We start from the raw sequence: 57,671 nt of genomic DNA, 5'->3' as shown, positions 1-57,671 counted from the left end.
AGTGTAGGCTCTTCTTCTACGTAACTGATGTTTACGTAAACATTACCTTTGTCGTTAGCGGTACCAAAGCCGATATCCCACTGCTCTTTGTTACCGTCACCTTCATCGTACTGACCAATGTAGCCAGACGCGTGAACGCCTTCGAAATCTTGACGAGTAATGATGTTTACAACACCTGCAACCGCGTCAGAACCGTAAACCGCAGATGCACCATCTTTAAGTACTTCGATACGCTCGATGATAGACGCTGGGATGTTGTTAAGGTCAACAGAACCAGTAAGACCTGGAGACCAGCGCTTACCGTTAACAAGAACTAGTGTACGGTTTGAACCGATACCACGGATGTTGATAGTAGTTGTACCATTACCGCCGTTGTTGTTGTTTGTGTTAATAGCAGAACCAGCTGCTGGGATAGACTGAAGAACGTCACCAATTGAAGTAATACCGAATTTTTCGATATCAACACGTGACATAACAGTAACTGGGTTTGCACCTTCAATGTCGGTACGACGGATACGAGACCCTGTTACTTCGATTTTTTCTACTGCGTCCGCTGCTTCTTCGGTTTCCTGTGCGTTAACTGCACCAGTGAAGCCGATAGATGATGCAGCACCGAATGCGCACGCTAACTTCACTGACTTAGCCAGCTTAGAGTTTATAAACATGTATTGTCTCCCTGGACCACTAAAAACTCTTTAGTGTGTGTTTCTTAAATCGTTTATATAACGAATTATTATTAGTAAGGTCAAAGCCTCACTTTGATAATAACCACATCCTTAGCGAACGGTCAACTGGGATCAGACGGGTGTTCCGTAAAAGTTCAATTTTTTTTTCTATTTTTACCTTGTTTCGTAAATATTAACTTACATTTAACATTTGAAGCACAAAAAACAACCTCACAGTATACTTTTTATACTAACCAATAAAATAGGCGCGGTTTACACCTTAAGTATACCCGCGCCCTATTTCTATTTTTTGCTCTAAAAGCGTATTAGAACGAGTAATTTACGCTGAAACGAACGTATCTAGGTGTTTGCCATGCGGTCGGTAGACCGTAATTTGGGTTTACATCAGGATTCGTTGGATCAGCTGAGCTTTCATCGTCGTATATTTCGTTAACTTCTGTCACACGGTCGTTGTTGAGCAGGTTAAAAATATCTGCTCGAACTACTAGTGTTTGGTCTTCGCCAATATCGATATTATATGACGCTGAAACGTCGATTGAATAATAGCTGCTCGTGCGGCCTCGAGAGCCACGAGGCGCTGGCTCGCCACCGGCAAAGAACGACTCTGAATCATAAGCCTGAGCAAAAATATCTGTTGGGTGGTAACCAAACGCATTGATTGGACGACCGGTCCAGAACTGAAGGTTGGCACCAAGGGTTAGGTCTTCAGTTACAGCATAAGCGCCGTAAAGTTTAACCTGATGACGTCTGTCATTCGGCAAGTCACCATAGGCGTTATCAAGCAGGCCAGGTTGATCAAATAAGGTTGTTAAACCTGCATCATCTTGACCGTTGTCAGAGCGAACATAACCTTCGTTGTTACCCCAGTTGTGTGACCACGTGTACGCCGCGTTAAGCATCCATACACCGTCCCATGCTCGTTGCCACATAAAATCTACCGCTGCATATTTACGAATAGAATCAGGGTAGCCCAGATCTTCCGCTGATAAGTCCATGAAAACTAGCTCACCTTCAGCACCCGGTAACTCGGTAGTACCAATGCGCATATCAGAGTTAGGATTAGTTAACACATACTGATGGAAACCACCCCAGATATCAGATACGTCACCGTAGCCATTTGCTGCCGCCCACTCAATAACAGCGGCATCAATCGCCATATCTTCGATAGTAGTAGAAAGCTCGCGATATGTACCTTGAATTGACATGCTCCATTCATCGTTCAACTGGAACTGATAGCCTGCGATAAATTCATCCGAGTACATTGAATCCAAGTTCTGATCTACAATTTCATCTGGAGACTTTGCAGTACCATCGGCGAAAACATCATCTGGCTGGGTTTTAGCACCTGTTAAATTAGGAATACCTAACGCCTCATCAGCAAAACCTTCAAACTCGTAGTACTCTTGTGTATAGGTTTCAGCACCCGCAAGACGAATATTCGTGTTTGCTGCAATTGGCAAGTAGTATCTGCCGTAGCTCGCCCATGCTTTAGACTCGCCATCACCAAATACGTCCCATACCGCACCTAGACGAAGTGCCCACTGGTTATCGAGCTTAGCGAAAGACTCGCCATCAGCATTAAAGTTTTCAAACGTATCGTTGCGAAGACCTGCGTTAATAACTAGGTTGTCAGTAACCTGCCATTGGTCTTGAATATAAAAAGCAAAGTTTTCAGAGTCGAACTGACCACCTACGTTATAGTCGCGATAACGAACTTGGTAAATTTCTTCGTTAGCTGCGTCACTATCATCTACGTAGTACAGATAGTAAGCACCACCAGAGTTAACCGTGTTACTATTAGAGGTTAGTTTTTCGTAGTCAACACCAAAACGTACTGAATGGTCGCCCACGTACCAGTCAGCATCCAATCGAATAACTTCACGTTCATCATCACCCTGTTCCGCGGTGAAATTAGCCCATGTGTTGGTTGGAACAAACGCTGACGTGCTGTCATAGCGGTAGTAAACCACTGGGTTTCCGTCTAGTTCGCTTCGCACAGTTCTGTCTTGTTTGTTGATACCGTACTGAGCAGATATTGAAAAGTCATCACTAATGATGCTCGTCCATTTTGCCGTGTAGTTTAAACCACCTTCATCTTCATACCCTACACGACCATTAACGTAATCACCGCCGTCGACAGAATCATAAGTCGTGATTTCTGTAGACCGTTCATCAGAAAAAGCTGTGATTTCAAGAATATTGTTCTCAGTAACGTACCAATCAATTTTGGCTACCCAGAATGCATCGTCATCTTTTTCGAAATAACCGTTCTGAAGAACACCGTCAGACGTATTAGTTTGCGCACCTGCGTAGTTATTTTCTGCTGAGCGAGGGTTGAATAACGCATAGAAGAACAACTTATCTTCAATTAAAGCGCCACTTGCCCATACGTTAACGTCCCACTCATCGACTTCATCTTGCGTATTGTCAATTCGGTACAAGCCATTGACGTTATTGCGTGAGGAATCACGCTGTTCACGAAGTGCATCTGGTTCCCAGTAAAAGTTGGCACCCGCTTTGAATTCGTTAGTACCACTTTTGGTTTTAGCGTTGATAACACCGCCTGTTACACGTCCAAACTCTGCTGAATACCCCCCCGTTTTTACTTCAAACGTTTCGTACATATCAAACGGTGGCTCACTTGAACCCACGCCAGTACGGAAGTTAGTGATGTTTAACCCGTTAATGTAGTAACCATTTTCGCCCACAGACGCACCGCCAATTGAAGGCAGATCTCCAAATGCTGAGTCACCTTGAGTAGTACCTGGTGCTAATAGCGCTACAGAAGTCAGGTTACGTGGAACCGGTACTCTATCTAACGTTACGCTATCTACTACGATACCAGTACTTGAACTCGTCACGTCAACCATGGCAATAGTGGTGCCAGTAACCTCAATACGCTCTACGTCATCGCTGGCAAGACGCATATCTAGATTTGTTTTGCCGCTAATACCAACTTTTACAGATTCTTGAATGGTAGTACGAAATCCATTCTTTTCGGCGGTAACTTTGTAGTTACCAGCAGGAAGTAGTGGAAAGCGGAAGTTTCCTGACTCATCACTTTGTACAGAACGTGTTAGACCCGTGTCTAAGTTTTCGATGGTAACGGTAACATTTGCAAGGCTGCTGCCATTTACTTGAACAGATGTTCCTTGAATAGAGCCATTCGTGTTATTCGCTAAAGCTGGTGCAATTGCACCAATTGACAGTGCAACCGCTAATGCAACTGCACTTCTCTTGATTTGATACATGTACGTATTCCCTGGTTAGTCTCGATTTAGTGTTAAGCTTTTATGAAAAATCAATTAAGCCAACCTAAATCATTGTAATTATTAAAGATAATAAATATTACCCAAAAGGATAATTGACTATCCAGAGCAGAGTGATCAACTTATTTGAGGGTAAATTGCGACGAAACGATTCTTTTAAGCGATTACCCGTAGAACCCGCCTCAAATATTAATAAACAACTGATAAAAATGCACTTTTTCGCATATTAAAGTCTACTGTAGATAAAAACCTAGCTGCTTTCTCACAGATTCAGGTAACTCAGGCAACGCACTTTTAGGCAATAAAAATGTTGCCATGTTAAAAAAGTCTAGATAGATACGATTAGACTCAGTAGTTTTCTTTAAATACTGGTGCCCAGAAGACCCTCCGGTCCCAATCTTAGTGCCCAGCATGCGCTGCACCATCATTGCATGACGGTAGCGCCAGATAGTGAGCTGCTCGTCTATTTCAGTTAATGCAGTAATAAGTTGAAACGGAAGATTAAAGATAGGCTCTTCGGAATACTGCTTAATAAATAGCGCAGACAATAGCGCCTTATGATTTAGCCGGAACTTATCTTCACCTCGAAGCTTTTCGAATTTAGCTTCATCAAACAGGGCGTCGAAGTTTTCCGTAGTGGTTTGGAGGTCTTTAAGCTCCTGGCGTTTTTCAGTCTCCGACAACATATCATTGGTAGAAATGGTGTGATGGTCATCTTTCAACATTTCGTCGGCTGCATTTTTGTAGTATTGCCAAAAATCGAACCCTTCTGTTTTTAATAGCGGCATTCTAGATAGCCAATTATCGACCAGTTCAAACAAACTTGGTTTGCTCTCGAGGCTCTCTAGTAGCGCCCTATCTTTATCGGTCAGTCGGTTGTAAAAGCTTTGCTTATCGAAATCGATTCTAAAATCGCGTTTTAAACCAAGAGAAATTTCTAAGCGTTTAAACTGAATACTTTGGAAACCAGACGCAGGTACAAGGTAATCTCGAAATGACAAAAACTGCTGTGGCGTCATGGTTTCCATAATAGCAATTTGATCATTCATTAATTTTTGTATTTGTATGACTCGCTGGAGTCTATGCACAACGAGTGTTAACTGCTGATCTTTTACCGTTTCTTGGTTAAAGGTATCAATAACGGCATTGAGCTCGTGAAGAACCTGTTTAAACCATAGTTCGTAAACTTGATGTACGATGATAAATAGCATCTCTTCGTGCGCAGCATCACCGTATTTTTCACTCTGCAATTCTTGTGCGCCCAATACTTTGTCTAAATGTAAGTAATCGCCGTAATAGCAGGGCTCTATATTCTTTTTCATTTTAGTGCTGCCTTAATACTAATTTTAACTGGTTAATACTATCACCGTCACCTCGACATCCCCAGAATACAAGCTATATATTATAAGGTTACATAGCTTAGGGTAATGTCGTATCGCGGTGGGCGTAAACGAATGTATCCATTCCAAACTTGAAGGGTTTGTATAAGCTATAGATGCTTTTAAGCTAGAGGCGCTTTGTGCAACTTATTGCTCACATACTATTCAAACCACTAAAGCAACATGCTTACAAAAATTATAAGGGGAACGAAGGTGAAACTAGATGATGATATTCACAACTATTATGAACATCTTGTACTAGAAAGGATAAGTAAGCTTGGGCTTGATAAAACTAAAAGTCCCGACTATTTGGCAGACTTATGCTGCCTTGCGTTAAATCAGGTTCCACCTCGCTATATTCGATATGAGGTCGACATGGCATTTTATCTGCCGCAAAGTGAACGCAATCAAATGGAAATGAATGTTGAGCACGCAATAAGCAAGGGGTTGAAATACTTAGATGAAACTGAAAAAAGCAAAAAAGACAAAATAGAAGAAGCTGAGTGAATAGTTGGGTGGCGGGCCTCCAGCCACATCCCGGCACATGAGTCGTCTGCTGCGGCTGCTCCCTTCCAGGCCTGACCGGGTTCACAGAGTATCATTGCGGGAGGACCAAAAGCCCACCATAGAAAATCGCATTCAAAGCAAAGTCATTCGCCCCTGCCTGAGTGCGGGGCGCATTATGACTATTTGGCTTTGAGTTTTCAACCCTTTATAGAAAATCTCTCTTCTGCAATTACGTTTGCGACACGGTTAGTCGCCGCCCCCTCTTGCTCAGCGCGGGTATAAATTTCTTTCAGCGTTTCGCCAATTTGTTCAATATGTGCGCGTAATGCTTCGTTCGAACTCGATTCCATACGCTGATGGAAGATATCAATAACACCGCCTGCATTGATCACATAATCTGGCGCATACAATATGCCGCGCTGTTGAAGCAGCTCTCCGATGTCTTCACGGGCAAGCTGGTTGTTAGCTGCGCCTGCAATCACTTTAGCTTTAATTGCCGGTAGCGTTTGGTCATTTATTGCAGCACCTAATGCACAAGGAGCAAGTACATCCACATCTAAACTTAAAATTTCCTCTGGCGCTACCGCAGTTGCGCCAAACTCGGCCACCGCTTTCTCTACGCCTTCAGGATAAATATCTGCCACGTAAAGTTTGGCGCCATGTTCATGTAAATGCTTAGCAAGACGATAGCCTACGTGCCCCATTCCTTGAATAGCCACGCTGACTCCATCCAAGCTGCGCTTCAAACCATATTCCACGGTAGCCTTTAAACCAACAAAAACACCATATGCCGTGGATGGTGCTGGGTTTCCATCAGGCACTTCACCCGCATAGTGATACTGTGCTTTGACCCCCGCTATGTAATCAGACTCAGTTGCCATGGTTTGTAAATCTGTTACCGAAATACCCGAGTCTTCAGCGGTGAAGTATTTTCCACCCAGTGACTCGACAAATTTACCCATCGCTTTCATCATTTCCGGCGATTTTGCTTTTCGAGGGTCACCGATTATTACCGACTTGCCACCGCCAAGTTCTAAATTTGCCATTGCAGCTTTATATGTCATCCCTTTAGATAGTCTCAATACGTCGGTTAACGCCTCACCACTGTTTACATAGGGCCACATACGGCAGCCGCCAAGGGCTGGGCCGAGGTTAGTGTTGTGTACAGCAATAATGGCACTCAAGCCCGCTTTTTCGTCGTGATAAAACGCAACGTGTTCGTGTTTATCGAACTCTGGGTGATCAAAAACTGACATATTTTCCCTATTAATACTGTGATGAGTTAAAACTTATCCAAGTCTGAGCTGTCACGAATTCTAAACGGCGCTCATTTGGAATGATGTGAGAGTCTGATAACGATTTGCGATACACTTATTGGCCTAGCGGCGGTACTGCAAAGATCATCGACATTTTGAAAAGTGTATCTGATAGTTCTGAGGACATGCCTTGCAAAGTTTGTTAATGAATTTTACAAACTGAAACGCAATAGAATTGAATACTATTTTTCTAGGATAGCTATCCTAGAATTTTTTTTGATATATAATAAACATCATAAAGACGACGGAAACAGTGTTAATGAAATTGGATAAGTTTGACCGTGAAATTTTGCGCGTGCTTCAGCAAGACGCCACGGTATCAATGGCAGATTTAAGTCAACGTGTTGGTTTGTCGCATACACCATGTTGGCGTCGCGTAAAGAGAATGGAAGCCGATGGAATTATCCTAGGTAAAGTTACTCTGCTAAACAGTAAGAAGCTTAATTTAGGTGTATCAGTTTTTATCTATGTCACGCTCAAAAACCATGACGGTGACTCGCTGACCGACTTTGAAAATGCGGTTCAAAACATTGATGAAATAGTAGAGTGCCACACCACAAGCGGTGAAAAAGACTATTTGCTGAAAGTGATAGTGGAAAGTATTGAAGAATACGAATTTTTACTTAAAACGAAATTGACCCACCTTCCTCTTGTGGACCACTTAAGTTCAACCTTCGCATTGAAGCAAGTGAAAAACACCACAGAGCTACCAATAAAACGTCAGTAGTAAAAAGTTATGGGGTCAGAGTCACGACTCTGACCCCATACCATTCAAAGCGCGTCGGTTTGATTCTCAGGTCTCGCCTGCTCAAATGCATTCAACTCATTACAGTTGTTCGCAATTTTACTGATTAGCGGGTAGCGGCTCATATCCACATTAAAGCGCTGTGCGTTGTACACTTGCGGTACTAAACAAATATCAGCAAGGGTAACGTCAAAGTCGAAACAATACTTGCCTGCTTGGGTTTGTAGGCGTTGTTCAATTCCATCAAACCCCAATGTAATCCAATGCGCAGCCCACTTAGCCACATCATCTTGAGAGGCCTCAAAATTACCTTTAAGCGCATTTAGTACTCGAAGGTTACCTATGGGCTGGATATCGCAGGCGATATCTTGCGCTAACGCTCTTACTCTAGCACGCTCTGTTAAGTGCTCTGGCACTAGCCTGTGCTCACTTTCGTATCTCTCATCGAGATATTCAATAATAGCTAGCGATTGATTAAGAATGATATCTTCGTCTTCATCAACAAAAGTGGGGACAAGGTGTGCGGGGTTCAGCCGCGAATACTCACCGCTATGCTGCTCCCCGCCGTTATTGACAAGATGCACTGGCACATACTCGTACTCAACACCTTTTAAATTAAGTGCAATTCGTGTTCGATACGTGGCGGTTGAACGCCAATAACCGTAAAGCTTGATGCTCATGGTAATACTCCATCAGTCAAACATATAGCTAAAGAAAGCGCTGGTTGTCGTTACGCATTAGCGCTTTCTCTACTATCAATAATAGTGTCGGAAACAACGACCAGCACGATTAATAAAGGCCAGCTCTGTGAACAAAAAGATCGTTGCCGCTCCCACCACTAAATCGCTACTAAATCTCTAGCTCAGTGGTTTCACCTGCTGCTCGATAGCACCGAATACTGAGTTACCCTCTGTATCTAGCATCTCAATTCGAATACGGTCACCAAACTGCATGAAAGGCGTAGAAGGTTTGCCATCCCGTATCGTTTCAATCATACGTACTTCGGCAATGCATGAGTAACCTACCCCACCTTCAGAAATAGCCGAACCATAATCGGTACCTTGCTTATTTGACACCGTACCAGAGCCAATAATTGCTCCTGCGCCTAAATTTCTGCTCTTTGCAGCGTGTGCAACTAGCTGACCAAAATCGAAGGTCATATCTTGTCCCGCTTCGGGCTTGCCGAACAATTCTCCGTTATAGGTTGAACGTAGCGGCAGATGAATTTTATTATCTTTCCAAGCATCACCTAACTCGTCTGGAGTTACCGCAACTGGCGAGAAGCTAGAAGCAGGTTTAGATTGAAAGAAACCAAATCCCTTTGCTAATTCACCAGGAATTAAGCCCCGGAGGGATACATCGTTAACCAGCATAATAAGGCGAATGCGCTCTGAGGCTTGTTCTGGTGAACATGCCATCGGCACATCATCGGTAACAACGGCAACTTCGCCTTCAAAATCAATCCCCCAGTCGTCACTTGGCAGAATAATGTCATCAAAAGGCCCAATAAAATCGTCTGAACCACCTTGATACATGAGAGGATCGGTCCAAAAACTTTCGGGCATTTCTGCATTTCGTGCCTTTCTTACCAATTCAACGTGGTTTACGTAAGCACTACCGTCAGCCCATTGATACGCACGTGGTAAAGGAGACTCGCAGTGAGAAGCGTCGAACGGAACGCTTTCACAGGTGTCGTCATTAAGTGCTTGGTATTTCATTTGAAGCTGAGGCGCTATCTCTTTCCAATTATCCAGTGCGTGCTGCATTGTTTTTGCAATGTCCTTTGCACTGCAAGCGCGAGAAAGATCTTTTGACACTACCATCAGGCAGCCATCGCGGGTTTCATTTTTATAGGTCGCTAGTTTCATTGTTCGTTCCTCGACATATCTCTTTTGCTTGGCCCATTTGCCTAAGCTCTCGATTTGTATAATTTGAAATGAGAGTAGTCTTAAAGCGCCAGCAGATTGTAAGCATTATGTGAATACTGTTATGCCACTAGTTGGTACAACTTGAGAAGTGTTTGAGCTACGAAGTTTTGTTTGGCTGTAAGAAAGGGTGTACGCACAAAGTTGTTAATCGGTAACGAAAGGCGCGGATAGTCTGCTCTGCAAGCAATGTAAATTAATCGTAACGGATGCATAGGGTTACTAGAAAGGTTCAAACCGTATTGCCCTTTGCAATTATGCGTGAACCAAAGGGCAATACTTTTTAGTTTGTTATAGTTTAACAGTCGCTTTGTTGATGCCATACTCTCGCAACTTATTGGCGATGGCAGTATGGCTCAATCCTAGCTTTTTCGCTAATTGACGAGTACTTGGATAGGAAGGGTATAAGCGCTTCAGCAGGTCCTTCTCAAACTTCTTCACTTCCTCATCTAGTGTTCCCTCGAAGTTCTCATCTATATAGGTAACACTAGGAGCACAGCTTGGCAGTTGAATATCTTCTTTAGTAATTTCCTTCCCATCTAGCAATGATAATGCGCGGTAAAGGGCATTTTGAAGCTGTCTTACATTGCCAGGCCATGGATACTGCTGTAGAAAATCTACACAAGACTTGCTTAGTTTTGCGGGACGGCGGCCCAGTTTAGTACTGTGCTGTACAATAAAGGATTCGGCTAGAGGTACTATGTCCTGCCTTCTGTCTTTCAAAGACGGCATTACTAAGCTCAACACGTTTAGGCGATAATACAGCTCTTTTCTAAATCGTCCCTCTTCCACCAGCTGACCTAAGTCTCGGCACGTAGTACAAATAAATCGCACGTCGACTTTAACCGGTTCCGAGTCTCCCACGCGTCTAAATTCACCGTCCTCTAAAACCCGAAGCAATTTGGCCTGAAGTTGTGAAGACATATCGGCTATTTCATCAAGTAAAAGCGTACCGCCTTTTGCCTGTTCTAATAGCCCAACCTTAGCGCTTGGCTGGTTAAACGCACCAGCAGCGTAACCAAACAGTTCAGTTTCCGCCACGCTGTCGGGTAGCGATGCACAATTTAGTGCTAAAAATGCACCTTCGCTACGGCGGCTGGACTGATGACACGCCCTGGCAATCATCTCTTTACCCGTGCCTGTCTCGCCAAAAATTAAAATAGGCGCATCTAGGTCGGCTATTCGCTTGGCTTCGTGAACCACTCGCTTCATAAAAGGTGATTGAGTGACAAACCGATCGAAACTATCGGTAGGCGACTGGTGGAAAGCAGTAAACTGTTGGCCAAGGCGCATTTCCGATTTTAATATCACCACGGCACCTGCCATGATCATATTTTGCTCGCCATCGGGTACGGTGATTGGCAGCATATCGGCAAGATAATCCTGCTGAATAAACTTCACTTTTGACGATTGTGGGCCCGGTGACTTCCCATCCATCCATTTAGTAAAGTTGAAACCTTTAACAACTTCACTGACCTCAGTACCAACAATTTCATTGCTTGGCATTTCAAGCCCTGCACTTACCGCTTCGTTACACAGTAAAATATTTCCCTTAGCATCTATTGAGAAAACAGGATCAGGCAAAGTTCGCAAAATGGCAGAGAGTTGATTCTTCTCTCGCTCCCCCGGCATGAATAAGGTTGTTTTTACATCATCGATGCCGTCGATGCGACGTATCTGAGGCATAAGGTGCTGAAAATCAGCAAACTCAATATTGGGAAAATTAAGGAAAATTTTACCTGCGGGATCAATTTCAATACCACGCAAATCTATTTCTTTGGTAACGAGGATATCTAATACATCTTGAGTGATCCCAAGACGGTCCTGACAGCTTATTTCTAGACGCATAGGGTGTTATGGCTTTATTGTAAACATATATGTACAGGATATCACACTTTTACAAAAAGATAACAAGATAAATGTTACAGAACTTTAAATTTGCGATAAGCGATTACTTTAAAGACGTAAACAGCACGAAGTAAAAGGACTAGGCCGCAGAAATAAAAAATGCCGCATCAATCCGCGGCATCCTATATAAAACACATTTAATTAACAATAGCGCTAGCTCGCTTTTTTCTCTTTCGGTGGGAAAAGTGGGGAAAACAACCCTAAGGATTTAGCTTTTTCCACTAGCGCCATAATGTCCATTTCGGCCAATTCGAACAAATGGTCGAATTCCGGCAGAATATAGTAAAGAGGCTGCATGATATCGATACGATAAGGCGTACGCAGAGCATCAATAGCAGTTAGTGGATTGCGCAATGGCGTGTCGCTATCTAACGCGTAAATAGTTTCGCCAGGTGAGGACAAGATACCGCCGCCATATATTTTTAACTTATCTTTGGCTCGCACTAGTCCGAATTCTACCGTGAACCAATAAAGACGTGCTAAGTAAACTCGGTCTTCCTTACTTGCCGCTAAACCCAACTTTCCATATGTGTGGGTAAAGTGGGCAAAAGCTGGATTTGTTAAAAGCGGGCAGTGTCCAAATACCTCATGAAAAATATCGGGCTCTTGAAGATAATCAAACTCTTCTCGAGTACGAATAAAAGTAGCGACAGGAAATTGCTTGTTTGCCAGCAACCTAAAAAATTCACCAAAATTTATTAGCGCAGGCACTTCAGCAGTTTGCCACCCCGTTTTCTTCATCAGAACTTTGTTGATGTCTGGCAACTGAGGAATTTCTTTTTCGTTCAATTTCAACAAATCAAGCCCGTCCAAATATTCTTGGCACGCTCTTTCTTTTACCAGTGGAATTTGTCTCGCATAAAGCTCCGACCAAATTTGGTTTTCTTCATCTGACCAATGAATAATGCCATTTTCATCAGATTCTCTCGACTGGTATTGCGTTGATTTTGGCATAACTTCTGTAACCAATAGGTGTGAAATAACTTACCTTTTAGTCTAATGAAATTCACGGCGCCGAAAAGTGGATGACCTCATGACAACTTCATATTTGCTGTAACAGGAATTTTACATAGGCAACTAAAGCGCTTGATTTAGATAATAAAAAGCCGCCCATTGCGAGCGGCTTTCTTTTAGATTCTTGTGAGCTGTAAGGCCAGCTATAGACGGCTAATTTCTTTATTTAGCTGATATTCACGAGACGTCACATAGGTTTCCATTTTACGTAGACGAACTTCTGCTTTTTCAAAGCGATTGCGAATATCGTGAAACGCCTGTTTAGGTGGCTCTCCAGCCTGCCAAACTTTGGTTTTCACCTCAACTTTAGGGCTTTTTACCTGTCCAGCGTTTGGATTCGTCCAGCCTTTACCTTTTGAAAAAACCGGTCTTGTAGGCTTATCATCAAGGCCAGCAGGCTTCTTATCTAAAATGAACCAAGCGGCTATGTAGGCGACAAAGATAAACGGACCTGCAAGTAAAAAGAAACCGGTAACGACTAAGATTCTCACTAACCAGGTTTCCAACCCAAAGTATTCGGCTATACCTGAACACACACCTGCAATGCGTGCATTTTCGGGGTTGCGATAGAGCTGCTTACCATTTCTCATGCTCTATTCCTCCACTCTGGCGCCTCACTATCTAGAATGGCCTCTAATGTTTCAATACGCTCACTCATTTTTTCTGCCTTTTCAGCAAGATCTTGTAAAGAGGCGTGCTCCTCAACACTCAATCCTTGATTGACCTGCTTTTTGCTTCGATAGTGTAAAATTAGCCAAATGGGAGCAACAAATATTGAGAACACCACAAGGGGCATAACCAACACTGCAATTGTACCTTCGTCCATCTCAATGTCTCCTACAAACTCTGATGTAACTACCCTCTTCACGGTTTTCCATCAAGAGGGTATACCTTATTTTTATTATTCTGATTTTTCAGTGCTTTTATTTGCACCTTTTACCTTGGCTTTAAGCGCAGCTAGTTCGTCTTCCACTTTGTCACTGGCTTCTAGCTCTGCAAACTCATCTTGCAGCGTCTTTTTACCCAAATCATAAGCTTCTACCTGTGATTCAAGGTCATCGATTTTACGCTCGTATTGCTCAAAGCGCCCCATTGCATTATCTACTTTCGTACTATCCAGCGTCTTTTTGACTTCTAGACGAGAGCTTGCGGTTTTCTGACGCATAATAATGGCTTTCTGACGGCTCTTAGCATCGGCAAGCTTTTCTTGAAGCTGACCAATTTCATCCTGAAGCTTGCTGATTTGTTCTTCAACAACGGCCAATTCTTTACTTAGCGCTTCTGCAGCTTCTGCAGACTTTTTCTTTTCTTGCAGCGCAGCGCGCGCCAAGTCTTCTCTATCTTTGCTTAACGCAAGTTCTGCTTTTGCTTCCCAATCATTTGCATCGCTTTCATACTTTGCAATTTGATTAGCAATTTCCTTTTTATTGGCTAGCGTCTTTGCAGATGCAGAGCGCACCTCAACCAACGTGTCTTCCATTTCCTGAATGATTAATCTAACCATTTTCTCAGGATCTTCGGCTTTGTCTAAAATCGCATTAATATTCGAATTCACAATATCTGTAAAACGCGAGAAGATACCCATAATAATTACCTCTTGCTAAAAATGGTAAGTGTTAGAAAACACCACACTTGATAAATAGGTTACTCTTGGTATAGGTAGCATTCAATATACTTGCCAACTTTGTTCATATGCTAACCTATTATTTTATATAGATTTTCCATGCGCTCAAATAATACTCGTTTATCAATATCTTTTGTTCTACACTATTAATTGGTCGAAATGACTAATTTTTGAGGGATTTAATGAGTAGGTATCGACAGCAAGACAATTTACTTGGCCAAGCAAATAGTTTTCTAGAAGTTTTAGAGCAAATTTCACAGATTGCACCGCTAGACAAACCCGTTCTCGTCATTGGCGAACGAGGCACTGGTAAAGAGCTGATTGCTGCGCGCCTGCACTTCTTATCAAAGCGCTGGGATCAAAACTATATTAAGTTAAATTGTGCAGCGCTAAGTGAAAGCTTGTTAGAAAGTGAGCTTTTCGGTTATGAAGCCGGATCCTTTACTGGCGCTTCGAAACGTCGCGAAGGTCGCTTTGAAGTGGCGCACAACGGAACCCTATTCCTTGACGAACTCGCTAACACATCGGGTCTTATTCAGGAAAAGCTACTGCGGGTAGTGGAGTATGGTGAATTTGAGCGCGTAGGTGGCAGTAAGTCAGTAAAAACCGATGTACGCCTTATCGCAGCTACCAATGAAGACTTGCCAGCTCTTGCCGATGCCGGTGAATTTCGCGCAGACCTTCTCGACCGTCTTGCTTTTGACGTTATCACCATCCCGCCCCTTCGCGAGCGTCGAGAAGATATCATGATGTTAGCTGAAAACTTCGCTATTAATATGGCCCGTGAAATGGAAATGGAATTGTTTAGCGGCTTCACTGAAAAAGCAAAACGCACTCTGCTTGATTATGATTGGCCTGGTAATATCCGTGAGCTTAAAAATGTGGTCGAACGTGCAGTATACAGAACGAATAACCCCCACCTCCCCGTCCATGAAATAGTGTTAGACCCCTTCGAGTCAGCCTACCGTCCGAAAGGTAGAGTTAAAACAAATGACAGAGTGAGCGCTACAGATTCGCCTAACCATGTTAAGCAATCAGACACGCCAATGGTAAATGAACGTATTGAAAGTGCTGACGTTACACCACTTCCCCCTGCTAAAAAGCAGGAAATTGTCGAATATCCCATAGATTTGAAAGAACGCTCTCAACAACATGAGATAGATATGATAAAACAGGCACTTGCTGACAGTCAGTTTAATCAAAAGAAAACCGCTGAAAAATTGAGCCTGACTTATCATCAGCTGCGAGGCTATCTCAAAAAATATAACTTACTAGATTCTTCCGCTGAAAACGTCGAGGCGTAGAGCATGTCCCATGGTTTGGTGGAGCGTTTGTCATTATGTTTATGTACAGCGCTTCTTGTTGCATCCTGTGCTAAACAGAATAAACAAGCGTTTTATAATACGGGTATTATTTATTGTTCTGAAAGCAACCCAGTAACTTTTAATCCGCAGCTTGATACATCGAGCACAACCTCTGATGCATCATCTCACCAACTGTACGATAGACTACTTGATTTCGACCCCGATTCTGGTCGCATTGTGCCGAGTCTTGCTAGTAGCTGGCTAGTTAGTGATGACGGGCTCACCTACGCATTTCAACTTCGCAAAGATGTTTGGTTTCACACAACGGACTATTTCAAGCCAACACGAAACTTCAACGCAGACGATGTTATTTTTAGCATCAACCGATGGCGTTTGCGTTCGCATCCCTACCATTATGTGTCGGGTGGGCGTTATCCGTATTTTGAAAGTATTGGTCTTGCTCAAAATATTGCGTCAGTTGAACGGGTAAACGGCTATCGCGTTGAAATTACGCTTAAGCGTCGTGACAGCTCATTTTTGTCTAATTTAGCCACAGACTTCGCCGTTATTCTGTCAGAAGAGTATGCCGAACAACTTGCTGAAGCTGGAACACCTAGCAAAATTGATGAACTTCCCGTTGGCACAGGACCGTTTAAATTCAACAGCTATCGCAAAGACCACTTTATTAAATATTTACGCCATGACAACTATTGGCGCACACAGTCATTTGGAGAAGGTGACAACAGCGATAGCAACATAACATCAGAGCTACAAAGTTTAAGCCAACAAAAAAAGCTAGAAACGCCCTTAGTTGAGCAGCTCATTTTTGACATCACTCCAAGAAGTTCATTACGACTAGCTAAGCTGATGACTGGGGAATGTGATGCAACTGCATTCCCGGCACAAACGGAACTGGAAGTGATTCGAACAGAAGACGATCTGACATTAGCGGAAAAACCAGGGCTAAATGTAGGCTTTTGGGCCTTTAATACTCAGCGCCCGCCGTTTGACAACCCCGATGTAAGGCGAGCGCTCGCCGCAGCTATTGATAAAAACACTTTGCTAGAGGCGGTTTATTTCGACAGTGCAACACGGGCTAAAACCCTGCTACCTGCGGCGAGCTGGGCATTTCAAAATGATGCCGATGACACGGCTTACAACCCTGTTTTAGCGCGAAAATTACTGGCTGATGCCGGGATAGCCTCCGGATTTTCAATGACAATCTGGGCAATGCCGGTCGAACGCGCTTACAACCCCAACGCGACAAAAATGGCAGAGCTAATTCAGCGATATCTTCGCGATGTAGGTGTAGAAGCAACTATTGTAAGTTACGACTGGGCTACATTTAGGCGCCATCTACAAGAAGGCTTGCATGACTCTGTACTCATAGGGTGGTCTGCCGATAATGGTGACCCAGATAACTTCTATCGCCCGCTATTGAGCTGCGGGGCAATCCCATCAGGAACAAACCGAGCGATGTGGTGTAATAGTGATTATGACAAGCTACTCAACGAAGCGCTTCAAACAGATGATATTGAAGAGAGATCAGCTATTTACAAGCAAGTAAATAGGCTACTATACGAACGTCTTCCTGTAGTACCCATTGCGCATGCCTATCGCTACCAGGCATACAGGAATGAGTTAAAAGGCATGGCTATTAACCCCTTTGGCGGCGTGCGTTTTGGCGGGGTAGAGAAAAAACTGTGATCCAAATTCTCCTGAGATACTGCACTTTATTTGTATTAACGCTACTCGTGTTAACGATTATTTCGTTCTCGCTCGCCTACCTTTTTCCGGGTGATACGTTAGAAAACTTAACCGGGCTTGTGCCACAAAATGAGATGCAGCGCGCAGCGCTTGAGCAACAATTTAAGTTAGACCAGTCTTATATATTTCAGTTTTTATACTATGTAGGTAATTTGCTGACCGGTGATTGGGGCTATAGCTTCACGTCTGGTCTCCCCTTAAGAGAAGAAGTGGCGATTGCAATGCCTGCCACAATGGAACTGGCTACGTATGCAATGCTGATGGCCTTATTTGTCGGCATTCCCTTAGGCTACTTTGCCGGCATTCGCTGTTACTCAACATCTGACCACTTAATAAATAGTGCAAGCATTACTACTTATTCTTTCCCCGTTTTCTGGTTCGCACTGCTGCTTATTCTTATCTTCAGTTTGGAATTGGACGTGGCTCCACTATCTGGTCGAATAAGTCTAATTTACGACATAGAGCCTGTCACAGGCTTTATTCTGATAGACGTTTTATTGTCAGATAACGAAAACAAAGCCTTGGCATTTAAAGATGCACTGTCGCACTTAGCGTTACCCACATTTGCTATTGGCGCCATAACCACTGCTTCAATGATTCGCATAACCCGGCGCTCAGTTATAGATGTAAAACATCGTCCGTATATTGCTGCAGCCCAGTCACGCGGCCTTTCTAGTTGGCAAATATTTTTTCGCCATATACTCCGTAATGCACTACTCCCCATTTTGCCACTGATGGCAATTCAGATTACGACGCTTATAACCAATGCAATGATTGTTGAAATCTTGTTTTCATGGCCTGGAATCGGCAACTGGCTGATTCAAGCCATCTATCAACGAGATTACCCCGCTTTGCGTATTGGCATGATGGCGGTATCAACGGTAGTGATTACCCTGACAATTTTAGTCGATGTATTAAACCGTATGATTGACCCAAGTAGAGAGAAATACGAGCGTGCCACAGTTTAGTTTGTACGAAGAAGAGTTTCATCCATCCCCTTGGCAACGGACCTGGGCTTCGTTCAAGGCCAGTCACATTTCTATGCTAGGTCTAATAATGCTTGCGCTATTCGTGGTGTGCGCCTTATTCGCCCCTCTCATCACACCTTATGACGCTGTAGAACAGAACATTGACGGGTTGTTAATTCCGCCTAGTTGGCTAGCGAATGGTTCTATTTCCCATTTATTCGGCACAGACGCGCTTGGAAGAGACTTATTTACCCGTATCATTTATGGTTGTAGGACAACACTGGGGTCGGCATTCATTACAGTGGTACTGGCTATGTTAGTTGGCGTGAGTTTAGGTACGCTGGCCGGGATGTTGCGCGGGGTTCGCTCAAGCGTCGCTAATCATTTACTTGATGCACTAATGGCTATCCCTACTCTTCTGATTGCTATTATCATAGTTGCAATATTGGGTACGGGCTTAGTTAATAGTATGTGGGCCATTACCCTAGCGCTTATTCCCCAGTTTGTGCATCACACGCGAAGTTTCGTGCGCGCAGAAATGAAAAAAGACTACATTGTTGCGTCAACGCTTGATGGGGCAAGTAAGTGGCAGCTTTTCGTTCATTCTATCTTACCGAATATGACAGAAATGCTTGTGGTTCAAGGAACGCTGGCCCTTTCAATCGCGGTTATAGATATTTCGGCTCTTGGCTTCTTAAACTTGGGCGCACAATCACCGTTACCCGAATTAGGTGTAATTCTCGCCGACGGACTAGACGTTACTTATTTAGCACCTTGGAACGTAGCGGTTCCCGGTATGGCAATATTTTTTGTTGTATTGTCCATCAATATCGTGGGTGACGGCTTGCGTTCTTCACTAAGAAAAAGAGTGAGTCACTAATATGCCGATGCTTGATATCAAAAACCTCACCTTAGAAATGCAGAACGGTGACAGCACTATAAAAGCGTTGGATAAAGTAAATTTGTCAGTGAGTTCAGGCGAGATCCGTGCACTTGTGGGCGAATCGGGTTCTGGTAAGAGTCTTATTGTATCGGCAATCTGTGGAGCGCTGCCAAATCAGTGGAATTTAACCGCCGACCGTATGAGCTGGAATGGAGAAAACCTACTAGGTATGTCGGTTCAACAACGTCGCGAAGTGATGCGTCGTGAAATCGCAGTGGTTTTTCAAAACCCGCAAGCGGCGCTTGACCCGTCGGCCACGCTTGGTGAACAGCTTGAAGAAAGTATTCCTGATGAATTTGTTGAAGGAAGCTGGTTTTGGCAACGTGCGCAGCACAGAAAAAAAATAGCCATAAGCACTGTACACAAAGTGGGGATAAAGCACCACAAGCATTACCTAAGTGCATTCCCTCACCAAATTCCCGCTGATATTGGGCAAAAGTTCATGATAGCAATGGCGCTGGTGTCTCAACCCAAATTACTTATCGCAGATGATCCCACCCGAGGCATGGAGCCCACAACCAAGACGCAGATCCTAAAACTCTTTACACGTCTTAATCAAACTCGCTCCCTATCGATTTTGTTTGTCAGCCATGATTTGCTTGCCATTGCGAGTATGTCACATTCAATGACAGTGCTTTACGCCGGGCAGACTGTGGAATCGGGAAAGATGAAGCACATTAAGAAGCGCCCTCTTCACCCGTACACTAAAGCGCTATTAGACAGTGCGCCAAGCTTCAGAAAAGACTTACCGCCTAAGTCTGCATTACCAACGTTAAGCGGCTCTATACCAACGCTGCAACATTTGCCTATTGGCTGCCGATTAGGGCCACGCTGTCCACGGGCTCAGCGCGCATGTGTACAAACGCCAGCCGTACGAAAAATTCACGATCATAGCTACAGCTGTCATTATCCTCTTCATATGGAGAAGCTGTGATGGATATTTTGCAGGTAAAAGATCTTACGTTTATACATAACGAAAAGAAGCGCTGGTTAAAGCGACCTGAGGTGTTTCAACTCGGCCCGGTGAATATGAACGTTAAACGCGGTGAAACTATTGCCATCATAGGGGAAAACCGTTCGGGTAAATCCCTTCTTGCTAAATTATTAGTTGGCGCCCTACCTGCCGATGCGGGTGAAATTGAAATAAACACTCACAAGTATTTAGCCAAGTACCAGTCGAAAGACGGCCAACGCAAGCGGACCCACGACATTCGAATGATTCTGCAACACAGTGCGGAATCGATGAACCCATCGGTTCCGGTAGGCAAAATCCTAGACGAACCTTTGCGTTTGAATACGGGTCTTAGCGAAGCCGAGCGCAAGCCTATTATCGAAGATATGTTGGTAAAAGTAGGGTTACTACGCGAGCATTATTATTTTTACCGGCACATGCTTTCTGACGGCCAACAGCAGCGCGTGGCATTAGCTAGGGCTATAGTACTAAAACCCAAAGTGCTTGTTGCAGATGAACCCTTTGCTGCATTAGACCCTACTATTCGCTCGCAGACTGTGAACCTAATACTGCAACTACAGCAAGAGCTGGGCTTAGCATTTATCTTTATAAGCCACAATTTAGGGATTGTCCGGCATATTGCCGATAGAATTGTGGTGATGGAAGGCGGCGAAATTGTAGAGGAAGGTAAAACTGAAACTATTTTCAGGTGGCCGCAGCACACCCGCACGAAGAAACTGGTTACGGCTTACCAGTCGTTAGTGCCGCAAAATACAATCCGTTAAAGCGCTGAGGGCAGTAAACTGCCCTCTCAATATCAAATTTGCATTACGCTAGTTAGCCAACCAGTGCTAGCAGAATACCTGCAGCGACCGCACTTCCTAACACACCGGCTACATTAGGCCCCATTGCATGCATCAACAGGAAGTTATGAGGGTTTGCTTCTAAGCCAACCTTATTAACGACTCGCGCCGCCATAGGTACGGCAGAAACGCCCGCAGCACCAATGAGCGGGTTTATACTACCACCCGATAACTTACTCATTAACTTAGCCATTAACACGCCAGCAGCGGTTCCTATGCCAAAGGCAATGGCGCCCAAGCCCAAAATACCCAAGGTTTCCACCGTAAGGAATGCCTCAGCCGATAGCTTAGAGCCCACGGCCAAGCCGAGGAAAATGGTCACGGTATTGATAAGTTCGTTTTGGGCTGTTTTGCTTAACCTGTCTACTACGCCACATTCTTTCATTAAATTACCAAAGCAGAACATACCCACGAGCGGCGTGGCAGCTGGTAAAAACAAAATGGTCATAAACAACACGGCGAGTGGAAAGATAATTTTTTCACGCTTTGATACAGGCCGAAGTTGGCCCATTTTAATTTCGCGTTCCTCTTTTGTGGTCAGCGCTTTCATAATGGGCGGCTGGATAATAGGCACAAGCGCCATGTAAGAATAAGCAGCAACCGCAATAGCACCAAGTAAGTCAGGAGCTAAACGTGAAGCAAGGAAGATAGCCGTGGGCCCATCTGCGCCCCCTATAATGGCAATCGCACTTGCATCTTTTAGCGTAAATTCGAAACCAGGAATAAGGTTTAACGCAATAGCGCCAAATAGGGTCGCAAAAATACCGAACTGTGCGGCTGCGCCAAGCAGCAACATTCTAGGGTTTGCAATAAGCGCGCTGAAGTCTGTCATTGCGCCTACTCCCATAAAAATGAGCAATGGGAAGACGCCTGTATCAATGCCAATTTTATAGATGTAGTGCAGTAAGCCACCCGCTTCTGAAAAACCAGCAATTGGAATGTTCGTAAGCAGTGCTCCAAAACCAATGGGTAATAAGAGCAGTGGCTCAAACTTCTTAACAATGGCTAAATAGAGTAAACCGAAGCCTACCGCCATCATGATGAGCTGGCCTGCTTCAAAATGCGCAAGTGCGGTACTATCCCAAAGTACCATTAACTTATCCATGTACTACCCCAATAAGATTAACGGTTGACCGCTAGTTACAGCATCGCCTTCACCCACGGAAATGTCAGTGACCGTACCGGTATACGCCGAACGGATCTCTGTTTCCATTTTCATGGCTTCGAGGATCATCACTACATCGCCTTCAGATACACTATCGCCAGTTCGTACTAATACTTTGAATACGTTACCCGCTAGTGGCGCATCAATTGACTGCGACGACGCAGCGGCAGGTGAAGCTGTGCTAACAGTTTGTGGCTGGGGTTGAGACGTATTGGCTGGCGTAACGCTTGTTAGCGTACCTGAGGGTGCCACTTCTACGCGATACACTTTACCATCGACGTTTACATCATATGATTCAGCCGAGCTTGCACTTTGCGCGTTCGACGCTGTGCTAACTGGTTCTGGCGCAAGGGTATCACTAGCCTCTTGAGCGCCCGGTGCAGGTTCAAACGCATCAGGATTACCGCGATTTTCGATAAACTTAAGGCCGATCTGGGGAAATAGAGCATAAGTCAGCACATCATCAATTTTATCATCTGACAGCGAAAGTTGTTTTTTCTCGGCCAGTTCATCTAGCTCTTTGCTCAGCGCATCAAGCTCAGGCGCAATGTTATCAGCAGGTCTGCATGTTACGGGCTCTGCACCATCTAGCACACGCTCTTGTAGTTTCTTGTTTACTGGAGCCGCAGTAGCACCATACTCGCCTTTGAGTACACCAGCCGTTTCTTTGGTAATGCTCTTATAGCGCTCGCCTGTTAGCACATTAAGCACCGACTGCGTGCCGACAATTTGCGAGGTGGGCGTTACAAGAGGGATAAACCCAAGATCTTCACGTACCCGAGGGATTTCTTTTAACACCTCTTCAAACTTATCTTCAGCACCCTGCTCTTTTAGCTGACTTTCCATGTTGGTTAGCATGCCACCTGGCACTTGGGCCAGCAGAATACGTGCATCTACACCTTTAAGGCTTCCTTCAAATTTGCTGTATTTCTTTCTGACTTCTCTAAAATAACTGGCAATGTCTTCCAGTTCAGGCAGCGATATTCCCGTATCGCGTTCTGTGCCTTCAACGATTGAAACCATAGTTTCAGTTGCGCTGTGACCGTAGGTCATGCTCATTGATGAGATAGCTGTATCGAGCATATCAATACCGGCATCAATAGCTTTTTGGTAAGTTGCCGTGCTCAACCCTGTAGTGGCGTGGCACTGCATAGCGATAGGTACATCGACGGTTTCTTTTAATCCTGTAATTAATGCTTCGCATTCATAAGGCTTTAAAAGCCCGGCCATGTCTTTTACACAGATAGAATGCACGCCGAGGTCTTCAAGTTGTTTAGCCATATCTAGCCACAGCTCTAGATTATGCACAGGACTTACTGTGTAAGAAATCGTGCCTTGCGCGTGAGCGCCGCTGTCTATGGTAGCTTTAATAGCAGTTTTCAAATTTCTGATGTCATTCATGGCATCAAAAATCCTAAACACGTCTACACCGCTTTCGTGGGCGCGCTCTACAAAGCGAGTAACGACATCGTCAGCATAGTGGCGATAACCCAATAAGTTTTGACCACGCAATAACATTTGCTGTTTGGTATTGGGCATGGCTGCCTTTAACTTACGAATGCGCTCCCATGGGTCTTCTCCCAAGTAACGGATACAGGCGTCAAAGGTCGCACCGCCCCAAGATTCAACAGACCAAAAGCCTGCCTTATCTAACTTTTCAGCAATGGGAAGCATGTCCTCAATACGCATACGCGTAGCAAGAAGCGATTGATGGGCATCACGCAGGACCAGCTCGGTAAGGGCCAGAGGCTTAGACATGGTAACTCCTGATTAGGCTTTATTTTTAGAATTTTGGCGATGGGTATGAATTGCGGCAGAAATAGCAGCGATGACATTACCGTCTATCCCCGGTTGTACCGCTTGATTATCTCGAGCAAAGTTGGCTGAAGGACGTGTCGCTACAGTATCAGGCGTTTCACCTGGAAATGCTTCACAAAAACGTGCAATTAAATGAATGCCAACAATAAGCAGCCCCAAGAACGAAAAGACAAATACCATTCCTATGAGCATAAGAGAGCCTGCTTCAATGAGCAAACTAGCGACGGATTCCGAATTCATATTCAATCCTGTTGTTATTTTGTACCTGAATAAGTATCACGAGGTTTTTAAAAACACAACACAACAGCATAAAAAACCACTTAAATTTGAATAAAACCCACCAATGTGCAACTTAATGCATAATTACTTAATAAATTTGCAACAAAAACATAGTATCAATAGCATACTGAGAGATGTTGCTTTAAGCATCGCAGTTAGTTTTTAGATAAACACGGTTTAATGAAAACCAGTATTCTCTGTAAAGTCGCTGTCTAACCGTTTTGCAAAGTCTTTAGCATGCATAGCTACTAATTCTAATTGCATATGCTGCTCGTCTTCTGGAATGTATGAAGGCACGATCACCTGGTTGCCGTCGCAATCTACCGCCATAAATGTAATGAAACAACGGTTAGCTACAGTGGTTGTGTTGGCCGTTGCGTCCCCCGATTTAACCACCACATAAATGTGCATACTCGAGCTACCTGTATGAACGAGAGACGCAGATATCTCAACAAGTTGACCGACTTTTATAGGTTTTATGAAACGTATGCCGTTAGCGGATACCGTAACGCAATAGCATTTCGACCACTGAGCAGCACACGCATAGGCCGCTTGATCAATCCACTTCATGACGATACCGCCGTGGACATTACCGCCGAAGTTAACATCGGTAGGCTCTGCAAGAAATCGAAAAGTAGTGGATGGATGTGCCATAGCGTACCTCGCGCTTAACTGCTGTCAGACACATTAAGTTTAGCTCAAATTTCATACAACGCGCTTATACGAAAGTAGCGTAAAAAGAAATAAGGAGATGAAGGAGTCAGAAACGAAAAAGCCCACCTAAAGAGGTGGGCTATTCAATATGGCGCGTGTGGAAGGATTCGAACCTCCGACCGCCTGGTTCGTAGCCAGGTACTCTATCCAGCTGAGCTACACACGCGTTAACTTGTATTCTTTTGAATTTTACTTCAAAAGGTGACGCTTTAAAATAAGTGGCGCGTGTGGAAGGATTCGAACCTCCGACCGCCTGGTTCGTAGCCAGGTACTCTATCCAGCTGAGCTACACACGCGCAAAACTTGTTGTTGGCCGTCACTGCCAACGAATAATGGCGGAGAGGGAGGGATTCGAACCCTCGATACGCGTATATGCGTATGGTTCCTTAGCAGGGAACTGGTTTCAGCCACTCACCCACCTCTCCTTGACTGCGGGGTGCATTTTACGGATTCATTGGCCTGAGTCAAACCTTTTTTATAAAGAAATTGTTCACCCGCTGCCATTTTAAACGATTCGAGCAAAAAACCAGTAATTTGTTCGCAATACAAGCAATTAAACCGAATTTTATTTAACGATCCTCGTTAATTTGCATTTGAATATGCGCAGCTTCATTGCAGTTTTAACTGACCCACCTTAATAATTTAGTCAATTTTTCAAAAATAATATCAAAAAGTTTTGAATTTATTCGTTCATAACCAAGTACGCTGATTCGAATTACTTACTTCAGTTCTTTTAAAACGCTCCAAAATCTCAAATAGAGCAGTAAATGTCTCGATTTTAAAATCGTCCACCCAGAAGGCACTGTGCTAGAAAAAGCTGTGCACGACCCGGAGACTTAACTTGGTCGTTAGCGGGAGACATCACAACGTCATTTCTGGCGAAATAGAACTGAAACAATAGACTTGCGTTAAAGCCCGATAAGATTTACTCACTTAAAACAAAAAAGGTCAGCTGAAGCTGACCTTTCCAATGAAGCGTACAATGCAATTATTCTGCAGAATCTGGCTGACCGCCTTTTTCTGCCTGAATGCGCATATATATTTCTTCACGGTGCACAGAAACTTCTTTTGGTGCGTTAACACCTATACGTACCTGATTCCCTTTTACGCCTAGTACGGTAACGGTTACATCGTCACCTACCATAAGCGTTTCACCAACTCGACGAGTCAAAATAAGCATTCGCTTGCTCCTGTTCCTTAATACTGAACATCATCCATTAATATTTGCCAACCCAACGGCACGACCCGATGGTAGCGACAGCGATTCCCTGTTTCTGTGTCACTTCAAAAACTCACTGTTATACACAAAAATAATTATAGCTTATCTTGTAACCAAGCGTTAACCGAATCTAGCGCCTGGCCCAAGTTTTCAGGCTGGTCACCGCCTGCCTGTGCCATATCTGGACGACCGCCCCCTTTGCCACCTACTTGTGATGCGACAAAGTTAACTAGCTCGCCCGCTTTAACTTTACTAGTGAGGTTTTTAGTAACGCCAGCAATAAGATTCACTTTCGCGTCATTAGCCACACCTAATACTACGATCCCTTCACCAATTCGGTTTTTAATGTCATCCATCATTGAACGCAATGACTTCGCTTCAACACCTTCCAAATTCGCAATAAGAACTTTAACGCCATTTATCTCTACTGCATTACTAAGCATATCAGCACCTTGCTGACTCGCCAGTTTTTGTTTCGCAGAATTAAGCGCTTTTTCTAGTTCTTTAGTCTGATTTTGTAGAGAAACTACGCGATCAAGTACATTTTGGCTGTCTGTTTTCAATAACGCAGACAATGAAGACAGTGTCGCTTGTTGGGTTTGCACGACTTCAAGTGCATGCTCGCCAGTAACTGCTTCGATACGTCGAACGCCCGATGCAATACCCGCTTCACTGGTAATTTTAAACAAGCCAATATCACCAGTACGTGTAACGTGAGTACCACCACATAGCTCAACAGAGAATGGCCCCATGGTTACCACGCGAACTTTTTCGTCGTACTTTTCACCAAATAGCGCCATTGCTCCTGATGCTTTGGCTTCATCCAAATCCATTAGTTCAGTTGCTAACGTGTGGTTTGCACGTATTTCTTGGTTAACTCGTCTTTCAATCTCAGCAAGTTGCTCAGCCGTTACTGCCTCAAAATGCGAGAAGTCAAAACGCATGCGCGGCGCTTCAACCAATGAGCCTTTTTGCGTTACGTGCTCACCAAGAATTTCACGCAGCGCGGCGTGAAGTAAATGGGTAGCACTGTGGTTCTTTTTGATGGCTTCACGATTTGCAGAATCAATTGCCGCCGTTGCCGTATCACCTTTAGACACCGAGCCTTTAGCAATACCTTTATGAGCAAATGCATTACCCATTTTTTGGGTGTCAGTAACAATGAACTCACCGTTAGCAACGCGAAGCACACCTTTATCACCAGCCTGACCACCGCTTTCAGCGTAGAACGGTGTGCTATCTAATACCACAACGCCTTCCTGACCGTCTTCTAGCTTTTCTACGAATGCATTGTCGGCAATAAGTTCAACCACATTCGCTTGGCCTTCTACATCGGTGTACCCAGTAAATGAGGTTGTGTGGTCAATGGCGAGTTTACTGTTGTAGTCTGCACCAAAGTTGCTAGCCTGCTGTGCACGAGCACGCTGAGCTTGCATAGCAGCTTCAAAACCTTCTTCGTCAATTTTAAGGTCGTGCTCACGTGCTACATCATTAGTTAAATCAGTAGGGAAGCCATAAGTGTCGTAAAGCTTAAACACTACGTCACCTGGAACTGTATCGCCTTCCAAAGTTTCTAGCGTATCGTTGAGAATAGCCATACCCCGAGCTAGGGTTTTGCTAAATTGCTCTTCTTCAACGCGCAGTACTTTCTCAATAACAGGCAGCTGGTCGACAAGTTCTGGATACGCCTCGCCCATTTCTTTGGCCAGTGATGCAACCAGCTTATAGAAGAAAATATCGTTTGCACCTAGCTGATAGCCGTGGCGAACCGCACGACGAATAATGCGGCGCAATACATAGCCACGCCCTTCATTGGTAGGCATTACGCCATCACAAATCAAGAAACTGCACGAACGGATATGATCGGCAATAACACGCAAAGACTTATTTTCTAGGTCGTCAGTACCAACAATTGATGCAGCTGACTTAATCAAATTTTGGAACAGGTCAATCTCGTAGTTACTGTGCACGTTTTGTAAAATAGCTGAAATACGCTCTAGGCCCATTCCCGTATCGATAGACGGTTTTGGCAGCGGCTCCATGGTACCGTCAGCTTGTTTGTTAAACTGCATGAATACTAGGTTCCAAATTTCGATAAAACGGTCGCCGTCTTCTTCTGGTGTTCCCGGAGGACCACCCCAAATGTGCGCACCGTGATCATAAAAGATCTCAGAACAAGGACCACAGGGGCCGGTATCACCCATTGACCAGAAGTTATCTGATGTGCTGATACGGATGATTTTTTCTTTAGGCACACCGATGTGGTTTTCCCAAATATCGAACGCTTCGTCGTCGTCAGAGTAAACGGTAACGAGTAACTTTTCTTTTGGTAAACCTACTTCTTTAGTTAGAAAGTTCCATGCAAACTCAATCGCTTCTTTTTTGAAGTAATCGCCGAAGCTAAAGTTACCCATCATTTCGAAAAAAGTGTGGTGACGGGCGGTATAACCTACGTTTTCAAGGTCGTTGTGTTTACCACCGGCGCGCACGCAGCGCTGCGAAGAGACTGCTCGGGTATAACTACGCTTTTCTGCACCTAAGAAGCAGTCTTTAAACTGGTTCATGCCCGCATTAGTAAAAAGAAGCGTGGGATCATCTGCCGGCACCAGTGACGAGCTTGCCACTGCCTGATGGCCATGGCTTTTAAAATAATCGATAAACTTGTTACGTAAGTCAGCAGTTGATAATGTCATTGAAAACCTAACTTCCTTTATTCTATTTTTGAAACGTGCGAATTGCCTGTTTGATAAGGCTTATAATCGGGACATTTCGTCATTACTCAATGTGCCATACCTTATTACCATTCTTTGAATAATAAAAATGCGCACAAATTTGCGCAACAATACCACGGAAAGCGCAATTTTGTTAAGTGGCAAGGGCACGAGATACCGCCAAATTTTACCTTAATTTAGTAAAAAATAGCGGATATTCGTTTGGGTGATTAGTATGAAAGTGCGGAGCTTGGCAAAACTGGCCGAAAAGAAACGTTTAGTTTAATTAGCACTAACCGCATAATCGATGTGTTCCTGATAAAAACCACGGTATTGCAAAAATTGTTTTTGCTTTTGCCTTAAGGCGAATTCTGTTTCATAAAACTCGCCAAACTTTTTTTCTTTTACTTTTTTCGCGCTTTCAAACCAGTCAGCATCAATATCTGTCATTGCATGCTCAGCAGTACTCTCATCTACACCATATTGTTGTAGGTCTAGTTTTATTGCACGAGGCCCCTTTCCTTTTAAATACAGTGCGCGCGCTCGGCTTTCAGCAAACCTAGCGTCACTTTGAATATCAGCGTCTTTAAATTCCTCCAGAATAGGCATAAAAGCCTCGCTCGCTATTCCTTTCTGCTGTAGCTTGCGCACTACCTCGTTAAAGCTATGCTCTCGTCGTGCCAGCATGCGAGTAATCGCGTCGGTAATGATTTTTCGATCGAACTGTGACATTTTTGTAAACTTACTCTTCTGTATTAAACGTAGAAACCGCGTTATTTTAGCGCTAAATACTCGTATATTGCGACTATCTAAGCGTTTTACGCACAAAACCTCTACATGATATTAACTGCATGACAGCACCTGACTATCGCATAACAATAATAGATTCTATCGAACAGCTTTCGAAAGAGCGTTGGCAACAACTTGCAAAAAATGCGGGCCCTTTTCTTTCCTATGAGTTTTTACATGCATTGGAAAACAGCGGTTCGTGTAAAAATGAATCGGGTTGGCAACCTTGCCATATTGCTATAAGCCATGATCAGGAAGAAAAAGTCAGCATCATTATTCCTGGTTTTCTAAAAACGCATAGCTATGGCGAGTATGTATTTGATCATGCATGGGCCAACGCATATGCACAGCACGGGCTCGACTATTATCCTAAATGGATATCAGCAATCCCTTTCACCCCTGTTACAGGCCCAAGGATACTTTGCGATGATAGCGTTACTCTAACGCACACTCTTATGGAGAAACTGGAGCATACTTTGACAGAGTATGTAGCATCAGCGTTTGGGGAAGAGCTTTCTTCTTTTCACTACCTATTTCCCAATGAGAGAACGTCGGCACAACTTTCGGTTAACGACGAAACGCAAACTTCGGCTTTAACCCATGCTGCAACCCGTTACTTAACTCGTTACGCCGTTCAGTTTCAGTGGCATAACTACGGGTATGGTGACTTCGACAATTTTCTTAACGCACTGACATCCCGCAAAAGGAAAGACATAAAGAAAAGTCGCCGTAAACTCAGTGACCGAGGCATTCGATTTACCCACCATACGGGAAGTGAAATTAGCCCAGAAATTCTGCAGTTTTTCACAAAGTGTTACAAAGCAACCTATTTAAAACGCAGCGGTCACGTGGGATATTTAAATGATGCGTTCTTTGAGCAACTTGTCGACACCATGAGTGACAACATGCTTATCGTGACTGCAATGGAAAATGAAGTTGCGGTAGCCAGCGCCCTATTTTTCTATGATGACACAGGGCTGTATGGGAGATATTGGGGAGCACTTAAAGAAATAGACGGGTTACATTTTGCCTGCTGCTATTTTGAAGGCATCGAATTTGCTATTTCGAAAAAGCTAGAGTTATTCAACCCCGGAACCCAGGGTGAGCATAAAATACTTCGAGGTTTCGAGCCTATTTATTGCCGTTCACACCACAAATTAAGACATGCATCGTTCCACAGTGCTGTAGCAGACTTTTTACAGCGCGAAACGCCGCATATCGCAAGCTATTTTAATCAGGCACGGAATGCTTTACCGTTTAATAAGGAATTTGTGCCTACTTTAAAAACAACGAGTGTCACTGCACCTAACGACGACACTTATAATCACAACGAGAAAAATGATGAAACATAAACTTTTAGCCGTAGCAATTGCGGCATCTTTAGGCCTTGCAGGTTGTGGTCAGCCTGAGCAAGTAAAAGAACAAACACAGGAAAGCACTGTTGAGGCGAAAGGTGAAGCAGAGCTAGGTTCTTTCGGCGTTGACTTAAGCGCACGCAACGAAACAGTAAAACCTGGTGATGACTTCTTTATGTACGCAAGTGGTACATGGTACGACAACTATGAACTCCCCGCTGACAAAACCCGCTATGGCGCGTTTACTGGCCTCGCTGAGCGCAGCGAAGAGCAAGTTAAAAACATCATTGATGGACTAATGGAAAAGTCTTCGCTAAATGCAGAAGAGCAGCTTGTTCACGACTTCTTTGTTGCCTATATGGACACCGATACCATTAATGAAAAAGGTATTGAGCCAATTCAGGACGTACTAACTTCGATAGAAAGCATCGAAAATAGAACTGACCTAACCAAAGCTTTTGGTAATAGCTGGCTGGTGGGTTCAAGTACTCCTATTTATGGTGGCATGTGGTACAACCGCCTTGATCCGAACGAATACCAGCTAAGCGTTGGTGTAGGTGGTTTAGGCCTTCCTGATCGTGACTATTACTTAAGCGATAGCGAACGCTTTGTTAAGATCCGCGAAGCTTATGTAGCACATATTGAGGAAATGCTTAATTTTGCAGGCGAAGAAAACGCAGCAGAAAAAGCAGCGAACATTCTTGCTCTTGAAACACAAATTGCAGACATTCAGTGGCCTCGCGAAAAACGCCGTGACCGCGACCTAACGCTTAATCAAATTGAGCGTAGTAAATTGTCTGACGCATACCCAGGTTTTGATTGGGACACGTATTTTGCTCAAACCGGCTACAAAGTGCCTGAGCTGAATATTTCACAGCCAGAGCCTGTCAAAGACGTTATCAGAATTATTAACAACGCTGACTTAGCCGATTGGAAGTCGTACTTGAAATACCACACTATTTCAAATAACGCTGGCTTCCTTTCAGAAGATATCTACTTAGCGAATTTTGACTTCTTCGGTCGCACGCTAAGCGGTCAGCAAGAGCCACGTCCTCGCTGGAAGCGCGCAGTTAGCCAAATGTCTGGCACTGAATCATTGGGCTTTGCTATTGGCAAGATCTACGTAAACGAATACTTCCCAGAAAGCTCAAAAGAGCAAATGGCGGAATTGGTTGAGAACTTGCGTACCGCGCTGGGTGAGCGTATTGAAAACCTAGACTGGATGAGCGAAGAAACCAAGGTTAACGCCAAAGAAAAGCTAATGGCGTTTAACCCTAAAATTGGCTACCCAGACGAGTGGCAGTCTTTCGACGGCGTAACCATTAGCGACAAAGACTTAGTGGGCAACGTGCGCAACCTGCGTACTTTCTTCCAAGACCAGTCGGTAGAGCGCGAGCTAGAAAAAACTGACCGCAACCGCTGGGGTATGACACCGCAGCGCGTTAACGCCTACTACAATAGTTCGTTCAATGAAATTGTATTCCCAGCGGCTATTTTACAACCGCCATTCTTCGACCCTAATGCCGATGCTGCTGTAAACTACGGTGCTATTGGTGCGGTAATTGGTCATGAGATGGGCCACGGTTTTGACGACCAAGGTTCAAAATCTGATGCAAACGGTATTCAGCGCAACTGGTGGACAGATGCCGACCGTGCAGCATTTGAAGAAAAAGCAGACATGCTAGCCGAGCAATACAGCCAGTACGAGCCTATCGAAGGTAACTTCGTAAACGGTCGCAACAGCTTGGGTGAGAACATTGGCGATGTAGGCGGTCTAGCTATGGCCTACCACGCCTACAAGCTTAGCCTTAACGGCAAAGAAGCGCCGGTAATTGACGGCCTAACAGGCGACCAGCGTTTCTTCCTAGCTTGGGCACAAGTGTGGAAAGAAAAGCGCACCGAAGAAAGCATGCTTAACCAACTACGTGCAGGTACACACGCACCAGGCCGTTATCGTGCTCAAGCGCCAAGAAACCACGATGCATGGTATGAGGCATTTGATGTGAAGCCAGGCGATGCACTTTATCTTGCGCCAGAAGAGCGTGTAAGAATTTGGTAACCTGTTGATTGAGCAGTTTGGTGAGCCATATATTGGCTCACTGCGCCGGATAGCATCATGCGTTGGGCACCAACTGCTTAAAATATAAGAAAGGCGGTACGACTTACGTCCTACCGCCTTTTTATATTTTAAAATCAATACGTTGGATATTTCATCGCGTCTGCAGGGGTGCTGTTTTTCCGTGCGTTTTTTATTTCCCGTATTGGGCAATTAAATCACGAACGTACTGCTTACAGCGGGCTACAGCCTCAGAAAAGTCGCCATTCCCTACGCTTCCCATTGAATAACGTAGCCAATAACCGTCAATGAGTGCAGCGGTGGACGCTGCGGCATTTTTAACCTGTTCAGGTTGAAGTAACATGCGATAGCTAAACGCTAAGTTACGTTCTAAGCGTTTGTGGTTAATACATTGCAAACGATGCAAGCCTTCATTGTGCAGCGATAGCGCCCAAAAGTTAAACCAAGTATTGGTGGCTGAACTTGCCCCTTGCGTTTGCGAAAAGTTGTTCTCAATGATGAAGTCAATACGCTCTAGCGGATCATTAATGCGCTGCGAGATTTTAAGCGCATCAAGAAGGTGACGCATGGTTGCTTCAATTAACCCTTGCTTATCACCGAAATAGTGACTGATTATCCCTGAAGAAAGCCCAGCTCTTTTACTAATTAAGCTAATCGTCGTACCGTGATAGCCAACTTCTGCCATCACTTCTAGCGTTGCTTCAATTAATTGCTTCTTACGAACTGGCTCCATTCCCACCTTGGGCATGCTACAACTCCAAACCTTAAATCTAAAAATAACCTGCAACAGCGCTATGCTGTCGCAGGTATGATATCACGATTAAAAGGTTAAGCGTGCGTTGACTGCAACAGCGCGAGGTGCGCCAATCCAAAATGCACCTGGGGCGATAGTAGACGCATAGTCTTCATCAAAAAGATTGTTTACTGTTAAACGCACTTCCAACTCTTCAACACCTGGGCCAATGTTTTCGATAAAACCGCCAATATAGAAGTCGCTAACTATGTAGTCATCAACTTGTGCGGCATTATCAATATCCAAGTAGCGACTATCAACGTACTTTGTAGACAAACCAGCAAAGTAGTTATCGCGTGCCCAGTCAAGGCTAATTACAGCCATAGTGTCAGGCGTACCGATAACCGTATTACCTTCAATAGCTACCAGTGACACTTCTGGGTTTTCAGGGTCAGCAATGGCTGCCAGCGCATCGTCAAGCGTATCGTATTCCGTGCCTGAACTTCCTACCGTAGCAACGTATTCAGAATCGCTTAGAGTAATAGAGGTAAACAACGAGAACTCATCGGTTAGCATAACGTCTGCTGAAATTTCAAAACCGCTAGACTCTATACCGCCCACGTTTTTGTAACCACCAGCGGCCGCTTCAAGAAAGTCTATTCCCTCTGAAGTTTCGTTGCTGGTAAATTGAATACGGTCGTTAAACTCAATATTGTAGTAGGTCACACTGGCATTGAAGCCCGGTGATGCGTAGCGGAAACCCACGTCTATGTTGTCAGCTGTTTCTGGCTTTATAAAACGGAGGTCAGTATCGTTGCGCTCTAGCTGCGCGTCTTTAATTGCCGCAAAGTTTTCACCGTAACCAGCAAAGACTTCTAATCCTTCAAACGGCAATGGTGCGACAATACCGGCTGAGAATAGCGTATCAGAATCAGTATTTACCGATAAGTTGTTAGCTGAATCAAAGTTGTCCGTTTTTTCAATATCGACGTTAAACTTCTTAGCACCGGCACGGATGCGCGCAAAACCTAAATCTAGCTCGTCTTCCACATAGTACATTAGAGTATCAACCGGGAATGTTCTGTCGTACTGCACCCAATAAGGTACGTTGTCATAATCTACACTGATAGATGAGTTGGTAATTTTGTGCCAGTCACGTGACTCATCACGATCGTAATCTTCCCACCAAATACCAAATCGAACCGTATTATCAAAATCGCCAATCTTTGTGTACCAAACGGCATCAGCGTTAAGGCCTATGCGCTGTTTGTTATAGTGGGTATGACGATAAGAGCCCACTGGGATAGCCCCTTGCTCGTGACAGCCAGGATCGTACTGTGCACCTGCACCGCCATAAGGGAAAGTTAGTGAACTTTGACAACCTTCAATAGGGCTTAACTGATTGCCTTGTCTATCCACAAAGTAAATTTGTCCGAGTTCTTGCCCGCCAAATACCGTGTTGCCAACAACAAGCTCTGAATGGCCTTCTGCGCCGTCATCAGTAACATCAACGATATATGGAGGCACCCACTCCCCTCGGCCTTCGTTGTCGTGATAGTACACGTTAGTCATAAAGTCGACCTGACCAATCGTAAATTCTGCCTGTAAATAGGCGAATAAATTTTCGCGTAGCGTAGACCAACCGCGGCGATATGCCTGATCTTGATAAGGCACGCCTGTCCACTCGTCAGTTAACTGATCCCAGTCTGGGTTTTGCTCATATTGCGCTAAGCCATAAATACGCTGGTAGTTATCTTCGTGGGTATCGTCGTAAGACAGGTAACCTGTAAGAGACACGTCATTGACGGTAGAGATAAACTTCATCGCTAAATGGTCGCGTGTATTTTCCGCTGCCTGCTGCATAAAGTCAGAGCTTTCTTGGCTTGAAAGACTGATCCACGCGTAGGTATCTTTAAAGATTTCGCCCGTATCATAGCGAACATAATATTTTGACGCATCAAACTCACCAGCGGTAACGCTAGCGACTAAACCCTGCTCCATGGATGGGTCTATGGTGGTGAAGTTTAACGTACCGCCTAATGCTTCATGAGAACGAGAACCGATATCTGCAGTACCTTGTGACACCTCTACGCCATTCACGTTTTCAGTATCGATATAACGATTTGCTTTTGCGCCACCACCGTAGTTTGAATTACCGTTGGCAATGCCATCTACCGTCATACCTATTTGCTGTTCGTTTAGGTTTACCTGAAACCCACGAATAACGATAGACGTTGACCAATCATCAGCGCCAAAGGTATCACCTTCGTTTATAAGGACACCAGGGAGGTTGTCTACAGCGGCTAGAACGCTGCTAAGGTTAGCCTGTTGTTTAAACATATCATCGCTTGTTGCATTGTTAGCGTAAGAGACGCTTCGCCCAACAACCGTAATCTCTTCTATGCGCTCTTCTTCTGCACGTTCCGCCTCTTCCGCCAAAACTTGTGACGATGCAGCCATAGATGAAAGGGCAGCAAGTATTGCTATAGATAATTTATTGTGTGGTTTCATGTGTTTCCCAAAGTAGTTGTGTATTGTTTGCACACTACTTTAGGTAGGTATTGTTACACTTAGGTTAAGTTTAATTGAACAATCAATTAATTAAATTCACAAATTAATTTAGGGATGAACAGTACAAAATTTGCCACGGAAGCTTGTTTGCGTTCTATTATTTCTAGCCGTGAGATGAAAATATCTGATCTGTAGGCATAAAAAAGCCCTCGTAAGTGAGGGCTAAAAGGGAAAGGTTTATCTTACCTTGGTATTACTTTACGACTGTGTGGCGGCTTGAAAACTGGTGTTTTTGCTTTCAGTCCCGGCTACTTGCTTTTCTGCATAAAGCAAAGCGTCGTGCAAGGTTTCAAAGTTAGGTATACCAGGGTGTGCTTCGTTTACGCCCTCTAATACCTTATTGACCTCAGCGTTTGCACCACAAATAACTAACTGTCGACCAGCTGCAAGTGCGTCTGATGTTACCGTATCAACTGCCATTGCTGCTGATACATCCATGAGTGGAACACGCGAGAAGTCTAGTATGGTGACTTTAGAACCCGGCTTCACGCGCTCACGAACGTGGTGACCTAAGTCTGCGGCTGCACCAAAGCTTAGTGGACCACCAAAGCTAAAAATTGAAACCTTGTTTTTGAGTGACTCTAAAAGCTCGTTCTCCTTAGGGTCGTTAAGCGACTCAGGGATTTTCTTAAGCTCTTCGATTTGAAGTTGCGCGACTTGCTTAACGTATGCAAGTGCAGCAAATACAACGCCCACACCAACCGCTGTGATTAGGTCTACAAATACTGTTAGCGCAAGCACCATAATCATTAGGCCGAAGTCCCAACGTGGTCCCTTGTGAGCACGTTTCAGATAGCTCCAGTCTATGATGTCTAAACCAACTTTAACCAAGATACCTGCAAGTACAGCGTGAGGAATTTGCGCCGCTAGCGGACTAAGACCTAACACAATGGCTAGAAGCACTAGCGCGTGAACCATGCCTGAAATGTTGTACTTACCACCGCTACGGATGTTTACAACAGTACGCATGGTTGCACCTGCACCTGCGATACCGCCAATAAGACCAGCAAAGGTGTTACCAATACCTTGGCCGATTAGCTCTTTGTTACTATCGTGACGGGTACGCGTCATGTTATCAGCAACAAGAGATGTAAGTAGACTATCGATGGCTCCCAGCACAGCTAGGATAAACGCGGCTTCAAGAATAAGCAGTGCTTTACTTTGGTCAAATACTGGAAGGTGCAGACTTGGTAGGCCTGTAGGAATGTCACCAAGAACAGGCACTGATAGCGCAAGGCTTACTAGTGTTCCAATAATTAGTGCAGCCAGTGCGCCAGGCACATATTTGCCTAGTTGCGGTGGCCATTTGTAGGCAATAACCAAAGTACCAAGGCCAAGCGCCAAGGTTGCAAAATCGATATCGGCAAGTGCGGTCGGTAGGTAGGACAACGCGCCAATCGTACCGCCCGGAGGCTCGTGCCCCAATAACCTACCCAACTGCAGGATAATGATGATTGCACCGATGCCCGACATAAAGCCTGATATTACCGGGTAAGGCACTAGGCGAATGTATTGACCAACGCCAAGAACACCAAAAACAATCTGGAATATACCCGCTAATATCACGGCGGTGAATATAAGGCTGGCGTCGCCTGATAGACTTGCAAACAAGCCGGCAAGAACAACAACCATTGGTCCCGTTGGACCAGAAATCTGAGCTGGTGTACCACCGAAAAGTGCAGCAAAGAAGCCAACCGCGATAGCACCATAAAGGCCCGCCATTGGGCCTAGGCCTGACGCAACACCGAGTGCAAGCGCCAGTGGCAAAGCAACGATACCAGCAGTTAAACCGCCGGTAAAATCGCCACGTAAATTTGAAAGGTTAATTTTTACCATGGTTACAGACCTTATTCACCGCGAGCAAGTTGTGCTTCGGCAGTAGACTCGTCCATTACATCAAATTCACCAGACTCAGTGTTGTAGTAAAGCACTTCACCTGAACCAATGTTATAAACCCATCCATGAAGCTTAACCTGACCTGTTGCGATTTTGGCAGCAACAGCAGGGTGAGTGCGAAGGTGCTGAATTTGCTGAACAACGTTCTCTTTCGTTACCGCTTCTAAATCATCAATAGAAAGTTCAGAATGACCGCAACGCTCTTTAACCACGTCAGTTGCGACACGACAATGGCCCAACCACTCTTTAACATGCGGTAGTGAGCTCAGCGCTTCAGGGTTAATCGCACCTTTCATCGCACCACAGTCGGTGTGACCGCAAATAACAATGTGAGAAACACCCAGTGCAGCAACTGCAAATTCAATAGATGCAGTCATACCGCCTGTTTGGTTGCTGTGAGGAGGAACGATGTTACCGGCATTACGGCAAATAAAAAGTTCACCCGGGTCAGTTTGTGTTACTAAGTTCGGGTCGATACGTGAGTCTGAACACGTAATGAAAAGCACTTCTGGGTTTTGGCCGGTTGCTAGTTTTTGGAACGTAGCCTTTTTGTTCGGATAAACTTCTTTCTGAAATTTAGCCACACCAGAGATAACGTGATCCATATATAACTCCCAATTTTTTAATAATTGTAATGATTATGTAATTACGCCAGTTTCACCTGATAGATTAATAGTTTAATATACTAACTCGCGATAGCTAAATACTATCACAACCAAAACATCATCAACTATGAGTCTAGTAAGAGAAGGCCATTTTCACCATGCAATTTAACGGAAAGACCCCGTCAATAAACCAAATCCGCTATTTTGTAGCAGTGGCTAAGTACTTGAGCTTCAGACAGGCTGCGGGAATACTAGGAATTAGTCAGCCTACTCTGACCAGTCAAATTAGTGCACTGGAAAACCTTTTAGGCTTAACTTTATTTGAGCGCTCACGCACCGGCACGCTTTTATCACCACAAGGTAAAGCGCTGCTAGATGCGGCTGAAGAAGTATTACAGGCCTCTCAGAGGTTCGGCGAAATTGCTCGTGACTTGTCTCAAGGGGAAATGGTGACATTCCGATTGGGTATTCCCCCAACACTTGGTCCTTATTTGCTCCCTTTCGTTTTGCCCGATTTACACAAACGTAAACCTGGCTTGCGCTTTTACGTGCGTGAAGGCGCGCCTAATGCCCTACAGCATGGTCTTTTGCGGGGCGAGTATGACTTAATTTTATCGCCACTTTCGGGTGAGAACTCACAATTGATAACCCAGCCACTTTTCAAAGAGCCGCTGAAATTTGTCACACCATCCGATCATAAATTAGCGGGTGAGGCCTATGTTAAACCAGAAGAATTAAGTGGTGAAAAAGTACTAACGCTAGAAGACCGACATCATTTTCACCATCAAGTACAGCGTATCTGCGATGAAATTGGTGCCGATTTACAGCGTGATTACGAAGGAACCAGCCTAGATACTTTGCGCCAAATGGTAGTAATGGGGATGGGTGTGGCTTTTTTGCCTGGTCTTTACATACATTCAGAGCTACACAAACCTGAAGCACTGCATGTGTGTGAAATCGCAGATATGCCCATAGAGCGTCAGCACTCTTTGGCATGGAGAAACACGGCGCCAGGCAGGAAAACCTTTAGAGAGATCTCTATTATCATAAAGGAGATCATCGAATCTCGTCTTTCTGACGCAGTCACTATTGTTAGCTCCGCGTCTAGTTCACCTCAGAAACGTTAATCTAAATATAGCCGCTATGATTGATAGACACCATTTAAAAATAGTACGAGCGATTGACGCTGATGGTACCATGACGGAAGCAGCAAAATCGCTTTTTCTTACCCAATCAGCGTTAAGTCATGCCATGAAGAAATTAGAAGCGCATTTTGACGTGCCGCTTTGGAAAAAAGAAGGAAGAAGGCTAACGCTCACCCAAGCCGGTCAAAGTGTTTTAGGTCTTGCCCACAGGGTCTTACCACAGTTTGAACACACCGAAGCCCAGCTTCAAAAGTTTGCCGACGGAAAACAAGGCATATTGCGTATTGGGATGGAATGCTATCCATGCTTCGAATGGCTGTTAAAAGTTGTCGCGCCTTTTTTAAAAGCCTTTCCCGATGTTGATGTTGATGTACGCCGTGCATTTTCGTTTGGCGGATTACAGGCACTACACGGGTACGATATAGACATTTTACTTACGCCCGACCCGCTGCATCTAGACACCATTACCTACACCCCCGTATTTGAATACGAGCAGGTACTGGTGATGGATAAACACCATAACTTAGCAGGAAAATCATTTATCACTCCAAAAGATTTAAGTAATGAAACCCTTATAACTTATCCGGTGGAGCATAGTCGCCTTGACGTATTTACGCATTTTCTTACACCTGCCAATTGCACAGTAAAGCAACATAAAACGATTGAAACCACAGAGATTATCTTACAAATGGTAGCTGCTGGTCGCGGTATTACCGCTTTACCAAAGTGGCTTGTTGAGGAGGCAAAGGAAAGTAAATTGCTATGCACAAAATCTATGGGTGAAGCGGGCGTGACTAAAACTCTATATTTGGGCCATCGCAACGCTACTGACGCGCTGGGGTTTGTAGATGACTTTATCGCAATGTCCCAAACTCTTTCGCTTAGCACCTCATAGGTTATTTTGCCATTCGTGCATTATCAATACGGTCTTGTACAAGTGGATGGGAACTAAACCAGCTATCAACGTCTGACTGCTCTGTGGCTAACGTTTGGAATGCTTCCATAGCAGCCGCGAAGTCAGCGGGATCTTTACCCAATGCTTTTAATTGACCAATAGCGTAGTTGTCCGCTTCCCATTCATGAGCTTTGCTAAATTGATTTTGAACTACACTTGTTCCTACGCCTAGAACACCATCTAAAACGCCACTCAAGTCGCCAAAAATATAACTTATCGCAAGGGTTGCGAATAGTGACTCTGCAATAAGCTGCATGGAATGATTGTTTTCTACATGCCCTACTTCATGCAGAAAAATAGCGTTTAATACGTCTTGATTTTCCTCAACCAAAGCGATGAGTTGGTCGGTAAACACAATAGTGCCATCAGGTAAGGCAAAAGCATTGGGACCTAATACGTTAGAGTGGCGAAAGTGCACGCGGTAATTTTTATTTTCCGTCTCTATTTGAGCTAATAGTGAATAAAAACTGTTAGCGTGCAATTCCTTTGATTCGGTACTAAGTTCAGATGGCTTAAGTAAAGTGCTATCGAGCGCGGCCAAGGTATGTTGAGAACCGATTTCTTTTATGCTGTAGGGAACATATTGAGAAAACGACACGGCAATTCGAGGAAGAGCTTGGGTGAATAGTCCATAAAGAAGCAAAGGCACAAGTATTATACTTGCCATTAAATACGACTTTTTCGACTCTAATTTATTCACCCCTACCAATTGATTTTTATCAAGCCAGGCATCTTCCTCTGGGCTAGACGACCACATAAGTAAATCACCGCCATCCAGTGACACTTCTCGTGGTAACCCCGCAAGTTTTGTGCGAGTTGTCATCTCTGACCTGTGTACCCGTTTAGAAGTGCCATTTTGGTCAAAGAAAATAACCAGCTCGTCGCCCTCAATATTACAGGTCACAATATCTGAACTAACACCGCTTGCGTAATAGTAATGTGATACCGACACGGCATTTAACCTAAAGCTACGTCTACATCAAATAAAGTCGCAGCTTCCTCTGCCACCGCACCAGCAGAACCAGAACTACCAACAAGTACCTGATCAAAACCTTCAAGCACTTTTACTTCAGTGGCGTCGGCGAATAATTTTGCACTTCTCACTTTTGCCCAAGGAAGCGCCATTCCTAAAGTTAGAACAATCGCTAGCGCATTGACTAAGCGCAGTTTGATGAGTGCACCTGCTGCCAGCGACGAATTAAACTGAGCAACGTTTTCAAGTTGTGTGTTTTGGAAAATGTGATTCCTAATTCGAGCATTGTAGTAACCTGATACTACAGCGTAAGTTACTAAGTAAAACAAAACTAACAGTATTGGTGCTAAAGCTGAAACAGACGACGGTTCACCGTTAGACATTGCCACAGCGCCAATTCCTAAAACAAAAGACGAAATTAGCATTAAACAAAGAGAGATAAACAGCACACCAACTGATGTTCGATAGTATTTGCCCGTATCCAGCGTGGTGGAAAAGGATTTATTGCCAAAACATGATTCGTTTACTAAAAACGCATCAATCTTCTTTAATACCCAAGGCATAAGCAAGTACAGGGTAAATATGCTTGCAATAGGCAAGAGTACAAATAACACAAAGGCTTCTCCCCACCGGCCTTTAAAAGAAAATCTAACGTTTCTATATGCCGTCATACGAAGCCTAAAACGCATACTCATAATAATTAAAGCAGGCGTTAACGCCATGAGAATAAGTGCGAAAATAAGCGCAGCAGCGGGGTTTATCGTAGTTAGAAAAAAATAACCACCGAATAAAATTACGGCAATTATCCGCCCCTTTAAAATTTGTAGCGGTTCAGCAAGGTAAGAAAAGCGATGACCATCAAGCTCTGTATTGCTATAGAAATAGCGTTTGGTACGCACCGTCGCCCATGCAGAATAAATACCTAAGGTAACAATACTTAGAAGTAAATTAACTATCCATATAGAAAAAAACTCACCCGCTTTACCATGAAACTTAATCTGATCGGTACGGATTATTTTATCATTCGCTTTACTAATTGTTTCGTGTGATGCGTGCAACTTACTTTTTCTTTCAGCGATTAAGGCTGAAATCTTGGCAGCGCGTTCTGGATACTCAGCAGCGTCTATGGAATTTAACGCTTGGGCAAGTTCTTCTAGACTATAACTTTCGTAGTCGGGCATGGGGGTATATGCATTGTCATCCGTCATGGCAACGTTTCATCCTTGATTTGTTTTTTTATAAAGCTACGCAATAATGAAGTAGATGGCAAGATCGCGTAGCTAGTTAATCATTAACGTCTAGCTGTAAAAGCAAAGATAAGCGGTAGGCGTAGACACTTTTACGTCAAAAGATGCATCGGCAGGCACATTAAAACTGGTACCCGTTGCGAAAGACTGCCATTCGTCACTTCCCGGTAGCTTTACCACTAGCTCACCTTCAACCACTTTCATCAGCTCTTTTTGAGAGGTAGAAAATGTGTATTCACCCGGTGACATTACGCCCGAGGTACAAGGGCCGTTTGCAGATTCAAACCCAATTGAGCTCACTTTGTTGTCGAAATAATGGGGTATACCAATCCGCATAGATAATCACCCACTCAGAAGGCGCTGGCAAGTTTCCTAGCGAAGCGTGGGAATGCAGGAATGGCTGTTCCCTTTCATTGATGCAAGAGATGCTTTTCTAGCGCTTCTTCCAAATAAGCATATGGTTGTTGGCGGGCATGTCGATTATTTCTTGCAAGCTTAACTCGCCTGCCCAAGCAGTAAGCTCATTGATATCGCGGTAACCTCCATATCCTCGCTCTAGCAGCGAAATGTGGAAGGTTTGGTTACTTTCAGAAGTGAACTTGCCGCTGTGTGTAAAAGGGCCATACTGACAGAATATGCCCCCTTTAGGTAAGTGCAACGCTACTGATTCCATTAGTAGCTTCGCCTCTTCTTTTTGCATGATATGCGCGGTGTTTGCCGTAAAAATGCCGTCTATGTCGAGGTTGGGAAAGTCATCTTGCCCAACGGTAAATGCTATGGGAGGTTTTATATTCCCCGCATTTGAATCACTCAGCCACGCGGCAATGCCTTCGTGATAGTGCGTTTGATCGCTTGTGTGCCAAATAAGGTGGGGTAAGTGTTCAGCCAAAAATACGGCATGTTGTCCTGTCCCGCTTCCTATTTCCAATACTTGTCGGCAGTTAGCAAATGTACGTTCAAGCACGCTCAAAATAGCGCGCTTGTTGTTTTCACAGGCCTGACTAAAAGGCTTTTCGATTTGCATACACGTTACCTGCCTTATCAGCATTAATCACTTAAGTTAGGACCTAACCACTTTTCAGCTTCTTCTAGCGTCCACCCTTTACGTGTAGCGTAATCTTCTACCTGGTCGGTCTGAATTTTGGCAACAGCAAAGTATTTGGCATCAGGATGAGCGAAATACCATCCGGATACCGAAGCTCCCGGCCACATAGCATAGCTTTCGGTTAGCTTCATACCTGTATGCTGCTCTGCTGACAATAAATCCCAAATAAGCTGCTTTTCAGTATGCTCGGGACACGCGGCGTAGCCTGGTGCCGGTCGAATGCCTTGGTACTTTTCGCGAATAAGTTCTTCGTTACTTAGTGATTCGTCAGCGGCGTACCCCCAGTAATGCTTACGCACTTGCTCGTGCAGATATTCCGCAAACGCTTCGGCAAGCCTGTCTGCCACCGCTTTAACCATAATGCCATTGTAGTCATCGCCAGTCTGAATATAGCTATCAGCAAGCTCGTCTTCACCTATACCGCCGGTGACGGCAAAAGCGCCCACATAATCATTTATGCCGCTGGATTTTTCAGCTACAAAGTCTGCTAAACAATAATTAGCGAATTTGTCTTTTAGGGTTTGCTGACGCAAGTGATGGGCAACACCTTGAATCTGGTTTCTCGACTCATCGGTATAAATTTCAACATCGTCATTAACGCGGTTGGCAGGAAACAAGCCGATAACGCCTTTCGCCTGAAGGCTATTCTCTTCGATAATTTTATCCAGCATGGCGTTGGCGTCGTTAAACAGTGACTGTGCCTGCTCTCCCACCACCTCATCTTCAAGTATACGTGGGTACTTGCCTGCCAAAGACCAGGTTAAGAAAAATGGCGTCCAATCAATGTAGTTGCGCAGCGTAGCCAAATCAGCGGTTACCGGTGTTACACCTAGGTTCGCAGGTTTTACTGGTAAAGTCGTAAAATCTGGCTTAAAAGCGTTTTCTCTGGCTTGAGCTAATGTCACCGGCTTGCTGCGCGGCTTTTTACGGGCGTGTTGTTCGCGTACCGTGTCGTATTCTTTTGCCAGTTCTTGCGCGTAAATATCACGAGACGCTTTGTTTAGAAGACGCTGGCATACGCCTACTGCCCTACTTGCGTTTGGAACATAAGCCACTGGCGCGTGGTAATTTTGTTCGATTTTTACCGCAGTGTGCGCTTTAGACGTAGTCGCCCCGCCAATAAGCAGCGGGATATCAAAGCCCTGACGCTCCATTTCTTTGGCAACGTGAACCATTTCATCTAGTGAAGGTGTGATAAGGCCCGACAGGCCTATCATATCAACGTTTTCATCTTTAGCGGTTTGTAAGATTGTCGCCGCTGGCACCATTACGCCAAGATCAATCACTTCAAAGTTATTACACTGAAGTACCACGCCTACGATATTTTTACCGATATCGTGAACATCACCTTTTACCGTAGCGAGAAGAATTTTACCGTTGCTTTTAGCATCGTCTGACTTTTCTTCTTCAATGTATGGCTGTAAATGGGCTACCGCTTTTTTCATAACGCGAGCCGACTTTACCACCTGAGGAAGGAACATCTTACCTTCGCCGAACAAATCCCCTACTACGTTCATGCCGTCCATTAATGGCCCTTCGATAACGTGTAACGGACGCTCAGCTTGCTGACGCGCTTCTTCAGTATCTTCAATAATGTAATCGGTGATGCCCTTAACAAGCGCGTGCTCTAAGCGCTTATTTACTTCTTGCTCGCGCCAGCTTAAATCTTCTTTCGCGGCAGCCTTTCCATCGCCTTGATAATTAGGGGCAATATCGAGTAAGCGTTCAGTGGCATCACTTCTGCGGTTTAAAATCACGTCTTCAACCGCATCTCGAAGTTCAGCAGGTATTTCGTCATATACCTCTAGCTGACCTGCATTCACAATAGCCATATCCATACCCGCGCGAATAGCGTGGTACAGAAACACCGAGTGCATAGCCTCGCGCACTGGGTTGTTGCCCCTGAACGAGAATGAAATATTAGAAAGGCCGCCTGAAATATGAGAGTACGGGCAGGTTTTACGTATCTCACGGGTAGCTTCAATAAAATCAACCGCGTAGTTATCGTGCTCTTCAATACCCGTCGCTACTGCGAAGATGTTGGGGTCAAAAATAATATCCTCAGGTGGAAAGCCGACTTCTTCTGTCAGTAGCTTGTAGCTACGCTGACAAATCTCAACTTTGCGGGCTTGTGTATCGGCCTGGCCGGTCTCGTCAAACGCCATCACTACGGTTGCAGCACCATAGCGCTTTATTAGCTTGGCTTGGTTTAAGAAGATCTCTTCCCCTTCTTTTAAGCTAATCGAGTTAACAATCGCTTTGCCCTGCACACACTTAAGCCCGGCTTCGATAATCTCCCATTTAGACGAGTCGATCATAATGGGAACTCGGCTAATATCTGGCTCAGAGGCAATCAGGTTTAAAAAGGTGATCATGGCCTGCTTTGAATCAAGCATGGCCTCATCCATATTAATGTCGATGATTTGAGCACCGTTTTCTACCTGCTGTCTTGCGACATCAAGTGCGGTTTCATAATCACCTTCAAGAATAAGACGTTTAAAGCGAGCAGAACCTGTAACGTTAGTGCGCTCACCGATATTGATAAATGTTGAAAATTCTGCGCTCATAATGCCCTCCTAGTGTACAAACGGCTCTAGGCCTGACAAACGCATTTTAGGTTCAAATTCGGGTAGCTTGCGTGGCGCAATACCTTCGACCGCGTTGGCAATATCGCGAATGTGCTCTGGGGTACTGCCACAACAGCCACCTACGATATTTACTAGCCCTGACTGCGCCCATTCTTTGATGTGCTCGGCCATCTCTGGACCTTCCATGTCGTATTCACCAAATTCATTAGGTAAGCCTGCATTAGGGTGTGCGGATATGAAGCACTCACTAACATTGGCTACTTCATCTACGTATTGACGCAATAGATCTGGGCCTAATGCGCAGTTTAAGCCGAAGGAAAATGGGCTAATATGTCGCATTGAGTAATAAAACGCTTCTGCGGTTTGACCAGAGAGCGTACGCCCTGAAGCATCGGTGATAGTACCTGATACCATCACGGGTAAAGCCCTACCCAGTTTTTCAAATACGGACTCCACGGCAAACGCAGCTGCTTTCGCGTTTAACGTATCGAATATAGTTTCAAGCATGATTAAGTCTACGCCACCTTCAATAAGGGCTTCGGTTGACTCACTGTACGCTTCCACTAGTTCGTCAAAGGTGACATTGCGCTTACCTGGGTCATTAACGTCAGGTGAAATAGACGCCGTGCGGTTTGTTGGACCTAATACACCGGCAACAAAACGGGGTTTCTCGGGGGTTTTAGCTGTGAATGCATCGGCAGCTTTACGCGCTAATTTAGCCGCGGCTAAATTAATATCCCGCGATTGGGCCTGCATGTCATAATCGGCCATAGCGATAGTAGTGGCGTTAAACGTATTCGTTTCAATAATATCCGCACCAGCTTCAAAATAATCGCAATGAATTTGGTAAATAATATCTGGCTGAGTAAGGACCAACAGATCATTGTTGCCCTTTACGTCGCAGTGCCAGTCGGCAAACTGCTTCCCGCGATAGTCTTCTTCTTCCAACTTATGGCGCTGGATCATAGTGCCCATCGCACCGTCTAAAATTAGAATGCGTTTATTAGCGGCTTCTGTAAGCGTTGCCTGCGCGTTTGAATGTGATCTTTGGCTCACGTGCTACCTCTTTGGCTGTGACTTTTCAGCAAGCTGACTTAAATCGTAAGGCGTGGTCTGATAGACATAATAATTCAGCCAGTTTGTAAACAATAGGCTGCCGTGCGAGCGCCACTGTACAATAGGAGACTTGGCTGGATCATCCCCTTGAAAATAGTTTTTCGGCATTGACGGCGTTTGTCCCGCGGCAATATCTCGTAAATATTCGTCTTTTAACGTATCTGGATCGTACTCTGGATGACCCGTTACAAACACCATACGCTTGTCTTCTGACGCTACAATATAAGCGCCTACATCATCAGATTCTGCCACAACGCTCAGCCCATCAACACTGTTGTACAGCGAAGTATCAATATGCCCGTAACGAGAATGGGGAGCGTGAAACGTGGGGTCAAAACCTCTTAATAGTTCATTATGAGGATCGTTTACTTTATGCTTAAAGACACCTGAAAACTTTTCATCTTTGATCTCACGAGTAATACCATAAAAGTGATACATGGCGGCGTGAGCAGCCCAACATAAGTAAAGGGTTGAGTTCACGTGACGCTGCGCCCATTCCAGTATGGTGGTCATGGTTTCCCAGTACTTCACTTCCTCATAATCGATAAGCGCAAGAGGTGCTCCGGTTACTATAAGTCCATCGTATTTCTTGTTCGCGACTGCTGAAAAGTCGTGATAGAAAGCATCCATGTGCGATTGCGGGGTATTCTTCGGCGCTTGATTATCAATTCGAATTAAATCCACGTTTATTTGCAGCGGCGTGTTCGATAACAGACGAAGTAACTGTACCTCTGTTTCTATCTTGTTCGGCATTAAATTAAGAATACCGACTTCAAGAGGACGAATATCCTGATTGGCAGCCCTGTCCATGTCCATGGTAAAAATATTTTCACCTAGTAGTACATTCTGCGCGGGTAACTGCTCAGGAATACGAATTGGCATAGAGGGCTCCAGTGATAAATTACAATATTTGTATTGTGTCTATAACTGGCGATATGTCAACATCTTTACGTCTAGACGTCTAAACGTTTTTTACTTGGTGGGAAAACGTTAGCTATTTTGCTTATGCACCATCACTAACATCTCAGCTTCAGCGCGAGGAATGTCACAGGCCTCAATAATTTCGTCGATGCTGGCACCTTGCTTAACTAAGTCTGCAGCACGTTGATATAGGCGTAGGGAAGGATCTTGAAGTTTGAGCTCTCGAAGCTGATTTTCAATATCAGTTTGTTTTTCGTCTAGCTCTTGAATGTGGCGAGTAATGACCAATGTGCGTGCTTGCGCCTCAGTTTGTTGGTTATTTGCATCTTTAGCGAGCGCTTCTGCTCGTGCAATTGCGGAAGCACTATTTTGCTCGTTATCGTGTAGAGCTGTACGTAACTGCTTAACGTGCGAATATAGAATACTTACCGTAACAGCAAGCACAACGATAAAGCCGCACAAAATAAGTTCAATTAAGGTAGGTGCAGCAAGCTGCCATTCCATGGACATAACCCTTGGGGAAATGGAGGCGACATAGACAATACATGTCGCCTATTTATTTTTAGATATTGCTAAGCTCATCCCACTCTTCGTCACTTAGCAATTTATTCAAATCGACAAGAATAAGCAGTTCGCCATCACGATTGCTAACGCCTTGGATAAATTTGGCACTTTCTTCAGTGCCAACGTTAGGGGCGCTGTCGATTTCTGATGATTTCAAGTACACCACTTCGGCCACACTATCCACCAATATACCAACAACCTGTTCGTCAGACTCAATGATCACTATGCGTGTATTGTCCGTGATTTCCGTCGGGGGTAGCCCAAAACGCGCCCGGGTATCAATGACGGTTACCACGTTACCGCGCAGGTTGATTATACCAAGTACATAATCAGGCGCACCGGGTACAGGGGCTATTTCGGTATAGCGCAATACTTCTTGTACTTGCATTACGTTGATACCGTAAGTTTCTTCACCTAAGCGATACGTCACCCATTGAAGGACTTCGTCGTTGCTGTCGGTAGCGTTACTATTCATTCTTTCGTCGCTCATGAACCTGGCTCCCAATACTATGGCGTCTGGTCGTTACTGTCTAAGCCTTTGTTAAGCATAGATATTAATTCTTCAACGTCAATTAACGCGCACATTTTTTCTTTAACCATCCCTGCTAACCAGGGACGCTTACCTGTGGACTCGCGCCATTTTACGTCATCGGCAGTCAAATTGACCGTGTTTACAAGCTTTTCGCTTGCAAGTCCCCACGCACTCTCTCCTAACATTATAAGATATCGGTAGTTAAGCGATTGTGCGAGATTTTCGTTGTATTTTTCTGGCATTACCCATTTTGCAGAGTCAACAACATTTAGTTTAGACTCTCTGTGCAACATTACCCCCATAAACCAGTCAGGTTTTCCAAATAAAGGGCCTATTTTTTCAATTTGATGGATGCCACCTAGCGATGTTAAGGGTACCGCAAGTGTTAGCCCAGCCACCTCAAAGAATAGCGCCTGAAAGCGAAAACCGAGAGTATCCTTTAGTGGAGTTTTTAACTTCTCGGGAGTATCAACCTCACTTTCTTGTTCCGTTTGAGCAGGGACGTCAGCGAACGAATCCTGTTTTTCACTTACACTCGTTTGTGAATTCTGACTTTCAATTAACGAAGAGACCTCTTGTACTAACACTTCTTCATCATTGGCCAGCGGTTCGCTAGTTGTAGAAACAAGCGTTGACTCAGCCATTTGTTGAGAGGCTTGCTCAAGCAGTCTTGCCGTGCGCGCAGTAACATCCTCAGGAGCTTCAGGCTCTTTCAGAAGACTGTCTAAATATGCCTCCATTACTTCTTCACGGGCAAATGGCGATTGCTTGCTCATGGTCTTGTTATTTCTCCAATACGGCTAACAGTTTATCGTAGGCATTTACACCTCTTGTCTTTGGGTAAGCAGCAGAGATAGGAAGCTGCACCAAACTAGCATCCCTGAAGTGAGTGTCCACCGGAATGACCCCCTCCCAAACACGCTCACCGTAATCATTCATTAATCGCTTTCTCGACGCCAGTGCGGCATTTGTACGTTTATCAAACATAGTAGGAATGATTAGGGTGTCAAAAGACTTATCTAACGAACGCCCCATGATTTCCATAGTACGAATCATTCTATCCAAGCCTTTAAGGGCCAGATACTCTGTCTGCGTCGGAACAATTACCTTATCGCAAGCCGCCAGCGCATTGACCATTAACACACCCAAAACAGGAGGGCAGTCGATGATAGCAAAATCAAATTCATCGGATATCTTTGCGAGTGCTTTTTTTAACACTAAACCCATACCCTGTTCGCTGCCCATTGTTCTATCTAAGGTTGCCAGAGCCATGGTCGCTGGTAGCACATATAAATTGTCGAGCTTTGTAGGACTGAGACAGTCCATTACTTTATCGGCAGTAATCTGATTAGAATTAATAAAAATGTCGTAAACAGAATGACTTGTCGCCTCTGCATCAATACCAAAGTAATAACTGAGCGATGCGTGAGGATCAGTGTCAATCATAAGCACTCGTTTGCCCTTTTGAGCAAGCAAGCCGCCAAGGCTTACGGTTGTAGTAGTTTTACCTACTCCGCCTTTTTGATTTGCCACAGTCCACACTTTCATAATTACTGTTCCATTACAGTTCAAACTGCTATCGCATTTCGGTTTGAACGCAACTGCTCATATCGTCAATATTGATATTTTTACTGGATATATTAGCCACAGCGACAGCTTGAGGCATTCCGTAAACCACACATGAGTCTTGATCTTGCGCCCAAATAGTCGCGCCTTTATCTCTGAGTAACCGGCACCCTTCTCTTCCATCAGCACCCATTCCCGTTAAGATAATACCAAGTACGTCGCCTCCATAGACTTTAGCTAATGAGCTAAACGTCAGGTCAACGCTTGGCTTGTAACTCACCTTATCAGATTGGCTGGCATCAACGATGGAAATTCGCTTATTGCTGCCAATTGTTTCAAGCAGCATCTGCTTTCCTCCAGGAGCAAGGTAGGCATGTCCAGGCATTAAGATATCGCCATGCTCTGCTTCTTTTACTTTAATTTTACAATTGCTATCTAAACGCTGTGCAAATGCAGTAGTAAAAGTTCCGGGCATATGCTGCACTAACAATATAGGGTAAGGGAATTCTGCCGGCAGGGGGGAAAGCAATTTTTGCAGTGCAACCGGCCCTCCCGTGGACGCCCCTACCGCTAAACATGCGTACTTTTTCCCGGTTGCTCTTACTGAAGAAACAGTAGGTTGCTTATCAGCATCTTTGTGACCAGATAGCAACCCCGATGTTTTGAAAAAAGCTTGCTTTGGCGCGTTGTCAGGAAGTTTTCGAGTTTCCATTGTGCGAAGAGAAGGACGCTTTACACCTAGCCCTCTTCGCGCTATTAACCTAACTTTAGTGCAAAGTAAGCGCGAAGCATCTTTCCTGTCTTGCGCAATATCTTCGAACTTCTTTGGTAAGAAATCGAGGGCGCCGGCTTCTAGCGCGTCAAGCGTAGCCTGTGCGCCATGGTGCGTTAGCGAGGAAAACATCAAAATTGGCGTTGGACGTTTATCCATAATAACCTTAACGGCTGAAATACCATCCATAACTGGCATTTCAACGTCCATGGTTATTACATCTGGTTTAAGTGCTTCCGCTTTGTTTAATGCATCTTGCCCATTTCTCGCTTCTCCAACAACTTCAAGCTCTCTATCGCCATCGAGAATTTCTCGCACTCGACGGCGATAAAAGGTCGAGTCGTCCACGACTAGGACTTTAAAGACCATGGATTATCATTCCCGTTAATTCATCGCCTTACTTGATGGGTTTACGCGCGTACCGTTTTAGCAGGCTCGGAACATCTAAAATTAGTGCGATACCACCGTCTGAAGTAATTGTTGCACCAGCCATACCCGCCGTACCTTGTAGCAATGCGTCAAGGGGCTTAATAACTACTTCTTCTTGGCCTATGAGCGCGTCAACGACAAATCCAACTTGCTGCGTACCAATTTGCACCACAACTACGTGCCCCTTTTCTTTATCGATGTTTTTGGGGCCTCGGATCAACCATTCGCCAAGGAAGAACAATGGAATTGCTTTCGAACGAACTATCATTGTGAGCTGGCCATCCACCGTGTTGGTCTTCTTGATGTCCATATTTATTATTTCGTTCACCGCACCTAATGGTAACGCAAAGGTCTGTTTCCCTACAACAATCATTAATGTAGGTAAAATTGCTAGCGTTAGCGGTACTTTAATATCTAATCGCGTGCCTTTGCCAAGTTGCGAATCGATATTGACGGTACCGTTTAGTTGATTAATTTTGGTTTTAACTACATCCATGCCGACGCCGCGACCTGAAATGTCACTAATTTCAGTCTTCGTTGAGAAGCCTGGCGCAAAAATAAGGTTAAACGCTTCAACATCTGACATTCGTGCGGCTGCATCCGCGTCTAGTACGCCACGACTAATAGCTATCTCTTTTAGCTTTTCCGCGTCCATACCCTTACCGTCGTCCTCGATAGTAAGAAGAATATGATCGCCTTCTTGAGATGCTGATAGCTGAACCGTACCCATGCGAGGCTTACCAGCGGCCGCGCGGTCATCTGGCATTTCTATTCCGTGGTCAACAGAGTTTCTAACCAAATGCACAAGCGGATCGGCCAATGCTTCAACCAAGTTCTTATCTAAATCCGTTTCTTCACCCACAAGCTCTAAGGTAATCTCTTTCTTTAAGCTTCTTGCTAGGTCACGTACAACGCGAGGAAAACGCCCGAAAACTTTCTTAATGGGCTGCATGCGGGTTTTCATTACCGCACCTTGCAAGTCACCCGTCACTACATCTAGATTAGCAATGGCTTTCGACATGCTTTCGTCGTTGCTGTTGATACCCAAGCTTATCAGTCTGTTTCTAACCAGAACTAGCTCGCCGACCATGTTCATAATCTGATCTAAGCGTTTGGTATCTACACGTACCGTCGTCTCGGCAGGCGGTGGAGCAGGAGCGCCTTTCTTATCATCTTTCTTGGCAGCCGTTTTTGGCGCAGCTGCTTTGCTCGTTTTTGCTGCACTCGGTGCTGGGTTCGCCTTAGGCGCTGCCGCTGCACTAGGCGCTGATTGTTTTGCTTTTTGAACAGCTTCGGTGGCCGCTTTATCTACAGGAGGTTCAGGTGCCGTTGCACCAGGTCCTTGTTTAGTAGGCCCTTGACCGGAGCCATGAAGCTGATCGAGTAGCGCTTCAAATTCATCGTCTGTGATTTCTTCATCACCTGCACTGCTTGGCGGAGTTGACGCTTGTGCAGCCTCGGGTGCGCTTTTTTCGTCCCCACCAAACTGACCTTTTCCGTGCAGGTCATCTAACAGTGCCTCGAACTCTTCATCAGTAATGTCATCACTGTCAGTGCTCGCCGCTGGTGCTGACGTTTGCTCAGGCTCCGGTTTGGCGGGTTCTGTATTGGTTGATGAAGCTTGTCCTGGAGCACCACCTCCATGAAGCTCATCGAGAAGAGCCTCAAATTCGTCTTCGGTAATTTCTTCTATACCGCCGCTACTTTCACTGCTATCTGACGCAGCAGGCACAGGTTCATCTATAGTTAGCTCGGGCTCTTCTGCAACAACCTCGGGCTCAGCCGCGACAACTTCTTGCTCGGGTGCACTTGCATTGTCGAAAATGTTTTCATCTGGAGATTCTGGGCGACTGAGTTTGTGTAACAGGTCGACAAGATGTGCATCCGCCGGCTCTAGTGGCTCTTGAGCTTTCACTCGCTCAAACATTTCAACCACCACATCAGTGGCTTGCAAAATGATATCCATTAACTCAGGCGTTAGCGTTCTTTGGCCATTGCGCATGACGTCAAAAACGTTTTCAGCACCGTGACAAATTTCAACTAACTCAGTAAGAGAAAGGAAACCAGCACCACCTTTTACCGTGTGATAACCGCGAAAAATTGCGTTTAGCAAATCCGCATCTTCAGGATTGTTCTCAAGATCAACGAGCTGTTCTTGTAATTGTTCAAGTATCTCTCCAGCCTCAACTAGAAAGTCCTGTAATATTTCCTCGTCAACATCAAACGACATGCACCCGCTCCCCTAAAAACCTAAGCTAGACAAAAGATCATCAACATCATCTTGGCCTGAAACGACGTCATCTCGTTTTTCGGCATCAATAATTGGGCCTTCTGCCTCTACACCATCAACCTTATCGGCCTTAACGCTAGATGATTTAGTTTGTTCTGCACCGTCACGCTCACCAAACATGGTCAACATGTTTACAAGGCTTTCTTCTACCTCTTTAACCAGGTCAATTACGCGACGAATAACTTGCCCAGTTAAATCTTGATAACCTTGTGCCATCAAAACTTCAGTAAGTAACTGTGTAAGTTTAGCTGACTGATTCGAACCGTCTTCCAACAATTCGTCTAAGTCTGCACATAAAACCTTAAACTCACCCAACTCGATTTGGCGGTTCATCAGCTTTTTCCACTCTGGCATTACCTTCTCGATTCGCTCCGAAAGCAATTCAGCTATCGGCATGCTCGCCTCAACGGCGTCCATAGTAGTATTAGCAGCTTTTTCAGTTTCTTCAATTACGTAGGTAAGGCGGGACTGTGCATCGGGAATATCGTCTGTAGCTAAATTTTTGATGCGATCGTCTATTTGGAAGTTGTTCAATGCGTCGTGAAGTTGACGCGTTAACTTTCCTACCTCAGCAAACAACTCAACATTTTCTTTCATTGAGACTGCTTCAAGTAGTGCATTAGCAGAGGTCTTGTCACCCTCTTCAAGATAAGTGACAAGTTGCTTTGCTTCTTCCAACGATATTGGAACGTTTACATTCATTGACATCCAGTAAACCTCATTTATCTGTTGAGCGTCTGGATCAACCTAAACGTTCGAATATTTTATCTAATTTTTCTTTTAACGTTGCTGCTGTGAAAGGTTTAACGACGTAGCCATTAACACCCGCTTGCGCGGCGGCAACAATTTGCTCTTTCTTCGCTTCAGCGGTAACCATAAGCACAGGCAAGTGCTTAAGCTTATCATCTGCTCTTATCGCGCGTAGTAAATCGATGCCCTGCATGCCAGGCATGTTCCAGTCAGTAACTACGAAATCGAAATCGCCTTGTTGTAACATTGGCAATGCAGTGCTTCCGTCATCCGCTTCCTGAATGTTGGCAAAACCCAAATCTTTGAGTAGGTTTTTGATGATGCGTCTCATGGTTGAAAAGTCATCGACCACGAGAATTTTCATGCTTTTATCCAAAATAGCCTCCACTGAGGGGTTAATTGTTATTAATCTCTATTCTTCGTCAGCTTGCCACGACTTCATTCGTGATTTGAGTTTTAACATGGCTTGACTGTGAATTTGACTGACTCTCGACTCACTTACGTCAAGAACCTCGCCTATTTCTCTTAAGTTTAGTTCTTCATCATAATAAAGTGAAAGAACAATCGCTTCTCGCTCGGGTAATGTCGTGATTGCATGGGCCAACGCTTTTTGAAAAGCCCCTTGCATCAAATCTTCCAGCGGTGCATCACTACCTCTAGTTTGCTCTGTAGTGATCACATCCTCCGACACCCCCAAATCTTCAATGCCCACCAACTTTCCAGCATTGACTTCATTAAGCATCTGATGATAATCCTGCAAGCTTACATTTAGCTTGTCAGCAATATCAGAATCTCTTGCGTCACGCCCAGTTTCACTTTCTACCTGAGATATCGCCTCAGTAATCGCGCGACCATTGCGGTGAACAGAACGTGGCGTCCAATCACCTTTGCGTATTTCGTCAAGCATGGCACCGCGGATGCGAATACCTGCAAATGTTTCAAAGCTTGCGCCTTTAGAACCGTCAAAATTCCGTGCGGCCTCTAGCAAGCCAATCATGCCTGATTGGATAAGGTCATCAACAAGTACACTCGCAGGCAGTCGCGCCATCAAATGGTGCGCAATTCGCTTAACCAGAGGCGCATGTCTTTCGACTAACTGCGATTTATCTGTTTGCTGTTGATAAGCGGCGGCCTTGCTGTTCAACGTTGACTTCCTACGGCTTTTTCTGCAACTAATTGTTCAATGAAAAATTCTAAGTGACCTCCAGGCTGCGCTGGAATAGGCCAAGTAAGCGCCCTGTTTGCTAGCTTGGTTATCGCTACGGCTGCAGGAGAGCCAGGAAAAGCATCAACAATAGCTGTTTGCTTACGCACAGCCTTGCGAATATTTTCGTCAAATGGCACCGTCGCCACTAATTCTAGTGCAACATCAAGAAAACGCCCTGTCACTTTGCTTAATTTGCTAAATAATTCCTGACCTTCTCGCACATCGCGAACCATATTGGCCACAACTTTAAAGCGAAAAACACCGTGCTCACGGTTAAGGATTTTTATCAGCGCATACGCATCAGTTAGTGATGTTGGCTCATCGCAAACCACCACCATGATATCTTGGGAGGCTTTAGAAAAGCTTAATACCATATCTGAAATGCCAGCAGCGGTGTCGACTATTAATA

51 protein-coding genes, 3 tRNA genes and 1 other RNA gene (2 of these 55 running past the window's edge) are annotated in these 57,671 nt (G+C 44.6%); 12 read left to right on the top strand and 43 right to left on the bottom strand.

Annotated elements, in window-relative coordinates; genetic code table 11:
• The 3 genes from ACXAFM_RS14595 to ACXAFM_RS14585 all read right to left on the bottom strand — a co-directional run.
• On the bottom strand, nt 1-665 hold the beginning of the coding sequence (locus ACXAFM_RS14595) for a TonB-dependent receptor domain-containing protein (RefSeq protein ID WP_474835038.1). The gene continues 2,137 nt to the left of window position 1, outside the view; only the first 665 of its 2,802 coding nucleotides appear in the window; the start codon lies at nt 663-665; the stop codon falls past the left edge of the window.
• 326 nt (nt 666-991) lie between these two features.
• On the bottom strand, nt 992-3,937 hold the full coding sequence (locus ACXAFM_RS14590) for a TonB-dependent receptor (protein WP_474835036.1): 2,946 nt from the start codon (nt 3,935-3,937) through the stop codon (nt 992-994).
• Between the two features lie 251 nt (nt 3,938-4,188).
• A complete protein-coding gene (locus ACXAFM_RS14585) occupies nt 4,189-5,277 on the bottom strand; it encodes a tryptophan 2,3-dioxygenase family protein (protein WP_474831391.1) in 1,089 nt (362 codons plus the stop codon).
• Between the two features lie 270 nt (nt 5,278-5,547).
• Between ACXAFM_RS14585 and ACXAFM_RS14580 the strand changes: the two genes are divergently transcribed.
• A complete protein-coding gene (locus ACXAFM_RS14580) occupies nt 5,548-5,841 on the top strand; it encodes a late competence development ComFB family protein (protein ID WP_474831393.1) in 294 nt (97 codons plus the stop codon).
• A 14-nt stretch (nt 5,842-5,855) separates the two neighbouring features.
• On the opposite strand, the gene ffs is transcribed toward ACXAFM_RS14580, so the two are convergent.
• Nucleotides 5,856-5,952, bottom strand: an RNA gene (ffs, locus tag ACXAFM_RS14575) — signal recognition particle sRNA small type.
• An 86-nt stretch (nt 5,953-6,038) separates the two neighbouring features.
• Complete coding sequence (locus ACXAFM_RS14570; RefSeq protein WP_474835034.1) at nt 6,039-7,097, bottom strand: Glu/Leu/Phe/Val dehydrogenase dimerization domain-containing protein; 1,059 nt, start codon at nt 7,095-7,097, stop codon at nt 6,039-6,041.
• A 319-nt stretch (nt 7,098-7,416) separates the two neighbouring features.
• On the opposite strand from ACXAFM_RS14570, the gene ACXAFM_RS14565 reads away from it, so the two are divergent.
• Nucleotides 7,417-7,884: an Lrp/AsnC family transcriptional regulator gene (locus tag ACXAFM_RS14565; protein WP_014948689.1), complete on the top strand. Its 468-nt coding sequence runs from the start codon at nt 7,417-7,419 to the stop codon at nt 7,882-7,884.
• 44 nt (nt 7,885-7,928) lie between these two features.
• Here the strand turns inward: ACXAFM_RS14565 and maiA are convergent, their stop codons facing one another.
• The 7 genes from maiA to pspA form a co-directional block, all read right to left on the bottom strand.
• A complete protein-coding gene (gene maiA / locus ACXAFM_RS14560; protein ID WP_474835032.1) occupies nt 7,929-8,582 on the bottom strand; it encodes a maleylacetoacetate isomerase in 654 nt (217 codons plus the stop codon).
• Nucleotides 8,583-8,759: 177 nt separating this feature from the next.
• A complete protein-coding gene (locus ACXAFM_RS14555) occupies nt 8,760-9,770 on the bottom strand; it encodes a fumarylacetoacetate hydrolase family protein (RefSeq protein WP_474835030.1) in 1,011 nt (336 codons plus the stop codon).
• Between the two features lie 348 nt (nt 9,771-10,118).
• Nucleotides 10,119-11,675: a transcriptional regulator TyrR gene (gene tyrR, locus ACXAFM_RS14550; protein WP_474835028.1), complete on the bottom strand. Its 1,557-nt coding sequence runs from the start codon at nt 11,673-11,675 to the stop codon at nt 10,119-10,121.
• 213 nt (nt 11,676-11,888) lie between these two features.
• Nucleotides 11,889-12,689, bottom strand: coding sequence for a phenylalanine 4-monooxygenase (gene phhA / locus ACXAFM_RS14545; RefSeq protein ID WP_474835026.1), 801 nt, complete (start codon nt 12,687-12,689; stop codon nt 11,889-11,891).
• A gap of 203 nt (nt 12,690-12,892) precedes the next feature.
• Nucleotides 12,893-13,339 (bottom strand): envelope stress response membrane protein PspC, encoded by a 447-nt coding sequence (gene pspC / locus ACXAFM_RS14540; protein ID WP_474835024.1) that lies wholly within the window; start codon nt 13,337-13,339, stop codon nt 12,893-12,895.
• Nucleotides 13,336-13,575 carry an envelope stress response membrane protein PspB gene (gene pspB / locus ACXAFM_RS14535; RefSeq protein ID WP_025254416.1) on the bottom strand — a complete coding sequence of 80 codons (240 nt, stop codon included), beginning with the start codon at nt 13,573-13,575 and terminating at the stop codon, nt 13,336-13,338. Before pspB ends, pspC begins: the two co-directional genes overlap by 4 nt.
• A 75-nt stretch (nt 13,576-13,650) precedes the next feature.
• A complete protein-coding gene (gene pspA / locus ACXAFM_RS14530; RefSeq protein WP_474808134.1) occupies nt 13,651-14,334 on the bottom strand; it encodes a phage shock protein PspA in 684 nt (227 codons plus the stop codon).
• A 221-nt stretch (nt 14,335-14,555) separates the two neighbouring features.
• Here pspA and pspF point away from each other — a divergent pair, with 221 nt between their 5' ends.
• Genes pspF through ACXAFM_RS14500 form a run of 6 tightly spaced genes read left to right on the top strand, consistent with a single transcriptional unit; the run spans nt 14,556 to nt 21,092 of the window.
• Entirely contained in the window at nt 14,556-15,677 is a 1,122-nt protein-coding gene (gene pspF / locus ACXAFM_RS14525; RefSeq protein ID WP_474835022.1) for a phage shock protein operon transcriptional activator, read from the top strand.
• A gap of 3 nt (nt 15,678-15,680) precedes the next feature.
• A complete protein-coding gene (locus ACXAFM_RS14520; protein ID WP_474835020.1) occupies nt 15,681-17,384 on the top strand; it encodes an ABC transporter substrate-binding protein in 1,704 nt (567 codons plus the stop codon).
• Nucleotides 17,381-18,412, top strand: a complete 1,032-nt coding sequence (locus tag ACXAFM_RS14515) for an ABC transporter permease subunit (RefSeq protein WP_474831420.1) — start codon at nt 17,381-17,383, stop codon at nt 18,410-18,412. The genes ACXAFM_RS14520 and ACXAFM_RS14515 overlap by 4 nt, the downstream gene beginning before the upstream one ends.
• A complete protein-coding gene (locus ACXAFM_RS14510) occupies nt 18,399-19,292 on the top strand; it encodes an ABC transporter permease subunit (protein ID WP_474831422.1) in 894 nt (297 codons plus the stop codon). Before ACXAFM_RS14515 ends, ACXAFM_RS14510 begins: the two co-directional genes overlap by 14 nt.
• Nucleotide 19,293: 1 nt before the next feature.
• Nucleotides 19,294-20,289, top strand: a complete 996-nt coding sequence (locus tag ACXAFM_RS14505; protein ID WP_179982689.1) for a peptide ABC transporter ATP-binding protein — start codon at nt 19,294-19,296, stop codon at nt 20,287-20,289.
• On the top strand, nt 20,289-21,092 hold the full coding sequence (locus ACXAFM_RS14500) for an ATP-binding cassette domain-containing protein (protein WP_474831426.1): 804 nt from the start codon (nt 20,289-20,291) through the stop codon (nt 21,090-21,092). The genes ACXAFM_RS14505 and ACXAFM_RS14500 overlap by 1 nt, the downstream gene beginning before the upstream one ends.
• Before the next feature lie 52 nt (nt 21,093-21,144).
• On the opposite strand, the gene ACXAFM_RS14495 is transcribed toward ACXAFM_RS14500, so the two are convergent.
• The 10 genes from ACXAFM_RS14495 to ACXAFM_RS14450 form a co-directional block, all read right to left on the bottom strand.
• Nucleotides 21,145-22,275 (bottom strand): sodium ion-translocating decarboxylase subunit beta, encoded by a 1,131-nt coding sequence (locus tag ACXAFM_RS14495; RefSeq protein ID WP_214993825.1) that lies wholly within the window; start codon nt 22,273-22,275, stop codon nt 21,145-21,147.
• A gap of 3 nt (nt 22,276-22,278) precedes the next feature.
• Nucleotides 22,279-24,093 (bottom strand): sodium-extruding oxaloacetate decarboxylase subunit alpha, encoded by a 1,815-nt coding sequence (gene oadA, locus ACXAFM_RS14490; protein ID WP_474831431.1) that lies wholly within the window; start codon nt 24,091-24,093, stop codon nt 22,279-22,281.
• A gap of 12 nt (nt 24,094-24,105) precedes the next feature.
• On the bottom strand, nt 24,106-24,393 hold the full coding sequence (locus ACXAFM_RS14485; protein ID WP_474831434.1) for an OadG family protein: 288 nt from the start codon (nt 24,391-24,393) through the stop codon (nt 24,106-24,108).
• 216 nt (nt 24,394-24,609) lie between these two features.
• Complete coding sequence (locus ACXAFM_RS14480) at nt 24,610-25,086, bottom strand: acyl-CoA thioesterase (protein WP_474831436.1); 477 nt, start codon at nt 25,084-25,086, stop codon at nt 24,610-24,612.
• 149 nt (nt 25,087-25,235) lie between these two features.
• A tRNA-Arg gene (locus ACXAFM_RS14475) sits at nt 25,236-25,312 on the bottom strand.
• Nucleotides 25,313-25,365: 53 nt separating this feature from the next.
• Nucleotides 25,366-25,442: transfer RNA gene (locus tag ACXAFM_RS14470), tRNA-Arg, on the bottom strand.
• 37 nt (nt 25,443-25,479) lie between these two features.
• Nucleotides 25,480-25,571 (bottom strand) — tRNA-Ser (locus ACXAFM_RS14465).
• A gap of 563 nt (nt 25,572-26,134) precedes the next feature.
• A complete protein-coding gene (csrA, locus tag ACXAFM_RS14460) occupies nt 26,135-26,326 on the bottom strand; it encodes a carbon storage regulator CsrA (RefSeq protein ID WP_032094439.1) in 192 nt (63 codons plus the stop codon).
• Between the two features lie 134 nt (nt 26,327-26,460).
• Nucleotides 26,461-29,058 carry an alanine--tRNA ligase gene (gene alaS, locus ACXAFM_RS14455; protein ID WP_474831440.1) on the bottom strand — a complete coding sequence of 866 codons (2,598 nt, stop codon included), beginning with the start codon at nt 29,056-29,058 and terminating at the stop codon, nt 26,461-26,463.
• Between the two features lie 300 nt (nt 29,059-29,358).
• Nucleotides 29,359-29,808, bottom strand: coding sequence for a regulatory protein RecX (locus tag ACXAFM_RS14450; protein ID WP_474831442.1), 450 nt, complete (start codon nt 29,806-29,808; stop codon nt 29,359-29,361).
• Nucleotides 29,809-29,927: 119 nt separating this feature from the next.
• Between ACXAFM_RS14450 and ACXAFM_RS14445 the strand changes: the two genes are divergently transcribed.
• Together ACXAFM_RS14445 and ACXAFM_RS14440 are read left to right on the top strand one after the other, a co-directional pair.
• The gene (locus tag ACXAFM_RS14445; RefSeq protein ID WP_474831445.1) at nt 29,928-31,217 is read left to right on the top strand and encodes a GNAT family N-acetyltransferase; all 1,290 of its coding nucleotides are present in this window, start codon (nt 29,928-29,930) and stop codon (nt 31,215-31,217) included.
• A complete protein-coding gene (locus ACXAFM_RS14440; protein ID WP_474831682.1) occupies nt 31,207-33,279 on the top strand; it encodes a M13 family metallopeptidase in 2,073 nt (690 codons plus the stop codon). The genes ACXAFM_RS14445 and ACXAFM_RS14440 overlap by 11 nt, the downstream gene beginning before the upstream one ends.
• A 190-nt stretch (nt 33,280-33,469) precedes the next feature.
• Here ACXAFM_RS14440 and betI read toward each other — a convergent pair whose 3' ends face one another.
• The 4 genes from betI to ACXAFM_RS14420 form a co-directional block, all read right to left on the bottom strand.
• Nucleotides 33,470-34,045 carry a transcriptional regulator BetI gene (gene betI / locus ACXAFM_RS14435; RefSeq protein WP_474831448.1) on the bottom strand — a complete coding sequence of 192 codons (576 nt, stop codon included), beginning with the start codon at nt 34,043-34,045 and terminating at the stop codon, nt 33,470-33,472.
• A gap of 72 nt (nt 34,046-34,117) precedes the next feature.
• On the bottom strand, nt 34,118-36,541 hold the full coding sequence (locus tag ACXAFM_RS14430) for a TonB-dependent receptor domain-containing protein (RefSeq protein WP_474831452.1): 2,424 nt from the start codon (nt 36,539-36,541) through the stop codon (nt 34,118-34,120).
• A 258-nt stretch (nt 36,542-36,799) separates the two neighbouring features.
• The gene (locus tag ACXAFM_RS14425) at nt 36,800-38,437 is read right to left on the bottom strand and encodes a SulP family inorganic anion transporter (RefSeq protein WP_474831454.1); all 1,638 of its coding nucleotides are present in this window, start codon (nt 38,435-38,437) and stop codon (nt 36,800-36,802) included.
• Between the two features lie 11 nt (nt 38,438-38,448).
• On the bottom strand, nt 38,449-39,102 hold the full coding sequence (locus tag ACXAFM_RS14420) for a carbonic anhydrase (protein WP_458731998.1): 654 nt from the start codon (nt 39,100-39,102) through the stop codon (nt 38,449-38,451).
• Between the two features lie 158 nt (nt 39,103-39,260).
• Between ACXAFM_RS14420 and ACXAFM_RS14415 the strand changes: the two genes are divergently transcribed.
• Nucleotides 39,261-40,229: a hydrogen peroxide-inducible genes activator gene (locus tag ACXAFM_RS14415; RefSeq protein ID WP_474831459.1), complete on the top strand. Its 969-nt coding sequence runs from the start codon at nt 39,261-39,263 to the stop codon at nt 40,227-40,229.
• A gap of 16 nt (nt 40,230-40,245) precedes the next feature.
• Nucleotides 40,246-41,142: a LysR family transcriptional regulator gene (locus ACXAFM_RS14410; protein WP_474831462.1), complete on the top strand. Its 897-nt coding sequence runs from the start codon at nt 40,246-40,248 to the stop codon at nt 41,140-41,142.
• A gap of 1 nt (nt 41,143) precedes the next feature.
• Here the strand turns inward: ACXAFM_RS14410 and ACXAFM_RS14405 are convergent, their stop codons facing one another.
• The 17 genes from ACXAFM_RS14405 to ACXAFM_RS14325 form a co-directional block, all read right to left on the bottom strand.
• The gene (locus ACXAFM_RS14405; RefSeq protein ID WP_474831464.1) at nt 41,144-42,154 is read right to left on the bottom strand and encodes a M48 family metallopeptidase; all 1,011 of its coding nucleotides are present in this window, start codon (nt 42,152-42,154) and stop codon (nt 41,144-41,146) included.
• A gap of 5 nt (nt 42,155-42,159) precedes the next feature.
• The gene (locus ACXAFM_RS14400; RefSeq protein ID WP_474831467.1) at nt 42,160-43,383 is read right to left on the bottom strand and encodes a YjgN family protein; all 1,224 of its coding nucleotides are present in this window, start codon (nt 43,381-43,383) and stop codon (nt 42,160-42,162) included.
• Between the two features lie 90 nt (nt 43,384-43,473).
• Complete coding sequence (ppnP, locus tag ACXAFM_RS14395) at nt 43,474-43,758, bottom strand: pyrimidine/purine nucleoside phosphorylase (RefSeq protein WP_474809242.1); 285 nt, start codon at nt 43,756-43,758, stop codon at nt 43,474-43,476.
• A 97-nt stretch (nt 43,759-43,855) separates the two neighbouring features.
• Nucleotides 43,856-44,446, bottom strand: a complete 591-nt coding sequence (locus ACXAFM_RS14390; RefSeq protein ID WP_474831469.1) for a DUF938 domain-containing protein — start codon at nt 44,444-44,446, stop codon at nt 43,856-43,858.
• A 23-nt stretch (nt 44,447-44,469) separates the two neighbouring features.
• The gene (gene metH / locus ACXAFM_RS14385; RefSeq protein ID WP_474831471.1) at nt 44,470-47,094 is read right to left on the bottom strand and encodes a methionine synthase; all 2,625 of its coding nucleotides are present in this window, start codon (nt 47,092-47,094) and stop codon (nt 44,470-44,472) included.
• Nucleotides 47,095-47,103: 9 nt separating this feature from the next.
• A complete protein-coding gene (locus ACXAFM_RS14380) occupies nt 47,104-48,171 on the bottom strand; it encodes a homocysteine S-methyltransferase family protein (RefSeq protein WP_474831474.1) in 1,068 nt (355 codons plus the stop codon).
• 3 nt (nt 48,172-48,174) lie between these two features.
• The gene (metA, locus tag ACXAFM_RS14375) at nt 48,175-49,113 is read right to left on the bottom strand and encodes a homoserine O-succinyltransferase MetA (protein ID WP_474831476.1); all 939 of its coding nucleotides are present in this window, start codon (nt 49,111-49,113) and stop codon (nt 48,175-48,177) included.
• Between the two features lie 108 nt (nt 49,114-49,221).
• On the bottom strand, nt 49,222-49,656 hold the full coding sequence (locus ACXAFM_RS14370; protein WP_474831479.1) for a DUF2802 domain-containing protein: 435 nt from the start codon (nt 49,654-49,656) through the stop codon (nt 49,222-49,224).
• 58 nt (nt 49,657-49,714) lie between these two features.
• Complete coding sequence (locus tag ACXAFM_RS14365) at nt 49,715-50,206, bottom strand: chemotaxis protein CheW (protein ID WP_474831482.1); 492 nt, start codon at nt 50,204-50,206, stop codon at nt 49,715-49,717.
• 17 nt (nt 50,207-50,223) lie between these two features.
• The gene (locus tag ACXAFM_RS14360) at nt 50,224-51,024 is read right to left on the bottom strand and encodes a chemotaxis protein CheW (RefSeq protein WP_474831485.1); all 801 of its coding nucleotides are present in this window, start codon (nt 51,022-51,024) and stop codon (nt 50,224-50,226) included.
• A gap of 7 nt (nt 51,025-51,031) precedes the next feature.
• Nucleotides 51,032-51,796, bottom strand: coding sequence for a ParA family protein (locus tag ACXAFM_RS14355; RefSeq protein WP_474831487.1), 765 nt, complete (start codon nt 51,794-51,796; stop codon nt 51,032-51,034).
• 28 nt (nt 51,797-51,824) lie between these two features.
• Nucleotides 51,825-52,955 carry a protein-glutamate methylesterase/protein-glutamine glutaminase gene (locus ACXAFM_RS14350; protein ID WP_474831489.1) on the bottom strand — a complete coding sequence of 377 codons (1,131 nt, stop codon included), beginning with the start codon at nt 52,953-52,955 and terminating at the stop codon, nt 51,825-51,827.
• Nucleotides 52,956-52,983: 28 nt separating this feature from the next.
• Nucleotides 52,984-55,245: a chemotaxis protein CheA gene (locus ACXAFM_RS14345; protein ID WP_474831493.1), complete on the bottom strand. Its 2,262-nt coding sequence runs from the start codon at nt 55,243-55,245 to the stop codon at nt 52,984-52,986.
• A 12-nt stretch (nt 55,246-55,257) separates the two neighbouring features.
• A complete protein-coding gene (locus tag ACXAFM_RS14340; protein ID WP_474831495.1) occupies nt 55,258-56,013 on the bottom strand; it encodes a protein phosphatase CheZ in 756 nt (251 codons plus the stop codon).
• A 34-nt stretch (nt 56,014-56,047) separates the two neighbouring features.
• The gene (gene cheY, locus ACXAFM_RS14335; protein WP_025254383.1) at nt 56,048-56,431 is read right to left on the bottom strand and encodes a chemotaxis response regulator CheY; all 384 of its coding nucleotides are present in this window, start codon (nt 56,429-56,431) and stop codon (nt 56,048-56,050) included.
• Nucleotides 56,432-56,467: 36 nt separating this feature from the next.
• Nucleotides 56,468-57,199 (bottom strand): RNA polymerase sigma factor FliA, encoded by a 732-nt coding sequence (locus ACXAFM_RS14330; protein ID WP_474831498.1) that lies wholly within the window; start codon nt 57,197-57,199, stop codon nt 56,468-56,470.
• Nucleotides 57,196-57,671: the 3' portion of a MinD/ParA family protein gene (locus ACXAFM_RS14325; RefSeq protein WP_118489983.1), read on the bottom strand. The gene runs 391 nt beyond the window's last position; only the last 476 of its 867 coding nucleotides appear in the window; its start codon lies off the right edge, out of view; its stop codon occupies nt 57,196-57,198. The genes ACXAFM_RS14330 and ACXAFM_RS14325 overlap by 4 nt, the downstream gene beginning before the upstream one ends.

The organism is Alteromonas sp. ABD4_190, from assembly GCF_056160105.1.
Note: the sequence above shows the minus strand (reverse complement) of the source record. Positions and strands in the feature narration are given on the sequence as shown.

What these genes read in the sequence shown, in the direction of transcription:
- ACXAFM_RS14590 (WP_474835036.1), bottom strand. Translation starts at nt 3,937, where the DNA reads ATGTATCAAATCAAGAGAAGTGCAGTTGCATTAGCGGTTGCACTGTCA.
- ACXAFM_RS14585 (WP_474831391.1), bottom strand. Translation starts at nt 5,277, where the DNA reads ATGAAAAAGAATATAGAGCCCTGCTATTACGGCGATTACTTACATTTA.
- ACXAFM_RS14570 (WP_474835034.1), bottom strand. Translation starts at nt 7,097, where the DNA reads ATGTCAGTTTTTGATCACCCAGAGTTCGATAAACACGAACACGTTGCG.
- ACXAFM_RS14565 (WP_014948689.1), top strand. Translation starts at nt 7,417, where the DNA reads ATGAAATTGGATAAGTTTGACCGTGAAATTTTGCGCGTGCTTCAGCAA.
- maiA (WP_474835032.1), bottom strand. Translation starts at nt 8,582, where the DNA reads ATGAGCATCAAGCTTTACGGTTATTGGCGTTCAACCGCCACGTATCGA.
- ACXAFM_RS14555 (WP_474835030.1), bottom strand. Translation starts at nt 9,770, where the DNA reads ATGAAACTAGCGACCTATAAAAATGAAACCCGCGATGGCTGCCTGATG.
- tyrR (WP_474835028.1), bottom strand. Translation starts at nt 11,675, where the DNA reads ATGCGTCTAGAAATAAGCTGTCAGGACCGTCTTGGGATCACTCAAGAT.
- phhA (WP_474835026.1), bottom strand. Translation starts at nt 12,689, where the DNA reads ATGCCAAAATCAACGCAATACCAGTCGAGAGAATCTGATGAAAATGGC.
- pspC (WP_474835024.1), bottom strand. Translation starts at nt 13,339, where the DNA reads ATGAGAAATGGTAAGCAGCTCTATCGCAACCCCGAAAATGCACGCATT.
- pspB (WP_025254416.1), bottom strand. Translation starts at nt 13,575, where the DNA reads ATGGACGAAGGTACAATTGCAGTGTTGGTTATGCCCCTTGTGGTGTTC.
- pspA (WP_474808134.1), bottom strand. Translation starts at nt 14,334, where the DNA reads ATGGGTATCTTCTCGCGTTTTACAGATATTGTGAATTCGAATATTAAT.
- pspF (WP_474835022.1), top strand. Translation starts at nt 14,556, where the DNA reads ATGAGTAGGTATCGACAGCAAGACAATTTACTTGGCCAAGCAAATAGT.
- ACXAFM_RS14520 (WP_474835020.1), top strand. Translation starts at nt 15,681, where the DNA reads ATGTCCCATGGTTTGGTGGAGCGTTTGTCATTATGTTTATGTACAGCG.
- ACXAFM_RS14505 (WP_179982689.1), top strand. Translation starts at nt 19,294, where the DNA reads ATGCCGATGCTTGATATCAAAAACCTCACCTTAGAAATGCAGAACGGT.
- ACXAFM_RS14500 (WP_474831426.1), top strand. Translation starts at nt 20,289, where the DNA reads ATGGATATTTTGCAGGTAAAAGATCTTACGTTTATACATAACGAAAAG.
- ACXAFM_RS14495 (WP_214993825.1), bottom strand. Translation starts at nt 22,275, where the DNA reads ATGGATAAGTTAATGGTACTTTGGGATAGTACCGCACTTGCGCATTTT.
- oadA (WP_474831431.1), bottom strand. Translation starts at nt 24,093, where the DNA reads ATGTCTAAGCCTCTGGCCCTTACCGAGCTGGTCCTGCGTGATGCCCAT.
- ACXAFM_RS14485 (WP_474831434.1), bottom strand. Translation starts at nt 24,393, where the DNA reads ATGAATTCGGAATCCGTCGCTAGTTTGCTCATTGAAGCAGGCTCTCTT.
- ACXAFM_RS14480 (WP_474831436.1), bottom strand. Translation starts at nt 25,086, where the DNA reads ATGGCACATCCATCCACTACTTTTCGATTTCTTGCAGAGCCTACCGAT.
- csrA (WP_032094439.1), bottom strand. Translation starts at nt 26,326, where the DNA reads ATGCTTATTTTGACTCGTCGAGTTGGTGAAACGCTTATGGTAGGTGAC.
- alaS (WP_474831440.1), bottom strand. Translation starts at nt 29,058, where the DNA reads ATGACATTATCAACTGCTGACTTACGTAACAAGTTTATCGATTATTTT.
- ACXAFM_RS14450 (WP_474831442.1), bottom strand. Translation starts at nt 29,808, where the DNA reads ATGTCACAGTTCGATCGAAAAATCATTACCGACGCGATTACTCGCATG.
- ACXAFM_RS14445 (WP_474831445.1), top strand. Translation starts at nt 29,928, where the DNA reads ATGACAGCACCTGACTATCGCATAACAATAATAGATTCTATCGAACAG.
- ACXAFM_RS14440 (WP_474831682.1), top strand. Translation starts at nt 31,207, where the DNA reads ATGAAACATAAACTTTTAGCCGTAGCAATTGCGGCATCTTTAGGCCTT.
- betI (WP_474831448.1), bottom strand. Translation starts at nt 34,045, where the DNA reads ATGCCCAAGGTGGGAATGGAGCCAGTTCGTAAGAAGCAATTAATTGAA.
- ACXAFM_RS14430 (WP_474831452.1), bottom strand. Translation starts at nt 36,541, where the DNA reads ATGAAACCACACAATAAATTATCTATAGCAATACTTGCTGCCCTTTCA.
- ACXAFM_RS14425 (WP_474831454.1), bottom strand. Translation starts at nt 38,437, where the DNA reads ATGGTAAAAATTAACCTTTCAAATTTACGTGGCGATTTTACCGGCGGT.
- ACXAFM_RS14420 (WP_458731998.1), bottom strand. Translation starts at nt 39,102, where the DNA reads ATGGATCACGTTATCTCTGGTGTGGCTAAATTTCAGAAAGAAGTTTAT.
- ACXAFM_RS14415 (WP_474831459.1), top strand. Translation starts at nt 39,261, where the DNA reads ATGCAATTTAACGGAAAGACCCCGTCAATAAACCAAATCCGCTATTTT.
- ACXAFM_RS14410 (WP_474831462.1), top strand. Translation starts at nt 40,246, where the DNA reads ATGATTGATAGACACCATTTAAAAATAGTACGAGCGATTGACGCTGAT.
- ACXAFM_RS14400 (WP_474831467.1), bottom strand. Translation starts at nt 43,383, where the DNA reads ATGACGGATGACAATGCATATACCCCCATGCCCGACTACGAAAGTTAT.
- ppnP (WP_474809242.1), bottom strand. Translation starts at nt 43,758, where the DNA reads ATGCGGATTGGTATACCCCATTATTTCGACAACAAAGTGAGCTCAATT.
- ACXAFM_RS14390 (WP_474831469.1), bottom strand. Translation starts at nt 44,446, where the DNA reads ATGCAAATCGAAAAGCCTTTTAGTCAGGCCTGTGAAAACAACAAGCGC.
- metH (WP_474831471.1), bottom strand. Translation starts at nt 47,094, where the DNA reads ATGAGCGCAGAATTTTCAACATTTATCAATATCGGTGAGCGCACTAAC.
- metA (WP_474831476.1), bottom strand. Translation starts at nt 49,113, where the DNA reads ATGCCAATTCGTATTCCTGAGCAGTTACCCGCGCAGAATGTACTACTA.
- ACXAFM_RS14370 (WP_474831479.1), bottom strand. Translation starts at nt 49,656, where the DNA reads ATGGAATGGCAGCTTGCTGCACCTACCTTAATTGAACTTATTTTGTGC.
- ACXAFM_RS14365 (WP_474831482.1), bottom strand. Translation starts at nt 50,206, where the DNA reads ATGAGCGACGAAAGAATGAATAGTAACGCTACCGACAGCAACGACGAA.
- ACXAFM_RS14360 (WP_474831485.1), bottom strand. Translation starts at nt 51,024, where the DNA reads ATGAGCAAGCAATCGCCATTTGCCCGTGAAGAAGTAATGGAGGCATAT.
- ACXAFM_RS14355 (WP_474831487.1), bottom strand. Translation starts at nt 51,796, where the DNA reads ATGAAAGTGTGGACTGTGGCAAATCAAAAAGGCGGAGTAGGTAAAACT.
- ACXAFM_RS14350 (WP_474831489.1), bottom strand. Translation starts at nt 52,955, where the DNA reads ATGGTCTTTAAAGTCCTAGTCGTGGACGACTCGACCTTTTATCGCCGT.
- ACXAFM_RS14345 (WP_474831493.1), bottom strand. Translation starts at nt 55,245, where the DNA reads ATGTCGTTTGATGTTGACGAGGAAATATTACAGGACTTTCTAGTTGAG.
- ACXAFM_RS14340 (WP_474831495.1), bottom strand. Translation starts at nt 56,013, where the DNA reads ATGTCAATGAATGTAAACGTTCCAATATCGTTGGAAGAAGCAAAGCAA.